This window comes from Paraburkholderia sp., assembly GCF_028283785.1.
Classification (GTDB): domain Bacteria; phylum Pseudomonadota; class Gammaproteobacteria; order Burkholderiales; family Burkholderiaceae; genus Paraburkholderia.
Genome location: NZ_JAPWKB010000008.1, coordinates 230,221 through 287,139 on the forward strand (window position 1 = coordinate 230,221; position 56,919 = coordinate 287,139).

Below are 56,919 nucleotides of genomic sequence, written 5' to 3' on the forward strand. Positions count from 1 at the left end.
AAGGCGCGATGAACGGCGCGGTCCCGAGCACCGCGCAAATGCTGCCGATGATGGACGATCTCGGCACGTGGAAAACCTATAACCATTTCCCGGTCGGCTGGGCGCATGCGCTCGATACGCCGTTCCAGTGGACCAAGCAGATTGCCAGCCACTTCGGCGGCACGCGCAACGGCATGGTAATTTCGTGGCCCGCGCATATTCACGACGAAGGCCAGATCCGCTCGCAGTGGCATCACGTGATCGACATTCTGCCGACGGTGCTCGATGTCGCGCACGTGCCGCAACCGGCCGAGGTGAACGGCGTCAAACAGCGGCCCATCGAAGGCGTCAGCATGGCGTACACGTTCGATCAACCCGATGCGCCGTCGCGCCGACGCACGCAATATTTCGAGCTGTTCGGCAACCGCGCGATCTACCACGACGGCTGGATCGCCGCGACCACGCCGATTGCGCCGCCGTGGGCTACCGAAGTGCCGAAAGTGGACGTGATCGACGGCTACAAGTGGGAGCTGTACGACGTCGCGAAAGACTTCAGCGAAGCGCACGACCTCGCCGCGAGCGACCCGGCAAAGCTCGCGCAGATGCAGAAGCTGTTCTATAGCCAAGCGCGTCGTTACAACGTCCTGCCGCTCGACAACGACCGCGTGATGCGGCTCGATCCGTCGAACCGGCCGAGCCTGAGCGCCGGGCGCACGTCGTACACGTATTACGCGGGCACGAAGCGCATTCCGGAAGGCGTCGCGCCGGACATCAAGAACAAGTCGTGGCGCATCACCGCTCAGGTGGACATTCCGAAGGAAGGCGCGGAAGGGATGATCGTGACGCTAGGCGGCCTGTTCGACGGCTGGGCGCTGTATCTCGACCACGGACGGCCCGACTTCCACTACAACTTCGCGAATGCCGCGCACTACAACATCGAGGGCAACGACGCGCTGACGCCGGGGCCGCATACGATCGTTTTCGACTTCCAGTACGACGGCGGCGGAATCGGCCGGGGCGGCACAGGCACGTTGCAGGTGGACGGCCAGCAGGTCGCGCAGGGCCGCATCGAACATACGGTTGCCGTGCGCTTCACGATGAGCGTGGAGACGCTCGATATCGGCGAGGATACGGGCACGCCGGTCAACCTGTCGTACGACGTGCCGTTCCGGTTTACCGGCAGCATCGGTAGCGTGACGATCGATCTGAAGCCGCAGGATGCCGCCACCGCATCGATGCAAAAAGAGGTGGAACGCAAAGCCGCCGAAGCGGCGCTGTCGCGTGAGTGAAGTCGGTATGAACGACACCGTTGCCGGTTGCGCGAACAGCGTGGACAGTGCGGCGTCGTCCGCGCACGCGGGTGCGGCCCGGCAAGGTTTTCACGCGATGGCGAAGCCGGGCGGTGCCGACTGCAACCTCGATTGCGAATACTGTTTCTATCTCGAGAAGGACGCGCTCTATCCGGCGACGCCTGCGGAACATGGCGCGCGCAAGCACCGGATGAGCGATGCGGAATGCCACCTTGCTGCTTGTGCGCGATCCTGCTGTGAAGGCGCGCGTCTTTCTCCTCGCCTCTCATACCCAGGTATTAAACCGTCATCCGATTCGTTGAATTGACGAACCCGATAGATAGCTATTCCTGTCCAGACCCTCCGCTTATCCTGCTTGTCAGCGTTCGTCCACCCGTCGGGAAAGACACCGCATGACGCCGGATAGCGGATGGGCGATCGCATTCCCAGTGAGTGCTTCTCAGGAGAGTAGTCGATCATGACGACCCCGCAATCTCAACCCGAATCACCGTTGCTTTCTGTCGGTCAGGTGGCGCCGGAATTCACCTTGCCGGCGACGCCGGACCAGAAAATGTCGCTGTCGGAATTGCGCGGCGCGCCGGTTGTCGTGGCGTTTTATCCGGCCGATTGGAGTCCGGTTTGTGGCGACGAACTCGGGTTGTTCAATGCCGCACTGCCGGCGTTTCGCCGCTACAAAGCGCAGTTGATCGCCATTTCGGTGGACAGTGTCTGGTCTCATGCGGCCTATGCGGGTCAGCGGCAATTTCACTTTCCCTTACTCGCCGATTTCGAACCGAAAGGCGAGGTCGCGAAACGCTATGGCGCGTACCGGACGGCCGAAGGCGTGTGCGAGCGCGCGTTGTTCGTGCTCGACGAAAACGCGATCGTGCGTTGGGCCTATGTGTCTCCGATCACGGTGAACCCCGGCGTCGACGGCATTCTGGACGCACTCGAAACCATCACTCCCTCGACGACGCAGGAAACCCGATGAGCCATCTCACGCCCCCAGTTGGAAGTCACGATCACATCCAGGGCGCTGCCGACGCGCCCGTCACCCTCGTCGAATACGGCGATTTCGAGTGCCCGTATTGCGGCGCGATGTACGGCGTGATCAAGGCGGTGCAGACAATGATGGGCGACGAACTGCGTTTCGTGTTCCGGCAATTTCCGCTGTCGGACATGCATCCGCATGCGCTGCGCGCTGCGGAATTTTCGGAAGCGGCGGCGACGGTTGGGACGTTCTGGCAGGCGCACGACAGTTTGTATGAGAACCAGGCCGCTTTGACCGATCGGGATCTCGTAGCGTATGGAACGCAGCTTGGTTTGCACTCGCGCGATCTGGATGCCGCTTTCGCCGGGACTTACGACGAGACGATTCAGCGAGACTTCGACAGCGGTCTGCGAAGCGGGGTGAACGGCACGCCGACACTGTTTATCAACGGCCACCGGTACGAAGGCGACAGGGACGTGCAGACGCTGGTGGCGGCTTTGCGCGCTGCGGCTGGGAGTTGACTGAATGCTGGCTGGCGACGGTAACCGTAGAGCAGTCGCTTACTGGTGCGGTACTTCCTGACTGGTGCAATCGATTTGTTCTATTGCTATGCTTGGCAACCTGCGCTAGCGCGCTCCGAGCGGGCTAGCGACCCAACATAACGTTCAGCCGCATGGGAGGGGTCTAAACTGGACGAGAAATCAAAGATGGGCACGGCATTGAACAACGACCCACTAGACCAGGCTGTGCCGCTGAGCCAATTGTTATTGCCGCCGGCGCCGCCGACGCTCGCGCCCGGCATCGTGTCGAGATACAGGATATTGCGTCGGGGCTGGGCTTTAATGGTGCGTCGAGTTTTACGCGCGCATTCCGTCGCGCCTTCGACATCTCGCCTCGAGAGTTGCATGAATATGCACCGTTGCTCCAGCGCGGAAATTCGACGCGCGAACGCTTCGCATAGGCGGCAGCAACAGAAGCCCGTACCGCTGTCACTCCTTCTCTGGCATGGCCGACGAGTGATGACTGGTAATCAGCCATTGCGCGCCATCCCACCGATAGGTGTAGGTATAACGGGCTTTAACAACCTCGCCAGTTCTTGCGAAGGTGAACGTGTAAAGCCCAGCGTCCACGGCGGAATTGCATCCCAGTTCGATGTAGCTGAAATCAATCTTGCCGGAAGGCCGATCCGCCAGAAAATGACGGAAATAGTCTTCCTTGTCAGCGACCGTCAAGCGCGGCTTGTTAGATACCGTCGGAAGAAGAATTGATCTCTCGGCATAGTTGGCGGCGACCTTGTGCGGGTCTCCCGTTTGCAGCGACTGATTCCATCGGTCAAACAACGCCGCAATCTCAGCATTCGACGTGACTTTACAGCTTCCCGTGCCGGGCGACGCTGCGTTGTTCGACATGCTTTGCTCTGCTGCGCATCCCGCGAGCGCCAGCATCAGGACAGCAGCGGTGAATGACTTCATGGGGCGCCTCTCCATTCAGGGGGGAAGAAATGCATAGTTGTTTGGTATTCTTAAGAAGTCTGTTAGCGAGACGGAACGCGCATTGGCTGTCGATAGATCAATCGCGCACGCGAATTAAACATGTCCGTCGAAGAGTCAGGCAGGCCGTATCGGATGAACCGATGCTGCGCAAATATCGCTATGGTCGTCTGTTCGCTGGCGAACGTTTCGAGGTCAGTGCGCCAGCGGTTTTGGAGTGGCGGGTTTGAGGCCGTGCGGGCGTGATGGCGATGACAGTCACGTTGAAACGCGGTGGCAGTGACCGCTATCTGGCAATGCGCATCCGGCAGGTTTCGAAATTGACCAATCGCTTGGATGGCTGCTCTACGCAAAAGAGAACGGGAAGAATTGGCCAAGCTTGGGTCGTTGGGCTCACGTAACTGCGTCTCCGGGTTCGCGAGGTACGTCCGACCTGTCCAGCGCAGAACACGGGAGTGCCAACCTTGACAGCCGGCGCATAACCGGCGCGTTCGACCATACGCTGCATCGTCGGCGGCACGATCAATTCCCGGTCTGCCATGTGTTTGTCCGTTAGAGGCATCCGGTTGCGCTATGGTGCGTTAAGAGGACGAACATCGTCGCGTCATCGCTCTAACGTTTGAGTCCGGGCTTAGCCCGGACCACCGTTCAGACGGTCAAGCTGGCAGCAGTGTTTGCCGCCGACATATCGGCAACTGTGGCGAACGCTTGCCTCCGGTTCAGGCTGCCAAGTCCAATGAAAATATCCTGCATGTAGCCAATGTCACCCGCTGTGAGAGACAAGTCTCGGGAATAGGGTCGCTGCGTCTGATTGAAATCCCGAACTGCCTGAGCGGATCCCATGTCGAATGTTTTCTGGGCGCGCTTGCGTGCTTCGAAGAATGCGTCATGCGATGCGGGCGACATCAGGTAGTCGTAGAGCGCGCCGTATGAGGCCATCACGGCGATCATCGCCGCATGTTTTTCCTTGATCGCGGAGTCGGACGCATAGGCCGTCTGGAAGATGCATCGTGGCATCGCTTGCCACATGTCAGCCTCGTCGATCACGACCAGACCGTCCTTGTCGTTCAGGTGCGAGATGCTCGAGCAGGACGCATCCGCCTCGCCATTTACGACCGCCGCGTGGCATTCATCGTTGCTTCCCTTGTTGATGAAATTCACATGTGAAGCGTCGATGCCCTTTGCTTTCAGCAGTTGCCGCATCAGTGTATGGAGCAAACCCTGCTTCGGGCCGACCGCCACCGTCTTGTCTTTCAGATCCGCGAGCGTGCTGATTTCATCGGGCCTTGCAAACACCGTCAGTGCGCACTTCTTCATCCCTGCTCCGACGATCTTGACGTTGGCGCCGTCGGCAATCCGCGATAACACCATGTTGTAGCCCGAGACCATGCAGACATCCGCCGCGCCTGTCGAGATTGCGTCGAATGGACCTGTGGTTAGTGTAATGACGGCCGTTTTCGCGGTTTAGACAGTCGCACTCGGATGTCGTTAACGTTGGTAAAAATTGAAGAGAGGATAAGTGATTACCCTATAGAAAATAACCCTTATACTGGCTTTATTGGCGGAGCGGACGAACGTCTCTTACGCAAAACCTTTCGGAGCCAGGCATGAAATCGCTGATCAAAGCTGCTGTCGTCGCCACCATTGCAATTCCCGTGTTTTCATACGCTCAGTCGTCACAGACTCTGACGCGTGCACAGGTTCGCAGTGAACTCGTGCAACTCGAAAAAGCTGGCTACAACCCCAATGTCGACGAAGATTATCCGGGGGACTTGCAGCACGCCGAGCTCACGGTTGCTAACCAGAAAAGCGATGTCAGTGGATACGGTCCGGGAACAGCGGGCGCTGCGCAGTCGGGACAGTAAGCCGATAGCTTCGCTGCGCTAACCTGATTCTGGAAGCGATGAGCAACGTGAGTTTCGGCCAACGCAGCGGCGTTATTAAGAAACGTCGAATAGCCGGCGGCCAACATACCGCAACCCAACCACCGCGCCATGTTGCCGTCAGCGCGTCGTCACCGGTGTGTGATCCCACGCCTGCTCGATAGCCTGTAACGCGCTGAGCACGATAGACCGGTTCAGCGCCGCGGCGAGTACACCGTCGCGTTCCGCGTAGGCTTCACACAATCGCTGATGATCGGCGCACGAGCGCTGCAAACGACCTGGCAGCGACGTACTCAGACGACGCAAGCGGTTCGTTCGCATCCGCATCGAATCCAGTACTTCCTTGAAAATGCCATTGCCGCACACGCGCAACTCCTCGTCGCGAAAGGCAACGTTCGCCCAGAAGTAACCGTCGACGTCGCCTTGCGCAGCCACCTTCGCGAGACGACGATGGGCATCCCATAGCGCGTCGAGATCGGCATCGCTGGCGCGCTCGACAATCGCCGTGGACACCTCGGCGTAAAGAATCGCGCGCAACTGGTAAATCTCGCGCACGTCCTGCAATTTCACTGCCGACACGCGCGGACGCCTGCGCGGCGACCAGTCGACCAAACCTTCACGACTCAACACGAACAATGCCTCACGCACGGGCGTACGGCTGACATTAAAGCGTTTGGCGAGGTCGACAGAATTCAGGTCGTCGCCCGGCAACAGACGTCCCTCGATGATGCCGCGTGCCACCCAGTCGACGATGTCGTCGACTGCCGACGATTCGCCGTCTCCGTCACCTTCCACCGTGCTTCTGTCGACACTCCCGCTCATCGCAATTCCTTTTTACTGCGCGCTCCATCAGGCCGACGCGGGCCCGTTTCGCGCGTACGGCACGGCGTTTGCGGGTAAGGGCGGAGCGCTGCCTTCAGCCGCATTTTCCAGAAAGTGTGTACATTTACCGTCAAGACTTTCGTATTTTCGCAGTTTACCTGGTTAAACTACGATAACTGTCGACACTCTGGCGAGTTCGACACTATCTCATAACAAGTCAGGGACATGCCATGGAGAAAGTTGGAGACATCGAGCGGGAAGATCGCCGGGTCGCGCGCCGACGGTTGCTGAAATCGGCCGGCGCGCTTGCCGCGCTGTCGATCAGCCCATTGCGCTTTGCCGTTGCGGAAGACGCCAGCTCAAGCGCAGGCGCAAGCGCGAGTTCGACCGGCACCGCGAACGGCGCGGACATCACCGGACATCTGGCGCGCTACATGGTCTCGGCCCGCAGCGCGCCCTTGCCCGACGCCGTGATGCTTGCCTGCAAGCACCGCATACTCGACACGTTCGGTGCGATGGTATCGGGCTCGCGGATGCGGCCAGGCATGATGGCGACCCGCTATGTACGCGGACTCGGCGGTACACCGCAGGCGTCCGTGATCGGCTCGAACGTCCGCACCACCACGATCAACGCCGCACTGGCCAATGCAATGTGCGCGCACTCGGACGAAACCGACGATTTCGAGCCGGTCACGAAGGCTCATCCGGGCAGTTCCGTCGTGCCGTCCGCACTGGCAGTCGGCGAACATGAAGGACAAAGCGGCGAATCGATGCTGCGCGCGGTCGCACTTGGGTACGACCTTGGCTGTCGTCTGCTGATGGCGCTGGGCCCCGACCTCGTGCGCGGTTCGAGTCGCAGCGCCGAAGGCACCGCATCGACGTTCGGCTCACTCGGCGCGGCGGCGTCGCTTGCGCGACTCAACGAGTTGCAGATGCGTTATGCGATCTCCTATTCCGCGCAACAGGTGTCGGGTTTATGGAGTTGGGTCAAGGACAAGGATCACATCGAAAAGGCCTTCGACTTCGCCGGCATGGGCGCGCGCAACGGCGTCGAAGCGGTCGGCATGGTGCAATCGGGCATGACCGGCGTGTTCGATGTACTCGACGGCACGCACAACCTGTTTATCGCGCTATCGACGAAGCCGAATCCGCAAGCGATGCTCGACGGCCTGGGCAGCCATTTCTATGTGACCGAGACGGCGATCAAGACTTACTCGGTGGGCTATCCGATCCAGTCGCCGCTCGACGCGTTGCTGACCCTGCGCAAACAATACGGGCTGACGCCGGACAACGTGCGAAGCATCGTCGTCAGGATTCCGCCCGATGCGGAAGGCATTGTCGGCGATAGCGCGATGCCCGACGTCAACTGTCAGCATCTGGTCGCGCTGGCGCTGGTCAAGGGTGCCGTCTCGTTCCGCGACAGTCACGACGTTGCGCTGATGCACGATCCCGCCATCCTGGCGCAGCGCGCCAAAGTCACCGTGCAACCGGATCAGTCCTTGCTGGATCCGAACGCGCCGCGCGGCGCGAAAGTCCAGGTGACGATGACGGATGGCCGTACGGTCGAGCACTACACCCGTTTCGCACCCGGCACGAAAGAAAATCCGCTCTCGACGGACGGCGTCAACGCGAAAGCCCACGATCTGATGGCGCCGGTTCTCGGCACCGCGAAAACGGCACGGTTGATCGAGACGATCAACCGGCTCGAAACACTGAAAGACATTCGCGAACTCAGACCGCTGATGACGACGTAATCGTCGCGCATGCAGCGTTAAACACATAACCGAAGGAGACAAGTCCATGCCCGCTATCGACCGGCGCCATTTTCTGAAGACCAGCGCAGTTGGCGCATTGGCGTCCGCCACCGTCAGCACCTCGGTGCTCGCCCAATCTGCGGACGCCGCCAAGAGTGCTTCCACGCCGGATTCCACGAACGGCACCAACGCGCGTCCGCCAAAAGTCACGCGAATCCTCGCCGAGTTCATCGTCAAGACCGGCTATCAGGACCTGCCCGCGCAAGCCCGCACGGAAGGCGTGCGGACCTTGATGAACTGGGTGGGCGTCGCCGTGGGCGGTTCGCACGACGAGACGGTGGATCGCGCTGTCGCGGCGCTGACGCCTTTTTCCGGCCCGCCTCAAGCGAATCTGCTGGGCCGCACCGAGCGTTTCGACATCATGAATGCAGCGTTCATCAATGGCGTCAGCAGTCATATCTTCGATTACGACGACACGCACCTGAAGACGATCATTCATCCGGCCGGACCGGTCGTGTCGGCGATTCTTGCGTACGCGCAATACCATCCGGTGTCAGGCAAGGACTTTCTGAATGCACTGGTGCTGGGTGTCGAGACGGAGTTACGGATCGGCAATGCGGTGTATCCGAATCACTATGACGTGGGCTGGCACATCACCGGTACATGCGGCGTATTCGGTTCGGCGGCGGCCACAGGCAAGCTGATGGGGCTGAGCGTTCAGCAGATGGTCTGGGCGCTTGGACTGGCCGCGTCGCAACCGGTCGGCTTGCGTGAATCGTTCGGTTCGATGAACAAGAGTTTCAACCCGGGCCGCGCAGCGGCGAACGGCATATTCGCGGCGCTGCTGGCCGCGAAGGACTACACCAGTTCCGATGGCATGATCGAAGCGAAACGCGGCTGGGCGAACACGATCAGCACCAAGCAGGATTATCGCGAGATCACGGAAGGGCTCGGCACGCATTACGAATCGACGCTGAACACCTATAAGCCGTTTGCATGCGGGATCGTGATTCATCCGGCCATCGATGCGGCAATCCAGCTACGCAATCAATATCACCTGAAGCCCGATCAGATCGAACGTATCGACCTGCGCGTGCATCCGCTCGTCATTGAGTTGACAGGTAAAAAGACGCCGCAAATTGGTCTCGAAGGCAAGTTCAGCATCTATCACGCAGTCGCGATCGCGGTCATCGACGGCGCGGCGGGCGAGAAGCAGTTCAGCGACGCAAAAGTGCGCGACCCGGCAACGATCGCTTTGCGCGACAAGGTCAATACTGTCATCGATCCCGCGATCAAACCGGAACAGGTCGATATGACGATCACGCTAAAAGACGGCCGCAAGCTGCACAAATTCATCGCGCACGCGATCGGCAGCACTGAAGTGCCGATGACGAACCCGCAACTGGAAAAGAAGTTCTCGGATCTGGCAGATGGCATTCTGTCGCCTGCGCAAACGCGCAAGTTGATGGATACGTGCTGGCGTGTCGAACAGCTGGATAGTGCCGCCGATATCGCACTGGCCGCGTTACCCGGTTAGAGGTCAGATGGGACGATCGGCCACTGGCCGATCGAACGCCGTCCGGGTCGAATAAATCCCGACCGGAAAAACAAGGTCACACGCATCGAAACCCTTCTATACCGTGAAAGCATACTATCCAACGGGAACGGTATTGGACGCTGCGAAGTCGTCGCATGTATAAAACGACTCTGTGAACCTTGTTTAAAGCATCGGATATGACCACAGCGACAATCGAACGCATCGAAACCCGTCTCGTCGATTTACCGACGATCCGCCCTCACAAGCTGTCGGTTGCCACGATGTACGGGCAAACCCTGATGCTGGTGAAGGTGTATTGCAGCGACGGTGTGGTTGGCATCGGCGAAGGCACGACCATCGCGGGGATGGCTTACGGACCGGAAAGCCCGGAGTCGATGAAACTCGCGATCGATCTCTATCTCGGACCGGCGCTCATCGGTAAGGACGCCACCCGCATCCAGCTATTGATGGAGCGTGTCGGCAAGCTGGTCAAGGTCAATCATTTCTCGAAGTGCGCACTCGAAACCGCGCTGCTCGACGCGCATGGCAAACGGCTCGGCGTGCCCGTCAGCGAATTGCTCGGCGGTCGGCGGCGCGATCGTCTGCCGGTTGCGTGGACGCTCGCTTCGGGCGACACCGCTAAAGATATCGCCGAAGCGGAGCATATGCTCGATGTTCGCCGGCACAAGATTTTCAAGCTGAAAATCGGCGCTAAAGAAATCGGCACCGATATCCGGCACGTCGCCGAAATCAAAAAGGCGCTCGGCGATCGGGCGGCGGTGCGGGTCGATGTCAATATGGCCTGGAGCGAAACGCAAGCGGCGTCCGCGATTGCCGCGTTGGCCGATGCAGGCTGCGAGCTGGTCGAACAGCCGGTGGCTTCCGCTGCGGCGATGGCTCGCCTGACGCGTCGCTTCCCCGTTGCGTTGATGGCCGACGAAATCCTGCAGGGTCCGGAAAGCGCATTCGACATCGCAAAGGTCGGCGGCGCGGATGTCTTCGCGATCAAGATCGAACAAAGCGGCGGCCTGTTTGCCGCACAACGCGTGGCTGCGATTGCCGACGCCGCCGGTATCGAACTCTATGGCGGCACGATGCTGGAAGGCGCGGTCAGCACGATCGCGTCGGCGCATCTGTTCTCCAGTTTCGCCAATCTGCAGTGGGGCACCGAATTGTTCGGACCGCTGTTGCTTACCGAAGAGATCCTGACCCGCCCGCTCGATTACAGCGACTTCGAACTGACGGTGCCGACCGGGCCGGGTCTGGGAATCGAACTCGACGAAGCGCGGGTCAAGCGATTCACGCGCGACGGGCTCACCAAGGTCACGCGCTAAAAACCAATCTGTTAAAAGGACGTTGACGATGCTTTTCCAGGTAAGAATGGATGTGAATATCCCGCTCGACATGCCCGCCGATGTCGCCAACGAGATCAAGGCGCGCGAGAAAGCGTACTCCCAGGATCTGCAGCGTAGCGGCAAGTGGCGTCATATCTGGCGAGTGGCCGGCGAATACGCGAACTACAGCATCTTCGATGTAGAGAGCAACACCGAACTGCACGACATCCTGATCGCATTGCCGCTGTTTCCGTATATGAAGATTTCGGTGACGCCGTTGTGCCGTCACCCGTCGTCGGTTCGAACCGACGACGCCTGAAGAAAAAAGACAGTCCAATACCCGGCGGCGTAGCCTCGCCGCGCATTTGCCCCAAATACAAAGTGGAGACGGTAATCATGAGCGTTAAGGTATTTCAAACCAGAGAAGTGCAAGATCTGCTGAAGGCCGCGACCAACCTCGACGGCGAAACGAACAATCCGCGTTTCCAACAGATTCTGCATCGGCTGGTGAGCGATCTGTTCAAGGCGATCGACGATCTCAACATCACGCCCGACGAAGTCTGGGCCGGTGTCAACTATCTGAACCGGCTCGGCAAGGATGGCGAAGCGGCGCTGCTCGCTGCGGGCCTGGGCCTTGAGAAGTACCTTGATATTCGCATGGACGCCGAAGACAAGGAGATCGGGCTTCAAGGCGGCACGCCGCGCACCATCGAAGGTCCGCTGTACTACGCGGGTGCGCCGGTGCGTGACGGCGTCACCAAGATCGACATCAACCCCGACGAAGATGCAGGCCCGATCGTCATTCGCGGCACGGTCACGGGTCTCGACGGCCAGCCGGTCGCCGATGCGATCGTCGAATGCTGGCACGCCAATTCGAAAGGCTTCTATTCGCACTTCGACCCGACGGGCGCACAAAGCGACTTCAACCTGCGCGGCGCAGTCAAGACCGGTGCCGACGGCAAGTACGAATTCCGCACGCTGATGCCGGTCGGTTACGGCTGTCCGCCGCACGGCTCGACGCAGCAGTTGCTGAACCTGCTCGGCCGTCACGGCAACCGCCCGGCGCACGTGCATTTCTTCGTCACCAGCGACTCACACCGCAAGCTGACCACGCAGTTCAATATCGAAGGCGATCCGCTGATCTGGGATGACTTCGCTTACGCCACGCGCGAAGAACTGATTCCGCATGTCGTCGACAAGACGGGCGGCACGGCGCTGGGTCTGAAAGACGACGCGTACAAGGACATCGAGTTCAATTTCACGCTGACGCCGCTGGTTGAAGGCAAGGATAACCAGATGGTTAATCGCCTGCGCGCTGCAGCAGCGGCGTAACGGCGTGACGTGACGCAGCGTGGCGGCGGGTCGTTACCACCGTCGCCATACGCGCCACGTATCGGGCGATCAGCGAGAGGGAGGAGCCAACGGTGTCGGGCGAGATTCGTGAGCAGGCAACACGCGATGTGTTAACGGTATTGCCGAATCGCGCCGACGACCTGGCGCGGTTGAATCACCTGCTCGACGGCAGTGAGCCGGTCGTTACTGTCGTCGGCAAATATAACCACGGCAAGAGCAGTTTGCTGAACGAGTTGACGGACCCCGACACGTTCGCGGTATCCGACAAACGCGAAACGGTGACGTTGGCGGATAGCGTGCGCCTCGGCGTGCGCTGGATGGACACGCCGGGCCTCGATGCCGACGTCGGTACGGAAGACGATCGTCGCGCGCTGCAAGGCGTGTGGTTGACGTCCGACATCCGGCTATTCGTGCATGCGGCCAAAGAGGGCGAACTGGAGCCGAAGGAACTCGCGCTGCTGGCTCAACTGCGTGCCGACGGCGAACGCACGAAACGCCAGACCGTGTTCGTGCTGTCGCAAGTGGACCAGCTCGCCGACGACACCGAGCTTCAAAAAGTCCGCGACGCGATTGCCGCGCAGATACCGGACATCGTGCTGAATGCCGTCTCGTCGACACGTCATCGCAAAGGCGTGGAGGGCGGCAAGCAGTTGATGCTTGAACGAAGCGGCATTCCGTCATTGCATGCGACGGTCCAGGCCGCGCTTCAGCACGTGCCGGCAGCGCGCACGCATGAAACGGCGGCGCTATTCGACGAACTCCGCGACGAATGCCGACAGCTTCGTGCAGTGCAGGAACGCACGCTCGACACGCTGCGCCGGACGCAGCAACAGCAGGGCGATGCGTTCAGTCGCGGCCTGAAGAGGGTGATCGAAAAGGTCAGTGGCGATATCGAACGGATGCTGGATGCGCTCGGCACCGATCACGCCGTGGTGCCGGATACCGCGAAAGACGCGTATGCGGTCACGGCGGGCAAACTCGAACGCGCGCACATCCAGATTGCGTATTCGCGCGCCTGCATCGAGATCGAGAGCTTTCTGGCGGGACACGGTGCCGTCGATCTGCCGCCGGAACAGCAAGTCGCATCGAGCAGCCTGAATTCGGTGATGATCGCGGTGATGGGCGTATCCGTGAAATTCCGCAAGAACCTGCGTGAGATGTTCTGCGCAGCGTCGGGCCGCGAACGGATGCAGCGCGATTTCACCCGCTATTACGAGTTGTCTGCCGACCGGCAATTGTTAGCGTCGCGCATCCGGGAGATGGAATCGGCCGGTGTCGCATCGGAGCAGGCATCGATTGCGTTGCGGACACTGGAAGCGGCCGTATGAAAGCCGATGCAAGCCACGAACAGCGATTCATCACCGAAGTCGATGCGTTCGCGTTCGGTGAGCGCGAGATCGAAGGCGAGATACGCTTGCTGGACGATTGGCTCGCGCGCTTGCATGCCGATCTGACGATCAACCGTCTCACAGGTCCGGGCTTGACCGCCTACAGCGCACTGACCGCGCAGGCCGACGCGATCGACGCGATGCTGGACCAGCGCGCGCACGCGTGTTCGCAGCGACTGACGCATACCGAACCCGCGCAGGCACTCGCCGATTCGCTGCGCGACAAGGCCGTGCTGCTTGTATTCGGCAAGTTCAATGCGGGCAAGAGTTCGTTTTGCAATTTCCTCGCGGACCGCTTTGTCGCACACGGTCGCCTTGTGCAGTATTTCAAAATCGACGCAGGCGAGGTCGTGGAAACGTCGGAGCGCTTTGTCGAAGGCGCGACTGAAACCACATCGCGGCTGCAAGGCGTGCGGCTCGGTGACAATCTGGTGCTGCTGGACACGCCGGGATTGCATTCGGTCACGCAGGAAAACGCGGCATTGACTGCGCGTTTTATCGAGAGTGCCGATGGCGTGATCTGGCTGACCAGTTCGACGTCGCCCGGACAGGTCCACGAACTCGACGAACTCAGCCGGGAACTGCATCGCAACAAACCGTTGCTGCCGGTCGTCACGCGAAGTGACGTGTACGACGAAGACGAGATCGGCGGCGAGATCGTCAAGGTTCTGCGTAACAAGAGCGCGCAAAACCGCTCGCTTCAGGAAGGCGATATCAGTGCGCGCGCCGAAGAAAAGCTCGTGACGATGGGGATCGATGTCGCGCAATTGAAATCGCCGGTTTCGCTCTCGGTGCACATGGCACGCGTGCTGAACGAAACGTCGGCGGCCATGTCGGAGGCGGGATTCGAGCGGCTTTATGCAGCGTTGCTCGCGATCATCGAACCTTCGTTGGCTTACCGGCGACGAAAGCCCGCCGAGATAGCGCTCCACTACATCGAAGAAAACGTGCTGGACGTATTGCGCGCAGACGTGCTTCCCGCGCTGGCGGCGTTAGCGGCGTCGTCGGATGCCGCGATCGGGCGGCTCGAACGACAGCAGGCGTCGATCGTCGATGCGGTATCGCGCAGCGTCCTTCCCACTTTGCCGGCATTGCTCGACGCGCATGCGGCGACTGGCGACGTGACCGCGATTTGCAACAGCCTGTCGCAAGCGGTTCTCGATTCGTTTCGCGAGGAAGCCGCGCAGCAGTTGCGCGATTACGCTATCTCGACCGACGCCGCGATTGCGCGCATCGACATGGACGACGCAATGGTTTTTGAGCGTATCGTCGTCGCGTCGCCGGTTGATGCGGGCAATGCGCAACAGGTCGTCGGCGTCGATTATCAGCGCTTGCACGATGCGCTGAAGAAGGCAATTCGCGCGAGTCTGATTCGCCTCGCTAACGATGCTGCCGTCCAGTGCCGTGCGTCGATCGAGCAGCTGGCAGAACGCGCGGCGCGTCTCGACAATGTATTGAGTCTGCAAGCTCAAGGTTTGAACGATCTAAAGACGGGACTGCCTGCGGAATCTGCTTGAAAATAGGGGTTTTTCGTTCGGAAAGCGCTTTCGGATCTCATGTCCGGATTGCGTTTCCGCGCGACGTGTACGCGTGAATCGCCAGTCCAAGCAACGCCACCGCGAGACCGAACGCGCAGACGGCATGCCAGCCGCCGCGCGCCCACGCGATGCTCGCCGCCGCCGATCCCAACGCACCGCCCAGAAAGATGGCGGTCACGTACAAGGTGTTGATACGGCTCCGGGCTTGCGCGTCGAGGCCGAGGATCATCGATTGATTGGACACGTTCGCCATCGACATGCCGAAATCGAGTAACAGCACGCCCGCAATCAATCCGCGCAACGACACATCGGCTTCGAAAATCACGAACGCGGCGACACAGCACGCCAGTCCGACGTAGACACCTGCGCGGCGACCGTAGCGGTCGATTGCGCGTCCGCCCAGATTGGCGGCGCCGATTCCGACCAGCCCGACGATACCGAATGCGCCGGCGACCGCCGAGCCCATGCCGAACGGCGGCTGCGCGAGCAACAGCGCAAGCACCGACCAGAACGCGCTGAAGATCGCGAACACACATGCCTGGATCGCGCAGGCGGCGCGCAACGGGCGATGCTTCATCAACAGACCGCCCATCGAACCGAGCAGCGCCAGATACGATTGCGACGTCTTGCGACCCAACGCGGGAAGCGCCGCCCATAACGTTGCGCCGACGACGATCGCGGTGACGCTCGCCGAAAAGAACATCACGCGCCAGCCCCACAGTTGACCGATCGCGCCGCTCACGGTTCGCGCCAGCAGAATGCCCGCGAGTATGCCGCTGAACACGACGCCGACAGCGCGGCCGCGCGCGTGATCCGGTGCGAGATCGGCCGCGATCGGGATCATGATCTGCGTGGTCACCGCCGCAAATCCGACGAATAGCGACGCCACCGCCATCGCGATCAACGACGGCGACAACGCACACGAGAAGGTCGCGATCGCGAGTGCGGCGGCGAGCGCGACCGTGAGTTTCCTTCTATCGACGAGATCGCCGAGCGGCAGGATAAAGACGATCCCGACCGTATACCCGAGCTGCGTCGCGACTGCGATCCAGCCGACATGATCGGGATCGCCGAACGCGCGTGCAATCAACGCAAGCAACGGCTGCGCGTAGTACAGATTCGCGACGGATGCGCCCGCGCAGGCCGACAGAATAAACAGCAGCCGGCTCGACAGCGGATGCGCGGTCTGATGCTCCGGCGTGACGTGTGACGGAACCGGAACGGAAGACGGCGGATTGGACATGGGCTTATTCGGATGCGGCGACGTCGGCGGTATCGACGGAATGCGGTGCGCCGGGACCGCTGGAAAGATGCGTCCTCACGTCGCGCATCGGCGGCTGTCCGAAGAAGCGCGCGTATTCCCGGTTGAACTGGCTAGGACTTTCGTAGCCGACCGCGTAAGCCGCGCTCGCGGCGTCGAGCCCTTCCATCAGCATGCGCCGTCGTGCTGCATGCAGCCGCAACTGCTTCTGGTATTGCAGCGGACTCAGCGCCGTCAATGCCCTGAAATGGCGATGCAAGGTCGACACGCCCATTCCCGCCATCCGGGCAAGATCGTTGACGCGCAACGGCTCGTCGTAATTCTCCTTGATCCAGTCAACCGCCTTCGCGGTGCGTTCGCTGTGATCGCCGAGCGTCGCGATCGCACGGAGACAGCGTCCTTCCGGGGTTTTTAGAATCCGGTAAAGAATTTCGCGCACGACGAGGCCGCCGAGATAGGGCGCATCCTGCGGGCACGCGGCGAGGTCGAGCAAGCGGCGGAATGCGTCGAGCAGTTCGGGCGTGCTCGTGCCCGTGACCATCGCAGGGACGTCGAGCGGCTGGCTTTCGTCGTGACACTCGCCGTGTCCGAGCAGTTCGCGGACCATCGGAATCTGGATGCGCAAACGCATGCAGAGATACGGCGATGCCGGGCTCGCCTCGACGACCTGGCTCGTGACGGGCAGATCGAGCGATGTCAGCAGGAATTGCGACTGGTCGTAGACGAAGGTCGCGTCGCCGAGATCGACGCGTTTGCGTCCCTGAACCACCACGGCGAGACTGGGCTCGTAGGCGACGGCGTCGGGCGTGCTCGGTCCAATGTGCCGGTAGAGCGTCAGGTCGGGCACGGCGGTCACGAGCGCGGTTTCGTCGCCGACGCAGGTGCTGACCTGGCGAACCAGTTCCATGCGCAGATCGCGAAGCGAATCCGCCGACGAATCAGCATGGTTATCAGGATGTTTGATAGCGCGTTTCACGATGGCGGACACGATCAGGCGATTGGATGTACATGGCCCATGATACTGCCGCGATCCCACCGTACGCACCGCTCCGGACGGAGATCGAGAGGATCAGGCAATCAAAAAGCAGGAACGGGATACCGCCTGCGTATCGCATGTCGTTAGCCTGACAACACCTGACCGGTTTGCGCCGCCGCCGTTGCGTGATCGCGCGCGAGCAGACCGATTTTCATCACCTGATCCGACACGAATCCCTGCCATGACACCCTTCACTTCCCCCGACCTTGCCGACGCGCTCGATCACATCAAGGATGTATCGCCGGCACTCGCGCAATACACGTCCGACACACTGCTCGACGAAGTGTGGGCGCGCCCCGATCTCGCGGCGCGGGATCGCAGTATCGTGACCCTGTCGGCGTTGATCGCGCGCGACGCGACGGTTGGCTTGCCGCATTACCTGAACGTTGCGCTGGACAACGGTGTCAGCGCCGCCGAGATTTCCGAAATCGTGACGCATCTCGCGTTCTATGCGGGCTGGCCGAATGCGGTGGCGGCGGTCGGCGTCGCGCGGACGATTTTCGCGGCGCGCAAGATTGGCGCCGAGCTGCTGCCAGCCGCGAACGTGGATTTTCTGCCGCTCGATACCGAAGCCGAGTCGAAACGCGCGGCGACGGTGCAGGAAAACTTCGGTCACGTGTCGCCGGGCGTCGTGCACTACACCACCGAGGTGCTGTTCCGGAACCTCTGGTTGCGTCCGAACCTGAAGCCCCGCGACCGTAGCCTCGTGACGGTCAGCGCGCTGGTCGCGACGGGCCAGGTCGCGCAGATCACGTATCACCTGAACCGCGCGATGGACAACGGGCTGACCCAGTCCGAAGCGGGCGAGGTGCTGACCCACCTCGCGTTTTACGTGGGCTGGCCGAACGTCTTTTCCGCGATGCCCGTGGTCAAGGACGTCTTTGCGAAGCGGGCAGGCTGATCGCACGCGTGCTCGACGAGCCCGCGTGCGAGGCCGCCGTTTATAGCTCCGATTCCAGCGGCAGCAAGCCGAGGAACCAGATGCCGACGCGCTTGAAGCCGGACACGCCGGGTTCGTCGAGTTCGGTTTGGGTGCCGTCGTCGGCGGTGTCGATCCAGACAATCCGCGTCTTGCCGTTGGCATCCGGCCGTTCTTCGAGGCGCCACGCAATCTGGTCGAGTTTCGGTTCGAGTCCGTCGGCGACCTGCGAGGCGAGCGCGCTGCTTTCGCAATACACGCCGATCTCCGTATTCAACGTGACGGATCTCGGGTCGAGATTCATCGATCCGATGAAGATGCTCGACTTGTCGAATACATAGGTCTTCGCGTGCAGCGACGCTTTGGACGAACCCATCACCAGCTTCTTTTTCTCTTTGGATTCCTTCGATGTAGCCGGTTTCAGCTCGTACAGATGCACTCCAGCGTCGAGCAGATCCTTGCGATATTTCTGGTATCCCGCATGGACGGCGGCGACATCCGTGGCAGCGAGCGAGTTGGTCAGGATGGTGACGCGCACACCGCGTTGCGTTTGTTCCCGAAACCATGCCACGCCTTTTTTGCCGGGGATGAAATACGGTGAAATGATCAGCAGTTCTTTCTCGGGCCGCACGCTCAAGGTCACGAACTGCGTCATCAGATGGCCTTGAGGATCATCCGGCGAGCGCGTGATTTTCGATGGATCGTCGTAGAGCAAGGTTGCTTTGCCCCAGGTAAAAAGGCTTTCGCGCGTTTCCACGAGTTCGGCATAGCGCTGCTTTGCTTGTGTCACATACGGCGAGTCACGCTGGGTATCGATAAACGTCGTCAGCTTTGCGCGATAGTCGTCGAGCGCGCCCGGTTCGGCGGGATGACCGGTCAGATTCTCGATCGGATACGCGGCATCCGAGTTCCAGAATTCATCGAACGCAACCGAGATTTTCCGCACCACGGCGCCGTGTGTCAGCACGTCGAGATCGCCGAACGACACGTCGCTGGACGCACCGAAATATTCATCGCCGATATTGCGGCCGCCTACGATGGCGGCCTGGTTGTCGGCGATGATCGCCTTGTTGTGCATGCGCCGGTTCACGCGATGGAACTCCAGCGCCGTGCCCAGCGTTTTGAAATGGCGGCTCGCGACCGGATTGAACAGGCGGATCTGGATGTTAGGATGCGACGCGATCGCCAGCAAGACCTGGTCGTCCGCGCCGGTGCCGAGATCGTCGAGTAGCACCCGCACCTTGACGCCGCGATCCGCCGCGCGCAACACCGCATTCGCGAGATGCCGGCCGGTCAGATCGTCGTGCCAGATGTAGTACTGAAGGTCGAGTGTGCGATCGGCGGCATCGGCGAGCACGATGCGCCCCAGCAGCGCATCGACGCCGTCCGGCAGCAGATGAAAGGCGGTCTGGTCCGGATGCTGGCGTTCCTGCGGCGAGAAAGCCGCGCCGAGACGCGTGCTGTCCGACGGTTCGGCTGCATGGCTTTCGACCCGGCCGCTCTGCGGCGGTAGACCCGCGCACGCCGACAGCAGAACGATCAGCAGGACGGTGAGTGCGGTGCGCAACTGTGCCATGGATGAACTCCTTCGAATGCCGTGAAATCGCCAGTGTGTTCGACGTGGGCATGGTCATTGCCCGCATGCGTTCTCATGTCTCGTTCAGCGGCGGCAGCGCGGCGCGCCGATGTTTGCGCCCGCGCGTCCAGAGCCAGCGGTAACGAAGCCGCATACGAGGAGCCGTCGTTTCGGGTTGCGCATAGTGATGCTGGACCGCGTCGGCGAGCGGCTTCAGTGATGGATCGTCGATCATGGCGACGCGCGCCGGATGCGCATAACGCGCACTGGCATCCATCCACCGATACAACGCCGGGACCACACGCCGCATCGCACCCGTTCCCACCGCCTTGCGCAATTCACGCCATGCGGCAAGCTCGCCTTGCGTGTACCGCGCACGTTGCGTGGACAGCCATCGCATCAGGCGAGCCAGCCCATCTCGCACACGCGGATAAAATCCCACGGCCGCAACCAGACACGCAATCACGATACACGTCGCGACGATATCGCGCGTGTTGAGGAAAATCACGGTGTGGCGCGCGGCGCCCGACAGCGCGTCGGCGGGAATGGCCCACAGCGGTTTGTCGCGAGCCGCCCGCGCGTTGAATGCGATGGCCGGCAGATGAATGACTTCGCGCTGCTTCGTCGCCGTGTTCCACCATTCGATATCGACGGGCGGCAGCGTATATCGGCCGCGCCGGTTCACCACGTAGGTGACCGTATCGGTGCGTTCGCCCGCGACGAGTCCGCCCCGGCCGTCGGCGATCGTGCGGGTCGCGGGGTTTTTCGGGTAGCGGCGCAGACCGTCGATCTCACCCAATGCGACCGGCGGAATCTGCATCGGCTCGGTCGATTCCGCGCGCTGCGTGATGATCCGCGTGACGGTCCCGCCGACTTCGAGTCGCGCGTCGGCGGGCTCGATCCGCTGCGTGGCCGCGAGTCCCGGCGTCGGAAAAAACGTCGCCATGTTTTCGGCGCCGGGCGGCAACGTCGCGGTCAGACGCAGCGGCGGCGTGTCGAGCGTGACCGGTGTGTCCGAGCCGCCCGGATGCAGGGTGATCCTGAACGAAGGGACATCGAATGCGCCTGCGGTACGCGGCACGATCCGATAGGTGCGGCTCACGCCAAACCAGCGCACGCCGTCGATCGTTTCGCTGAGGTTTTGCCCGCTCGTGTCGGGCAGCGTGACGAAGGCGTCGTGGAGATCGAACAGCGGCCAGTCGGGCGCTTCGGTGAACCACGTAGTCGTGAGCGCATCGACCACGAGGCTCGCCGCGCTGCCCGCGACGACTGGTCCCGACGGTTCGAGATGCGCGCGCAGCATCGTGCGGGGCGCGTCGTCGGCGTGTGCGGCCGTGACACAGCAGACGAACAGCATCGCCAGCAAACGCAGGATCATCGCGCGCCCTCCGCTTCCTGCGCGAAACGCTGGTGCAAAAACGCCGCTGGCGACGTGTTGAGGTTACGCATCCACGTCTCTTCCGACGGTCTTTGCTGTTGCACGAGCACGGATTTTCCCGACTTGTCCTTCTTCTTCTGAATATCGATCTTGTCGGGTTTCACCGTGGTCGGTTCGTCTTCGTCGTCCTGCTCGTCCTTGATCAGGCGGGCGACGAGTTCGCGATTCGCACGCGCGTCTGTGAATCCGGCGCGTCGTGCAATCGCGTTGTCATACGCCTTCAGCGCGCCTGCGTAGTCCTTCAAATGCGCGAGCGAGTTGCCGATATAAAAATCCGCGTCAGCGGAATCGAGCCGTGAGAACGTGTCGAGCGCGCCCGAATAATCGCCCGCGAGATATTGTGCGCGGCCTTTCCACATCGGATCGTCGAAACGCGTGGCCGCGCCCGCGAAGTCGCCATGCTCGAAGCGCCATCGGCCCTGCTGATCGTGCGTCGCGAACAGATCGAGCCAGCCGAACGACGCCGCATGCGCGTGCTTCGGCACGGACAGCATCGCCGATGCAATCAGTACGACCGGCAGCCACTTCACGGTCCAGCCGCGCCGGAAGCTGTAAAGCGCGATCAGCAGAACCGGCAACACGAGCCAGTAACCCGACTCCTTCCAGCGCGGCACGATTTTCGATTCCTGCGCCGCTTCCAGATACACCTGCGCGCGACGCTGCACCCAGTCGATGTCGTCGTCATCGGCGCGCAGGCTCGCGAGCGGGATCGACGCGGCTTGCGTGATCTTGCGGATCGCCGCCGCGTCGAACAGCCCCGTGACCGGATGACCGGCGTCGTCGAGTGCGATTTCGCCCTTCGCGTCGCGTATCGGTCCACCGTTTTCGGTGCCGACGGCGAGCCACAACAGTTGATGCTTCGACGCGCGGGCCATGCGCACGAACGCATCGGTGCCGCTCTCGTCGAACCCGTCGCTGATGAAAACGATGGTCCCGGCCGCCTCGTCCTTCTGCAACATGCGCTCGGCGATCTCCAGTCCGGCCGCCGCGTTCCTGCCGTCGCGCGGCATCAGATCGGGGGCGAGCGCGGGCACATAAAGGTCGAGCATCGCGGGATCTTCGGTGGGCGGCACGACGAGATGCGCGCTCGACGCGAACACGACCAGTCCGGTGCGCGCGCCTTTTCGCGCGGCGGCGAGATCGAGCACCTTCTGCTTTGCACGCTCGATCCGGGTCGGCGCGACGTCGGTGGCGTCCATCGAACGTGCGAGTTCGAGCACCACGACCAGCGGCGCCTTGTCCTGATCGAAGGGCGGCCGCTCCTGCTGCCACGTCGGACCGGCGACGGCAATCGCGCCGCACGCGATCAGCGCCGCGAGCGTATGCACGGGCTGCACCCGGCGTCGCGTCTTTTCACCGACGATCAGATGTTCGAGCAGATGCGGCGCAATGATGGTGCGCCAGCGCGCGCGCACGTCATTGCGCCGCAGCCACACGAACGGCAGCAACACGGCGGGAATCAGCAGCAACAGCCATAGCGGCCGCAGGAAATGGAACGCGGTGAGATCGATCGCCATGTCACGCCTCAGCCTGGTCCGCTGCCGCGCGACGTGGCGCGCGCAGCCACGCGGCAACACACGCGAGCACGTGATACAGCGTGAGCAGGGACATCGCGAGCGCGAGCGGCGCCCAATAGAACTCGCGCTGCGGCCGGTACGCTTCGCGCTTGATCTTCTCCGGCGTCATCCGGTCGATCGTCGCGTAGACCGCCGCCAGATCTTCCTCGCGACCGAGCGCGTGAAACGCCTGGCCACCGGTCGTCTGCGCGATCCGGGCCAGTGCGTCGAGATCGACCTTGTCCTCGCCTTCGGTTTGCGGGTCGCCGATGCCGATCGTGTGTATCACGATGCCGTGCCGCTTCGCGATCTGCGCGGCCTGCTGAGGCGGAATCGCGCTCGCCGTGTCGTTGCCGTCGGTCAGCAGGATCAGCACCTTCTCCTGCGCGGGCGTGTTTTCCATCAGCCTGACGGCGAGACCGATCGCATCGCCGATCGCCGTGCGTGGCCCGGCCATGCCGATATGCATCGCGTCGAGCAGCATCAGCACGCTGTCGTGGTCGAGCGTCAGCGGCGCCTGAGGATAGGCGCCGTCGCCGAATACGACGAGACCGACGCGATCGCCCTTGCGCTTCGCAATGAATTCCGCGACCACGCGTTTCACTGCGGCCAGCCGGTCCATCCGCTCGCCCGTCGCGCCATCGACGAAATCCCGTTCGCTCATCGATTCCGACAGATCGATCGCGAGCAGCAGATCGCGCGCGGGCATGTCGCGCGTGACCGGCGCCTCGACGAAGACCGGTCGCGCGGCGGCGATCAGCAGCAACACCCACACGAACGGCAGCAGCAGGCGTTGCAGCCAGTTGCTGCGCAGACGGACGCCGCCCGGCGACGGTTTCTCGCCGGCCGCATCGGCGATTTCCCGAAAGAACGGCATGCGCACCGCCGACGCCGTGGTGCGATACGTGGGCATCAGCCACCAGACCAGCGCGGGCAGCGGCAGCAGCGCGAACATCCACGGAAACTCAAACTTCCACATGATGGTGCTCGATCCAGCTGCGTGCCGCCTGGGCGAGACGCCGTGCCGCTTGTGGCGTGATCGCCGCGCGTTGGTCCGGCGTCGCGTAACTCGCGGTGTAGAGGAGCGTGCCGCTGTCGGCGTCGAACGTGCCGTGCGCGCGCAGGAACGCGAGCCACGCCGGACCCGACAGCGACGCCACCCGTTCGCGCGATGCACTCGCGAGCGCCGTGCGTTTGAGCAGCGGCGCGATCTCGGCGAGCGCGGCGGCGCGCGTCGCATCGTCGTTCAGATTTTCGTCGATGCGATCGAGCGCCGCCAGCGCATCGCGTCGATAGCGCGCGCGTTCGTAGCGACGCCATCCGCGCCAGCCGAGCGCGAGCAGCAGCGCAATCAGCACGACGCCGATCAGCACCCAGCCGATCGTCTGCGGCGCATACGAAACCGGCGCAGGCAGCGGCGATTCCCGCAACGGCTGTAGCGCGGCCGGCGTGTCGCGCGGCACCAGCATCGCGGCGTTCGGCGTGCTCATATCCCGCTCCCGGGCGCGCGACGCGGCGGCGCGCCGAACAGACGCCGGACCTGTTCGACCACGGGTTCCGCCGTCGATACCGCCATCAACGGCACGCCGCTCGCACGCAGCAGATCGGCGATTTCGGCGGCACGTCCCTGGAAAAGGCTTGCGAGCGGAGCGCGTACCCGTTCGTTGTCGATACGCAGTTCGACCTGAAGACGCCCTTCGCTCACGACAAGCGCGCGATGCGCGGGCATGTGCTGCCAGAGCGGATCGAACACGAGCGTCGCGATCACATCGTTGTGCGCGGCGAGCTGGCGAAGCAGCGCGCGCGTGCGCTCGTCCGCGCCCGCGAAATCGCTGATGATGCAGACCAGAAAATCATGACTCGCAATCTGCAACACGCCTTCGAGCGCGGCGTTCAGTTGCGCGTAGTTCGTGCGCGCAGGACTCTCGGCGGCGAGCGATGCGTTGATCCGCGCGATGGCGTTGAACAGCATGTCGAGGCGGCCTCTGCTGCGCAATGGCCGCACCCGCACGACTTCGTCGTCGCCGAACACGACGCCGCCCACGCGATCGCCCGCAGTGAAACCCATCCACGCTGCGAGCGCAGCCGCCTCGGCCGCGACGACCGATTTGAATGCGAGGCTCGAACCGAAGAACATGCTCATGCGCTGATCGACGACGATCATCAGCGGGCGGTCGCGCTCTTCCGTGTAGACCCGCACGTGCGGCTTGCCCGTGCGCAGACTCACGCGCCAGTCGAGATGACGGATATCGTCGCCGGGAAGATAGCCGCGCAACTCCTCGAAATTCAGGCCGCGTCCACGCATCCGCGACGCGTCTCGTCCGGCCAGAATGCTCGACACCGGCGCCGGCGCGACGAAGCTCAAGCCGCGAGCGCGCAGCGCCAGCCGCGCAAGATGCGCGGCATCGACATAGACGGTTCCGATCGGACTTTCGGCGTTCGGCATCGTGGCCTCCGTGCTACGCGGGCACCGCGACCTTTTCCACCAGCCGGTCGATGACGCGGTCCGCGCTGACGTTGTCCGCATTCGCGTCATACGACAGGATCAGCCGGTGACGCAGTACGGGATGAATGACCGCACGCACGTCGTCGGGCGTCACGAAGTCGCGCGCGTCGAGCCATGCGTGCACGCGGCTCGCACGATCCAGACCGATCGCGCCGCGTGGACTCGCGCCGACTTCGATCCATTTGGCGAGATCGACGTCGAGCGTGGCGCCCTGGCGGGTCGCGTTGACGAGCGACACGATGTATTCGTCGATAGCCGGCGACACGGCCGTGCGCCGCGCGGCGTCGCGCGCGGCGAATACCGTTTCCTGCGACAGCATGTCGAATTGCGTGGCGACGCCTTCGCTTTCGCGCCGCAACAGACGCAGCATGTCGCATTCATGTTGCGGCGATGGATAACCGACCAGCACTTTCAGCAGAAAGCGGTCCATCTGCGCTTCGGGCAGCGGATACGTGCCTTCCTGCTCGATCGGATTTTGCGTCGCCATCACGAGAAACAGCTTCGGCATTGCGTGCGTTTCGCCCGCGACGGAGATCTGCCGTTCTTCCATCGCCTCGAGCAACGCAGACTGCACCTTCGCGGGCGCGCGGTTGATTTCGTCGGCCAGAATCAGGTTGCCGAAGATCGGACCCGGCTGGAACTTCAGCGTGCGTTCACTTCCCGATTGCAGCAGCGTCTCGCCGCCGGTGATGTCGGAGGGAAGCAGGTCCGGTGTGAACTGGATGCGTTTCATCGTCGCGGCCAGACGGGCGGCGATCGCCTTCACGGTACGCGTCTTGGCAAGTCCAGGCAGACTTTCGAGCAATACGTGGCCGTCGGCCAGCAACGCGATCAGGATCTGACGCACGACGCTTTCCTGGCCGATGACCGTTTCTCCAATGCCCGCTTCAAAACGAAGAATGGTGTCGCGCATGGCTCGCTCGCTGTCGATAGGTCGCGGTACGCCGCCCGCCAGATCGTGTCGCGGCAGCGCGTGAAAGTACAAATTACTGGAGCGCGACGCGTTCGTCAAAAGCATCGCATGACTCAGCAAATGACACAGAGACGCGCGTCGCGCAAGCGTCTCTAACGCGTTGCCGAACCGCATGAAAAATTGTTTGCTTTCGTCAGTTCGTTCGTATATTTGTGGGAAAGATGGGCAAAGCAGCGCTCGCATTTCGGCTCAAACGAGGCGGCGGAAATGACGAACATCTCGACGAAGACAAGACCGGCGAAGGTGCGTGTGGATGCTCGTCCCGCTGGCGCGGCTGCGCCGTCGGCGAGTGCGTCGCAGCGTTGGCGCGGGTCGCGCGTACAACGCGTGGCGTTGTGGGCGGTGGTGCTGTTGCTCTGTCCGGCGCTGGTCGGTTATGCGGTCACCCGGGCGATGAGCGGGCGTGCCGCGCCGCAGGTTCAGATCGTCATCGGCGACGGCACGAGAGGGCCGAGCGGCATGGCGTGGGTGCCTAACGGCGAGTTCCTGATGGGCAGCGACAGCAAGCTCGCGCAACCCAACGAACGTCCGGCGCACAAGGTGCGCGTGCACGGCTTCTGGATGGACGAGCATCACGTGACGAACAGCGAATTCCGCCGCTTCGTCGAAACAACGGGCTACGTCACGACCGCAGAGAAAAAGCCCGACTGGGACACGCTCAAGGTGCAACTGCCGCCCGGCACGCAGCGCCCCGACGACAGCGCGCTTCAACCCGGCGCGATGGTGTTCGTCGGTACGCAGGAACAGGTGTCGTTGCAGGACTATTCGCGCTGGTGGCGCTTCGTGCCCGGCGCGGACTGGCGGCATCCGCTCGGGCCGACCAGCAATATCGACGGTAAGGACGATCATCCGGTCGTCCAGGTGTCCTACGAGGACGCCGAAGCCTATGCGAAATGGGCGGGCAAGCGACTGCCGACCGAAGCCGAATGGGAGTTCGCCGCGCGTGGCGGTCTCGACCAGGCCACCTATGCGTGGGGCGAGCAGTTCGCGCCCGGCGGAAAGCAGATGGCCAATGTCTGGCAAGGCCAGGCATCGCGACCGTTTCCGGTCGTTAGCGCGAAAGCGGGCGGCGCGGCCGGGACGAGTCCGGTCGGCAGTTTTCCGCCGAATGGCTACGGTCTGTCGGATATGACCGGCAACGCGTGGCAATGGGTTGCGGACTGGTATCGCGCCGACCAGTTCCGGCGCGAAGCGGCGACCGGCGGCGTGATCCGCGAGCCCACCGGCCCGGTCAGTTCATGGGACCCGGCCGACCCCGGCGTGCCGGTCGAGGCGCCGAAGCGCGTCACGCGTGGCGGCTCGTTTCTCTGCAACGAGGCGTACTGCCTCAGCTATCGCCCGAGCGCGCGGCGTGGCACCGATCCCTACAACAGCATGTCGCATCTCGGCTTTCGGCTGGTGATGGACGAGGACGTCTGGGACAAAACGCACGGACATTCGATCTCAACCGCCGCGCGATGAGCCTTTCTTTGCGCGCGGTTTCAGGAGAGCAACGATGACAACAGGTAATCTTCGGCGGGTCCGCTACGTTCTCGGCGTGGTTGCTGCCGTGGCGGCGTTGTCGGTGCTGATCATCCCGCCGGTGGTCTCGACGGCGCAAACCCAGAACGGCGCCAAGCCTGCCGCAGTCGCGCCTCAGAACAACGCAAAACCCGCCGCCAGCCAGCGCTCGAACAAGCCCAATATTCTCGTGATTTTCGGCGATGACATCGGGCAAACCAACATCAGCGCATACAGCAAGGGCGTCGTGGGCTACGAGACGCCGAACATCGACCGCATCGCCAATGAAGGGATGCTGTTCACCGACTACTACGCGGAAAACAGCTGTACGGCGGGACGCTCGACCTTCATCACCGGTGAGGTGACGCTGCGCACGGGCTTGTCGAAAGTGGGTGTGCCCGGCTCGAACATCGGCTTGCAGGCACAAAACATCACCATCGCGGAAGCGCTCAAGCCGCTCGGTTATGCGACCGGCCAGTTCGGCAAGAATCACCTTGGCGATCGCGATCAATATCTGCCGACCAAACACGGCTTCGATGAATTCTTCGGCAACCTGTATCACCTGAACGCCGAGGAAGAACCCGAGCGTCCGTACTATCCGAAGAACGATGCGGCGTGGGTCAAGGCCAATGCGCCGCGCGGCGTGATCCACTCGTTCGCGGACGGCCGCGTCCAGGATACGGGTCCGCTCAACACCAAGCGCATGGAGACCATCGACGACGAAACCACGGCGGCGGCGATCGATTTCATCCAGCGTCAGGCGAAGGCGAACAAGCCGTTTTTCGTGTGGATGAACACCACGCGGATGCACCTTTTCACGCACGTGCGGCCGTCGATGCAAGGGCAGAGCGGCATGCCCGGCAACGAGTACGCGGACGGCATGATCGAGCATGACGGCGACGTCGGCAAGTTGCTGAAGACGCTCGACGATCTGAAGCTGACGGACAACACCATCGTCGTCTACACGACCGACAACGGACCGAACCAGTTTTCGTGGCCGGACGCCGCGACCACACCGTTCCGCAGTGAAAAAGACACCAACTGGGAAGGCGCGTTCCGCGTACCGGCGATGATCCGCTGGCCCGGAAAGATCAAGCCGAACACCGTATCGCGTCAGATGATGTCCGGTCTCGACTGGTTTCCGACGCTGCTCGCCGCCGCCGGCGACACCGGCATCTCCGATCGTCTGCTGAAGGGCGGCGCGATCGGCGGCAAGACCTTCAAGGTTCATCTGGACGGCTACAACTTCATGCCCTATCTGACGGGCCAGGCGAAGGAAGGACCGCGCCACGAGTTCTATTACTTCAACGATGACGGCGTGCTCGTCGCGATGCGCTACAACGACTGGAAATTCGTGTTCTGTGAGCAGCGCGAGCCGGGCGGCTTCCAGGTGTGGGCGAATCCGTTCACGTGTCTGCGCGTGCCGAAGATGTTCAACCTGCGGATGGACCCGTACGAGCGCGCGGACATCGTGTCGGACCAGTATTACGACTGGTCTACCAAGAACGTCTATCTCGCGCAGTACGCGGTGGCGAAAGTGGCGCCGTTCCTCGCGACGTTCAAGCAATATCCGCCGAGCCAGCGGCCAGCCAGCTTCAGCATCGACCAGATGACCGAGGCGCTGACGAAGAGTCTCGATACCTCCGGCAAATGATGGGCGAACGGGCTGCCATCCGATGATCGATTTCAGCGCTGCACTCAAGGCAGAACACGCGAGAAGCCGACGCCGCCCGCGTGCGGCCACCGGGGCGCCGCCGTCGGATGCGTTGCGGGTTGCGTGGCCCGCGCTGCTGCTGGCCGGATCGGGCGGCGCGGCGCTGATCTATCAGGTGGTGTGGGTTCGTCAGCTGACGCTGGTGGTCGGTATCGAAGTGCAAGCGGTGACGCTCGCGATCAGCGCGTTCTTCGCGGGCCTCGCACTCGGCGGATGGATCTTCGGCAAGCTGGCGGACCGGAGCACGCGGCCATTGCTGCTGTACGCGGCACTGGAAATCGCCACGCTGATACTCGGCGTCGGCGCGACGATGGCGCTTGCGCATTCGGCCGCGACTTTCGCCGCGTGGCAAGCGAGCGCCGGGCCGCTCGCGTGGGCGTTGCCGTTCGCGCTGGTCGGCGTGCCCGCCGTCGCGATGGGCGGCACGCTGCCCGTTCTGATTCGTGCGATGGGGCCGTCGCAGCGGCAGATCGGCGGCGCGGGCGGACGGCTCTACGCGGCTAACACCGCTGGCGCGATCGTCGGCGCGCTGTTGCCGGCGTTCGTGCTGATTCCGCTCGCGGGCGTGCAGGGCAGCGCGTATGCAGCGGCGACGATCAATGCCGTCGCGGCGCTCGCCGCGCTGCTGCTCGGTCGGCGCGCGCCGGTAACGGAGCGGGAATCGGCGTCGGCACGCGTCAATGCGCGCGCTGCATCGACGCGTGCCGACGCCGATCCCGCCCGGGCGCGGATTGCCGTCGCGCTCTATGCGGTCGCGGGCGGCATCGCGCTCGGCTATGAGGTGATCTGGTCGCAAGCCATCGGGCAATTTATCAGCACGCGCAGCTTCGCATTTTCGATCGTGCTCGCGACCTATCTGCTGGGGCTCGCGACCGGCAGCGCGGTCGCGGCGCGCTATGCGAGTCGCGTGCGCGATGCGTGGTGCGCGTTCGGCGTGCTGATCGCGCTTGCCGGACTGGCGGCATTTGCGGGCGTTGCCTGCGCGGGCGAGTGGCTGATGCTCGCGCAACGTCACGCAGCCGATCTCGCGCTGAGCCTGACCGGCAATCTGCTCGCATCGATGTGCGTGGGCTTTGCAGTCGCCGCGTGCGCGATCGTGCTGATCCCGACACTGCTTCTCGGCGCGGCGTTTCCGTTCGCGCTCACGATGATGGCGGACGGTGAAGACTCCGCGTCGACCGGGCTCGCGAGCCGTGTCGGTGCGCTGGTCGCGTCGAACACGGTGGGCGGTATCGCCGGGACGTTGTTCGCGGGCTTCGTGCTGATTCCGTCGCTTGGATTGATCCGCTCGCTCGGCGTGCTCGCTGTCGCCGCGAGCCTGATCGGACTCTCGGCGACGCTGGCCGCGCGGACCGTGCAGAAGACGGTCGTGCTGACGAGCGTGACGATCGCCGCGCTGGCGATCATGTGCGTTTTCGTGGTGCCGTCGAACCGGCTCGGTCTTCTGCTCGCCGACGTGCATCGCGGCACGCTCGCGTATTACGAGGAAAGCGCGGGCGGCACGGTTGCCGTGCTCGAACAGGGCCCCGACACGCAGCGTTTCCGGCGGCTCTATATCCAGGGCGTGTCGAATTCGGGCGACGCGATGACGTCGCTGCGGTACATGCGTCTTCAGGCGCTGCTGCCACTTATCGTGCATGACGGCACGCCGCGCTCGGCGCTGGTGATCGGGCTGGGCACGGGCATCACGGGCGGCGCGTTGCTCGCGTGGCCGGGGCTGGAAAAACGCGTGATCGCGGAATTGCTGCCCGCCGTGGTGCGCGCGTCGCCGGCCTTCGCGGGCAATCATGGCGTGAGTGCCGATCCGCGCGTGACGATCCGTACCGTGGACGGGCGGCGAGAACTGCTGTCGCGTGACGAACGCTACGACCTCGTGACGCTGGAACCGCCGCCGCCGTCGGCTGCGGGTGTCGTCAACCTGTACTCGACCGACTTCTACCGGCTCGCGGCAGCGCGATTGAATCGACATGGAATCGTCGCGCAATGGTTGCCGCTCGCGACGCAGAACGAACAGGAGACCCGTTCGCTGATCCAGAGTTTCGTGCAGGCGTTCCCCTATGCGGCGCTCTGGACCACGGAGTTCCACGAGATGATGCTGGTCGGTTCGCTGCAACCGTTGGCGCTCGATGTGCCGCGTATCCGTCAGCGCTTCGCGCAACCCGAGGTCGCGCGGGCGCTGAACGAAGTCGGCATTGCTTCGCCGGAAGCGTTGCTGTCGACGTGGATTGCGGACCGTCCGGCGCTCGCTTACTACGCCGCCGATGCCCGTCCCGTCACCGACGACGATCCGCGTATCGACTACGCGCCGTGGGTCGATCGCACCGAGTTTCCTTCGACGCTCGTGCATCTGCTCGCGTTGCAGATGGAGCCGCCGCTCGCGAATGCGGATGCGGGGTTCGGTGCCACGCTGCGCGATGAGCGCAACACGTTGCACGCGTTCTATCGGGCCGGTCTCGACGCGTATCGCGGCGAACGCAATGCGTGGGTGCAGGACATCCGCGCGGTGCTGAATGCCGATCCGATGAACCCGTATTACCGCTGGGTGCTCGGCGCGGGAAGCTGATTACGCGTGTTGACGGCGGATTGAACTTGGTGGACGCGGTTCAATCCGATGTCACGCGCGTGGCTGAACCCATTGGCTTCGCCACGCAGGGGCGTCGAACGGGTCCGAAAAGTACTGGGTCTCGTGAACCACCTTGCCGTTGCGAAACGTCATGATGCTGACCGTGTACGCGACGCGTCCGTTGTAGGAGATCGCGTATTCCGTGATCCAGAGATCGCCTTCGCCCTGAATGCGCCGGACATCGAAACCGGACGGATGCCCCGGATGATGCCCGCGCAATGCGCGCAAATTCGCGCGCCCCAAGATTCGCTCGCCGGACTGCGGATATTCGCAGATGGCATCGTCGGCGTAGATGTCGTGTTCCGCGTCGAGATCGCCGGCCGCCGACGCGTGCCAGTGCGCGTCCAGTGCTTCGCGGATATTGTCCTGCTGCATGGTGTGCCTCCAGACATCGGATTCCCGGCTACGCTAACGCCGACCGGTTGCGTGTGCAGTGGGAAGTATGGCACTCGCGCGCCCGTTACGCGTTGCAGTTGACGACGATTGATCCGCGTTTTTGCCCGTCGATACCCGTCGACTAAGCCGACGGCGCACGGTCTCCAACCTCCAGATTCATCAACGCCGAGCTGATGGACTTGCCATGCGCGTCGAGCGCCAGCGAGCGCGTCACACCGCCGCCGAGCGCCTGTCCAAGCACGAAATTGAATGCGGCAAGTGCCGGTAATTCGTAGCGCACGACGTCTCCACGGACGACGTCGCCCAGATGGGCCTTCACACGCTCGGCGGTGACTTCGTCTCGCAGGAACGCGTAGTCGAGCGGGTCATGGCAAATCACCGATACGTTCAGCGTGTTGCCCTTGTCACCGGTTCGGGAATGGGCCAGGTGTCGCAGCTTCATGTCATGCCTCCACGAATTCGAATCTCGGATTGACGTCTGTTCGAGGCAGCAGAACGGACTGTACCGCCACCACTTCGCGCGTCGTTTTGCTTGCGCCGCCGCCGCCCGCAGGGCCATTCGTATACAAGGTTTCGACTTCGTTGCCGATCCGGACCGCTTCGGCGGCCGAGCGTGTTCGTGCGGATACGCGGGCCCGCACTTCGTACGGTGCGTAGCCGTCGGCGGCGGTCTCGCCGTGCAGCGAATTGACGCCGATCAGATCGAAGCGCAGTTCGTCGGTTGCGACGCCGGTCAGTGCCAGCCTTTCCTTCACGATATCGAGCGCGAGTCGTGCCCGTTCGACCGCACCGGGACCGCCATACGAAATCTGGCCTTCGCCGATATATCCGTCCACGTAAGCCACCGAAACCTTCAGCGTGTCCGTGCGCGGCGTTCCCCGGCCGCCGGTCACGCGAACCCGGTCGGGCGCTTGCTGATGCACGCTGACGTTGGTGAAATCCGCAACGACATCGGGCTGAAGATAGCGACCCGGATCGTGGATTTCGTAGAGCAGTTGCTCCTTGCAGGTCGCTTCGGTCACGCGCCCGCCCGCATGCGCCACTTTGGTAATCACGACGGAACCGTCCGCGTCGACTTCGCCGATCGGGAAGCCGAGCCGCGCGAGGTTCGGCACGTCCTTGAAACCGGGATCGGCGAAGTAGCCGCCCGTCACCTGGCCCGCGCATTCCAGCAGATGCCCGACCACGGTTGCCTGGCCCAACGTGTTCCAGTCGTCGGCGTGCCAGCCGAACGCGTGGATCAGCGGTGCCGTGAACAGCGACGGGTCGGCGACGCGTCCGGTCAACACGACGTCCGCTCCGGCGGCCAGCGCCGCGACAATCGACGACGCGCCCAGATACGCGTTCGCCGATACGATCTGCGCGTCGTAGGACGCGACCGCGTCTCCGGACTCCTCGAAATGAAAATCGCCTCGACGCACGATATCGAGAACGTCGTCGCCGGTGACGGCCGCGATCTTCAGACCGTCGAGTCCGAGTTCGCGCGCGATGTCTGCGGTCTTGCGTGCGGCCGCGAGCGGATTGGCCGCGCCCATGTTGGAAATGATCCGCACACGATTGCGCACGGCAACCGGCAATACAGCCCGCATGCGCGCCTCCAGCAGCGGGTCGTACCCAAGCGACGGATCCTTGCGGCGGGCCTGCTGGGCGAGCGCAATGGTCCGCTCGGCGAGGCATTCGAACACGAGGTAATCGAGGTTGCCGTGTTCGGCCAGTTCGACGGCGGGCTCGATACGATCGCCGGAATATCCCGCGCCGGAACCGATTCGCACGCGGCGTGGAGCTTGAGTGGGTTGCATACGGGTACCGCCTGTTTGCCGAGACTTATAACGGGAAAATGCCCAGCACCACGCACGCAAGCGTCATGACGATCGACGCCGCGAACAGGAACGGGAAGGTGAATTTCTGATGGTCGGCGAGATCGATGCCGCACAAACCGACCACGAGGAAGGTCGCGGGCGTGAGCGGGCTCACCGGGAAGCCCGTGGTCATCTGGCCGAGCAGCGCAGCCTGCCCGACGTGGACCGCGGGCACGCCGAGTTGTCCGGCGACTTCCGCGACCACCGGCAACACGCCGAAGTAAAACGAGTCCGGATCGAACAGCATGCTCAGCGGCATCGAAACCAGGCCGAGCGCGACGGGGATATGGCTGGCCATCGCTTGCGGCACGAAGCCGACGGCGGCCTGCGCCATCGCTCTGAGCATGCCGCTGCCCTGCATCACGCCGGTAAACACACCGGCGGCGAGGAGAATGCCCGCCATCATCAACGCGGCCCGTGCGTGCGCATCGATGCGTTTGCGCTGCATCTCGACGTTCGGATAGTTGACCAGCAGCGCCACGCACAGTCCCACCATGAACATGATGGCGGGCGGAATCTTCTCGCCCATCAGCACCATCGTGCCGAGCACGATCAACGTCAGGACGATGTTGAACCAGAAGAGTTCCGGACGGCGCAGCGCCTGTTCGTCGGCGGTGAGTTCGCGCTTCGGCATCGGGATCGCGCCGTCGGCGCGGCTGTAGCCGAGTCGCTTTTCTTCGCGCCGGCCAAGCCAGAATGCGACGCCGAATACGAACACGAGTCCGACGATCTGCACCGGAATCAGCGGATTGAACAGCGCCGAGATCGGCAGATGGAGCGACGCGGACGCGCGGATCATCGGCCCGGTCCACGGTAGAAAGTTGATGCCGGCCGCCATCGACACCGCTGCGGCGAGCACCTTGCGGTCCATCTTCAGGCGATCGTAGAGCGGCAGCATGGCCGGAATCGTCACGAGAAAGCAGACTGCGCCCGAGCCGTCCAGATGGATCAGCAGCGCCAGCAGGGTGGTGCCGAGCACGATTCGCGTCGGCTTCGTGCCGACCGCACGCAGGATCCGGTCGATGATGGGATCGAGCGTGCCCGCGTCGGTGATGGTCCCGAAGTACAGGATCGCGAACACGAACATGCCGACCACGGGCGCGAGGCTTTTCAGGCCGTCGATGACGAACTTGCTGGTTTGCAGGCCGAACCCGCCGATCAACGACGCCGCGATCGGCACGATGATCAGCGCGACCAGTGGCGACATGCGTTTCGACAGGATTGCCGCCAGCAAAACGATGATGGTTGCCAGCCCCAATAAAGGAAGCATGAGCGTGTCTCCAAACTTGTTTTTTAGTGGGGTTCAGCGTACTTTCAGGTCGTTCATTAATCAATTGAAATGATTTGATCGAACCAATCACAATTCATAATGGATCTGAACCTTCGAGACATTCGCGCTTTCATTGCGGTCGCCCATGCGGCGAGTTTCACCCGTGCGGCCACCCGCCTGAACCTGTCACAGCCTGCGTTGACGGTGCAGATCCGCCGTCTGGAGGAAACGGTCGGCGTGCGTCTGCTGGATCGCAACAGCCGCAACGTCACGTTGACAGCGGCGGGCCGGGAGTTGTTGCCGGTCTTGCAGAAGTCGCTGTTCGACATGGAGCACGTGCTGGTCGATGCCCGTGCGTTGGGTGACGGTGAGAGCGGAACGGTGAGGATCGCGTGTCTGCCGACGTTTGCCGCGAGCGCGCTGCCGCAGTTGATCCAGCAACTGAAGGCCGACGTGCCGCGCGCGCGCTTTCATATCCGCGATGTCGTCGCCAGCATGGTCAACCGGCTGGTGCGCGATGAAGAGGTGGATATCGGTCTGACCGGCGGCGATGTATCCGATCCGTCGTTCGAGGTGCTGCATGCCGGCGTGGACCGTCTGGTCGCCGTTTGCCCGAAGACCCATCCGCTTGCGCGCAGACGGCGTATCGGCGCGAAAGAGCTGGCTGCGTTGCCGCTCGTCCTGACGGCGCAGGGGACAAGCGTGCGCGCGGTTGTCGATGCGGCGTTCGCGGATGCGGGTTATGCGCCGGACATCGCGTGCGAGCCGACTTACATGATGACTGCGGTCGCGATGGTGCGCGGCGGGCTCGGCGTGACCATCCTGCCGGGCTCCGCGCGCGAGGTTCGGGCCGAGCCGGGACTCGTGGTCCGCCCGATCGCCGACGACGCGTTCGTCCGACCGATCGCGTTGATCAAGAAGCGGGGCCGCACCTTACCTCGCGTGACGGAAAAGTTCGTGGTGGCGCTCAGCGCGGAGATCGCCGCGAGTTCGGGAGGCGAACAGGATTGACGGTTGTTGCGCGCCTGGCGGGCCGTCAGCTTTCAAACGCCTCCGCCGTTGCGGCCCTTACCGCATCGACAAAGTATTCGGTGGGAAGTGACATCCGATCGCTTTTTCGCAGCACGAGTCCCACCGGCGGCATTTCGAGGTCCGACTGGGTCTGCACGATACGCAGTGCGTCGAGCTGAGAAAACTCGGCCGCGATCGGCGCGGGCAAATAAGCCAAAAGATCGGACGAGCGCAGCAGCGCGAGATTCGCCATGACAGAGACCGACTCGACAGCAGGCTGGGGCATTGGCAGCCGGTGTGTCGCGAAGAAGCGATTGATGGATTCACGCATCGGGGCGCCGCGTGCAGGCAGTATCCATTCCGCTGCGGCAAGCGCATGAACGTCCACGGGCGTCGTGTCGAGGATGGGATGGCCGACCCTCGCAACCACCGTTACTTTTTCTTCATACAGACTCTCGCGAGTGAGCTTCGGGGACGACGTGGCTTCGGAGAGACGGGATAGCACGCAGTCGACCGTACCGTTCAGAAGCGCATCGATGAGCCACGAAATCGAACCTTCCTGAATCTCGATCGCAACCCGCGGCGCACGTTGCCGCATACGGGCAATCGCAGCCCGCAGAATGGTCGGTGCCGCCACAGCCGCAAATCCGACTCTCACCCGGCCCGAGACGCCTTGGGTCACTTCTTCGACGTCGGCTTTCATCTGCTGAACTTCACCGAGCATCAGACGAGCGCGGTCGATGAGCAATCGTCCCGCAGCGGTGGGCGCGAGGCCGCTGGCTTCCCGCAAGAAAATCGGCGTTTCAAACAGCGCTTCCAGCTCCTGGAGCATCTTGCTCGCGCCCGGTTGACTCATCCCTAGCCGGGCGGCTGCCTTATGAATGGTGCCTTCTTCAGCGAGGACCAGAAGCATCTCCATGTGCTTGACCCGCAGCCTTGCGTTCAGATGCTTCACGTTCACCATACCAGGTTCCTATAACACCGGGTTATCGCCCGATGAGAATTGAATATTTTTGTGATTTCGCGCGGCCGGTAGATTTGCGTTGTCCCAAATCACCAAGAGAATACATCGATGAAAAACATTGCGAAGCTCGCATCTGCCGTGGTCGTTGCAGGGCTTCTGACGACGTCGGCATTCGGTCAGTCGATGAAAGTGACGTTGCTCGGTACGGGCACTCCCATTCTGAACATCAACCGTTTCGGCATCAGCATGCTGGTCGAGGCCGGTCATCAGCATCTGCTGTTCGATGCCGGACGCGGAGTCGCGATGCGCTTGCATCAGGCCAAGGTGCCACTGCGCGACGTTGACGCAGTCTTCGTGAGTCTGATGAACTCGGACCACGTGACGGGCCTCGCCGACCTGTATGCATCCGCGCCGCACCCCACGGATGACGGTCGGCGGACAGCGCCATTCGTGATGTACGGCCCCGATGGCATCGAGAATGTTGCTGCGGGACTTCAACTGATGTTGAAAGACAATAATCGCCTGCGTCTGCTCGCACACGAGACCAACCCCGGGGCAATCGGCATTCAGGCACACACGATCGAACCCGGTGTGGTCTACGACAAAGATGGTGTGAAGGTCAGTGCATTTCTGATTCAGCACGGCGTGACCGAGCCTGATTACGGATATCGGGTCGAGTACAAAGGCCATACCGTCGTCATCACCGACGACTGCACGTACTCCGACAATCTGACGAAGAACGCTAAAGGCGCAGACCTGATGGTTCAGAGCGTTGCTATTGCCAGCAGAGCACTTGAGAAGGTGGATATGGACTACGCCAATCACTTCTATAGCTATCTGGCAAACCCCGACACCGTCGGCAAGATTCTCAGCGAATCGAAGCCGAAGCTTGCAGTGCTCGCGCACATCTCCCTATACAGCCGTCACGGCATTCAGCGCGCCAGCATGGATGAGTTGCGTAGCCGTATCGCCGAACACTACGACGGACCGTTCGTCATCGGCGATGACTTGATGTCGTTCGTGATCGATGACAGCGGTGTGCATCAGCAGCCATACAACGCCGACGTCAAATTCCAGGAGCCGGGCTAAGCCATCGCGTTGATCTGACGTTCCCAAGGAATTCGAAAATGAACACAATATTGAAGTGCTGTTCCACGGCCGCAATCGTCTCGCTCGGTCTCTCGCTCGTACAGTCAAGCTACGCGCAATCGTCCGTGACGCTGTACGGTGTGGTCGATGCGGGCATCAACTATTCGTCGAATACCCAGACCGGCCTTGGCGCCAGCGGCAAGCCGGTGGGGCATCGTCAAACCTACATGGCCGACGGTCTCAATGGCGGAAAGATGGGGAGCCGTTGGGGCATTCGCGGGAGCGAAGATCTCGGGGCCGGCATGCGCGCTGTCTTCACGCTCGAGAATGGATTCGCGGTAAACAGCGGCGCGTTTGCGCAAGGTGGCGCGGAATTCGGACGGCAGGCGTGGGTCGGGCTGGCAAGTGACACAGCCGGCACGGTGACGTTGGGCCGGCAATATGAGTTCACGACCGAATATGTCGGCGTGCTGTCGGCCGTGACGTCGTTTGGCGGCGAGTTCTCCACTCACCCGGGTAATGTCGATGGCCTGCTGAACGTCCGCAGGACCAACAACGCGATCAAATACGAAAGTGTCGACATGCGCGGGCTGAGGTTTGGCGCGATTGTGGGATTGGGCGGCAAGGCAGGGTCGGTGTCGGCGGATTCCGTGTTTGGCGGCGGAATACGCTATACCGGTGGGGCGTTCAAGGGCGCCGTCAGTTACATGAATGCGCGCAACCCGAACATTTCCGTCTTCGGGATCAACCCCAACGCAGGCGGTGTGACCACGAACAACGTTGGATCCGCGGGTTCGGCGACGTCGGCGCAGACTGCCCCGATCATCTCCGGCTTCGCGTCCGCTCACACAATGGAAGAGATTGCGGCGGCCGGCACCTATTCGTTCGGTGCGGAACAGGTCGGGGCGGTCTTCACGCGGACGTCGTTCGAGCAGCTTGGCGATACCGGCGGATCAGGTCCGAACCCGCTTCATCTTCAGGGGAGTGCTCATGTCAGCAACGCTGAAGTCAACCTGCTGCACCACTTCAGCCCGTTTCTGACGGCAGGTGTTGCCTATGACTATGAGTGGGTGTCGGACGTGGGCAGTCTCGGCGCCTCTCACTATCACCAGGTCTCGCTCGGCTGCGACTACGCGCTCAGCAAACACACCGACGTGTACGCGCTCGGCGCATGGGAGCAGGCAGCCGGCACGAACTCGCTCGGCAAGGCAGCGGTTGCACAAATCGGCTATATGAGTCCGTCGGCGACGAACCATCAGATCGCGCTGACGGCGGGTATTGCGCACAGATTCTAAGCTTGTGCGTTTCCGCCTCCAACGCGGCGCGCATTTTTTCCGGCGGTCTTCAACCGTCGTCGGGACCGCATCGCCAGCTGATCTTCTGCATGGACTTGCCGGACTTGATGCGCACTGGCCAACAGCCGAATTTTGTTCTTGCTAAGCTGCGGGCATGTTGCTGCCTGTCTCGCGTGCGGGACAGGCGCAAAAAGGTGTAACGCTGAGGATTAAATGCTTGCAATGAAAGGACGTCTGGGATTTTTCGCGGAAGGGCGATTAATCACCTTTACCCTGATCGCACAGGGTCGGGCCATCGCGTGCGCGGTCACTCGCGATGCGCTGGAGCGCCATATTCTGTTCAGGCGAGAGCCCGACGACTCGATGCTTGTGAAGGCGTTTGAAAACGCGCGCAAACGGATACTGGCGGTCGCAGAGGAAAAGTTGCATTCGCTCCGAGGCGCACGTGTTCTCGTGACGGCGGCTGATCTGGGGAACCTGTAGGCGGGTTTGTGTTAGCGAGAACGGGCCGCTCGAACCGGTCTGTTCGACGCGTCGTGCGACAAGATCCGCGATGAGGGGCTGGTGCGCAACCGCAGGACTCGCTGATGCGAATATCCGGCGTTTCTCAGCGTCGTATCAGGGAATCAACTAAAGTCACCAATTCCTTGTCAAGACGCCGAAAATCGGTGCCATTTTTTGCTGACTTCCGCCTTTATTTCGAAGCCCTCCTTGAAGGCGTGTTCCCAGCTATAGGACTTGCTCTATTCACCGGGATCGGTGACGACCACCGGATTTCCGCGCTCATCGTCAAACAGATAGTGTATGAGCGACGTGCTCTTTCCCGGCGCGGAGCACAGAAAGACGTAACGTCGAAGCAAAGTGAGATCCTGATTTTTCGTCATGTCGATATAGATAGGTCGGCCTGAAGGAGAAACAGCTATAGCCACTTACGCAAGAGTCGCCGTCCAGAGTGCCCATTGCGAATTGCTCACCTATTCCGTCGATATGAATTTACGCGCGAAGGTCCGCTTCTCCAAGGCGGAGTCGACGTTCCACTTCCATGTCTGCGTTTTCCCCGCCGGCCGCGCGCCCGTAATTGCTCACGCTAAGTGTTGCTGCCAGATCACGGATCTTTATTAGGCAAACAGTGTGCGCATGACAATGAACCGGGCGTCCGCACGATGCTTAACCGCCGCTGCGCGAACTTACGTGACAGTGTGATGAAGGCATCTATTGGGTCAACGATCGAGCCGCTTGCTACGGATGTCGACAGTAAGGTTCAACGGCGCCTGCTTTTGCTGCCGACGTTGCGGCATTTGCTAGGCATATATCTGCGTGAGCATGACAAATCGGCGCGGGATGCGCCGGCGGGGACGTTGCCTTCTTAGGGTTTGAGGCGGGTGCGTTGCAAATCGCCTTGCCTATTCAAACGCGCTCGCAAGCGCACTCGGATTTCAACCGATGCCAGTACAAGCCATGACCGGACTCAAATTCAGTATGCGATGGCATCGCTTACCCTCGTTCTCACGGCAGCTAAAAATCATTTGTCTTCGGGCGGAGGCGCGGAGCTAAGCGACCTCGCACGACCGCCCTGTCAGCTAGTCACCAGTTTTCGCCACGGCAGCTCCAGCAATGTGATGCCGTGCCAACGATGTCTCAACAAAGCCCGAAGTTTTCATATCTTCGACAAATTGCGATAGATACGCCGCTGCGTCCTCGCCTTTCGCCTTCGGCACGCCCATCGCCTGACGGATCACCATAAAACGCTGGTCCAGCAGACGCAATCCACCGGCGTTGGCGGCGTCTTTTTCAAGCTGTTGCCTGACGCCAGCGGCGACATCCAAATGTTGATCCAGAAAGCCCTGCACGACGGCAGGCGACGTTGGAATCCGCACAATCGTCGCGTGGTGTAACTCACGCGTCAGGAACAGATCGTATGCGCTGTTTTTGCCGACAGCGACGGTCACGCCCGGTCGATCAACCTGTTCGTCGGTCTTGATAGGAGAATCGTTGCGCACCAGATAGAAGCCTTCGATCAGCACATACGGTTTTGTAAAGCTGATTTCCGCACCGCGTTTCGGATCGACGGCGAAAAACCCGATATCCGCCTTGTCATGATTTACATTTTCAACCGATGCGCCCGCTGACTTCACCACGACGAGTTGCAGCGGCACACCGAGCCGCTTCGCGAGTTCGGTCGTGAGATCGACCGATACTCCGGCAGGTTTGCCGGTGAGAGGGTCGAGACTCGCGAGGACCGGATTGCCGAGATTGATCGACGCACGCAAAGTACCGCTCGGCGCGAAGATTTTCGCCATCGATGCACGCGATGTGCCGACGGTCTGGGACTGTGCCTGTGAAGCGGCGTCCACTGGCATGGCCGCCGCGCACGCGATAGACGCGGTTAGCGCCGCGGACGCTCCTGCACTGGCGAATGCGAGCGCGCTCGTCAGCTTGGCAATGCGCGCGAGTTGTCTGGTTGAGAGTCTGGTCATCTTCGAATCGCCTTAATCGTCGAGCCGCACAGCACTATGCAAGCGCTCGTCGAAAGGACTGCCCAGCAGCGGTTGCAGCGCCGTACGCATCTGCCGGACATACGGCTCGTCGACGAACTGACGGTACGCTGCCGGTGAACGCATGACTTCGACCAGCGTGAAATGATTCGTCGCGCCGCTTTGCTGCAATATCTCTATATGAAGCACGGCCGGGTCGTGCGCCGCGTGTTTCGCGTACGAAGCCAGAAGCGGTAACGCGACTTTCACTTGTGGGGGTTCGATATCGACGTGAACCACGGCATACACCGGCGCCTCCAGAGCGTTGGGATTCGCTGGCTGGCTTGCCGCTTGAGCATCAAACGAAAACGCTGCTGCGCTCGCGGCCATGATCGCCGACATGACGCGTGTGTGATTTTTTAGCATGCGAGATATTGTGATTAATCGGTCGTGCGGAAGTCGGTCATGCCACGCAACAGCGCTGCGTGAAAGGAATCCGGTTCCTGCATTTGAGGTGCGTGGCCGGCAGAGGGAAATTCGATCAGCGTAACGTGCGGAATCATCGACGCGGCATGATGGGCCAGTTCGGGATAATTGCCGAGCGAAGAGCGAAGCGCTGGTGGCGCAAATTCCTTACCAATCGCCGTGGTGTCCTTGTCGCCGATCATCAGCAACGTTGGCGGCTTCAATTTCGACAGTTCGTAGTAGACCGGCTGCGTCAGGATCATGTCGTAGAGCAGGGCGGAATCCCACGCCACCAGATTGCGTTGTGGACCGCGGTACATGCCCGCGAGCATTTGCACCGAAGGCTCGTAATCGGCACGCCATTGACCTGCGAAATAGGTGTTCTTTTCGTAAGTACGAATGCGATCCGCCGATGTGTGCAATTCGCGCTCGTACCATTGATCGACGGAAACCGGCGGCACGCCTTTGGCTCTCCAGTCTTCGAGTCCAATCGGGTCGACCAGCACGAGTTGTTCCGTCTGCTGCGGATAGGTCAGTGCATAGCGAAGGCCGAGCATTCCGCCTGTCGAATGACCGATCATCGTCGCTTTCTGAATGCCGAGCGATAGCAGCAGGTCGTTCGTATTGCGCGCAAGTTGTTGGAAGGTGAACTGGTAGTTCTCAGGCTTGCTCGATTTGCAGAAGCCGATCTGGTCGACTGCGATCACGCGATAACCGGCCTTACTCAACACGCTAATGGTTGGAGCCCAGGTTGCCGCGCAGTAGTTCTTTCCATGCAGCAACACGGCAGTGCGGCCGTTGGCTGTTTTCGGATCGGGCGCGACGTCCATATACGCCATCTGCAAGTCTTGGCGCTGCGAGTGAAACTTGAAGTAAGAAACCGGATAAGGATAGTCGAAGCCCTGAAGTTCGGCGCCGTAGATGGGCCCGTCGGGCGCAACATCGTCAACAGCGCTTTGCGCGAAAGCGGACGTGGCCGGCAGCGCAGACGACAGCAATAGCGTCGCGGTCGTGATGATCAAAGCGAGGGGGCGTGACTTTTTCATTGACGATAGAAATGAGAGCGACGGTGCGTGATCGACTGTGCGAACCAGTAAATTCAACGAGCATCGTTCGATCACGCCCGATTTTTTCACATCAACTCAAATTTGATAATGACTGTAGACTTTGAATCACCTTCAACAAATATGGAAAGATTGTGGAAAGTCTCGCCGACATCCGGTTGTTTGTTGAGGCCGCGAATCTTGGCGGCCTGTCGGCGGCCGGTCGCAAGCTGAACCTGTCGCCTGCGGCTGCAAGCGCGCGGCTGACGCGGCTTGAGGCAAACCTTGGGATCAGGCTATTCGAGCGGACCACGCGCAAACTGCGTCTCACGGAAGAAGGCCAAACCTATCTGGAGCATTGCGAAATTGCCGTGCAGGCGCTTGAAGACGCTCATGCTGCTTTGCAGGCTGGCCGAAGCGTCGTGCGCGGACGCGTTCGGATTTCGGCGACCTCTGATTTTGGCCGTCATGTTCTAAAGGGGTGGCTGGACGAATTCAACGTCATGTATCCGGAGGTCGTTCTATCCGTCGTGTTGACCGACTCGGTGTTGAATCTGCTCCACGACGAAATAGATCTGGCGATTCGTTTCGGCACTGCGGAAGACAGTTCTTTTGTTGCGCGGCCCCTGGCGCCGAACCGGCGTGTGATGTGTGCATCGCCTGAGTATTTCGCCTCGCACGGTAAGCCCGCTCATCCGCGTGACCTCGCAGGTTTCGATTTCATCGTGCTTGGCACCGGCGCTTCGGCGGCAGGTGAATGGCGCTTCAGTCGGAACGGCGCGACTGAGTTATTCTCGGTGCCCAGAGCGCGTGCACGCGAGACCAACGATGGCGCGCTCGCGCGCGAATGGGCGCTCGCCGGCTACGGTCTCGCAATGAAATCGATCTGGGATATCAGCGCTGATCTGAGTGCCGGGCGACTGGTTATCGCGTTACCGGAGTGGACCACCCCCCAGGTGCCGGTGTATGCGTTTTATCAGCGCAGCCGGTTCATGGCGCCACGCGTGCGGGTGCTCCTGGATTTTCTGGCGGAGCGCTTCGCGAGCGCTGAGACGGAAATTGCGCCGCTGCTGGGGATGTAGCGTAGTAATGCAGATTTACTGGGATGCACTCGACTCCCCTTTGAGGGAGCTCGACACATTTCAGTAGTTCATGACGCACGATCTCGCGAGGTAGGATTGGGCCCCATGCTTTGCCGCCGCACTTCTTGCGTTCGTGCACGCCGACCTAAATGCCCGGTTAGGGCAGGTAGCACGATGATCTCTGCTTTTGCCGTAACGAAGTACAGCGACAACGTCTTCATTCCAGTCTGTTGAGCCATTCATCAAACAGGATTCGCGCTTGCAATTCGAGGCAGTAAGCATGGTCCGCGGTAGCCTGTCTTAGGCCGCTCGCACTCTGTCCCTGCGTCGAACCAATTTCCAACGCGTGCCCAACCAGCCAGCGGTCAAAGCCACGCGCGCGGACCTCAGGATGAAACTGGAGGCCTAGTACGTTGGGTCCGAAGCTGAATGCCTGATTGACATAAGAATCATTCGAGGCAAGCAAAGACGCTCCCTCTGGGAGGTTGAACGTGTCGCCGTGCCAGTGAAGGACGTGACAGTCGTTTGATGTGAGATGTCGAAGCGGCGAACTCATACCTTCTTCGGAGAGGGTGATTTTCCCCCAGCCCAACTCGCGGGTGCCCCCCGCGTAGACTTTTGCACCTAGAGCAGACGCGATTAACTGGGCGCCAAGGCAGATACCGAGTGTCGGCAACTTAGCGGCAATGCGCTTTGCGAGCAGTGACCTCAGGTTCGCAAGCCACGGATAGTCTTCCTCTTCGTATGCACCAATGGGACCGCCCAGTATGACAAGCAGGTCCGGGCCATCGGAGCTGATCGATGAGAGATCGTCCAGGCCAGCGTCAAGGTACGTCACCTCAGCTCCTCGTTCCTCAAGCACCCCTTCAAGGGTTCCGAGGTCTTCAAAATGTACGTGCCGCACAGCGACGACTCGTTGCAGAAAAACAGAACTTGCGAACATATTGGGTGAGAAAGAAATCAGCGGATAGCAAAAGACCCGGCCCGCAGCCATCGGATGGATGCGGGCTCTCTCAGGTCAATACATGGGTAGGTCGATGCAGGCTGCGCGCTTAGGCGAAATATTTGTCCTCGAGCAGCATGTCTTCGAAGAAGGCACCATAGCTCAGTTTCGGATGGCGGATGTGAATCTCCAATACCCACAGCAGTCGCGATGGGCAGAAATCGACGTCTGCCATCGGGCCTTCGTAGACCGCGGCGTGAGGGAAGTCGGACACACGATGACCTGAGAGGTCCATATTCAATTCCCAACCGAGCGCTTGTGCCTGCTCGACTGCAAACTCGTACAGAACCTTTCCGGTGCTTCCGTCACTCAGCCATTTCTTTCGAACGATATGGAAGAGCTTGCGTGCGTCTTCTGCACATCGAGCCATATCGGCGTCGCTACCGAACACGAATGTATCGCCGCCGTCACCTTCCAACTTTTCAAAGACGGGGCCGATGTCCACGAACATGATGTCGTTTTCCTTGAGGACCACGCCGGGGTCAGAGTCCGCGCCAAACGTCTTTGTCGTGTTCGACCCGAACCGGACGTAGACGTCGTGCCAGCCGCGAAGCATCCTGTTTGCCGCCAGGATTTCTTTCGCGATTTCCACAGCATCCTCTTCGATCATACCCGGCTCGCAGCGAGCAGCAATCTCGTGAATGATGTTGCGAGTTTTTTGTCGAACCATCAGCATCGGTTCCTCTGAAAATTCGGAACCGACCTGCTCCAGTTGTACCTGTTCGAGTACTGCGCTCATACAGAAAACTCCTTCGTTGTGGGGTTGTAAGACGACAGACGGACTGCCAATCCGTCAAGGTCCTGGGTGACGCGAATCTGACAGCTGAGCCGGCTCAATGGTCCTGTGTCTGGCAGACAGGAGAGAAGGTTACGTTCCGTGCGCGAGCAGGGCGGCACTCGCTCTGACCAGTCTGCGTCCAACTCTACGAGGCAAGTGCCGCACGACGCCTTTCCTCCACAAACGGACATGACGGGGATAGCTGCTACTTTGAGCGTTCGAAGTAAGGTCTCTCCGGCTGGCGCGTGCAGACACTGCCCGTTGATAAACAGACGGACCGCGCTTTTCGCTTCGGAATCAGGTCCCGTCTCCGCGGCGTCGCTTCCATCCTTAGCGGGCACGAATGCATCAGATGCGAAACTGGCAACCGGAATTTCCGTTCCGGTGACGAATCGCGCGAATGCATCGTCAGTCATCCGGGCATTGCCGCAAGCAAGAACATGCGTGTTCGCTGGGTCGCCTATTTCCCGCGCTGCCAGATCCTGAACGTAGCCGCTTCCGAGCTCTGACAGCACCGGTACGAAGCGGAAGTGCTGAAATTGTGCGGTCCAGTCGCCGACCACATGCCGTGCATAAAAATCGTCTTCGTTGCGCATTCCCCAATAAAGCGTGATGGGGCGCATGGCATTGCCGGCGAGGACGGATTCCAGCATCGCCAGAAAAGGCGCAATGCCTGTCCCCGTTGCAAGCATGACGACCGGCCCGGCACCCTCTGGGAAGGCAAATGCGCCCAGCGGTCCGGTAATGTCGAATTCATCACCAATGCGTGACTCGTTCATCATGACGTCGGAGAACGAGCCTCCCGGCCATCGGCGTACGTGTAACGCAATCCGGTTGTCGCTGGATGGAGCACGAGCCATGGAGTAGCAACGTGGCTCCCGACCAGTGCGAGCAATCGAGATGTACTGCCCTGGCCGATAATTCAGACTTTTGTGCGGGCTGAGGATGACCTCCCGCACGTCGCGTGATAGCCACTGGCTAGAATGCAAGGTTGCACGCATCGTCATTGCTCACCGAGCTTGAATTGCGCGTGTGTGCGTTCGAGTTCGGCGCGAATCGATGTCGATACATCGGGTTTGCGTTTGTGCAGGGAACTCAGCCACAGACCACCAATCACGAGGTAAGCGAGGTACGCGTACGGAAAGTACTTGATTGGCGCCGGCGGTACAGGGTAGACAGAGCCGATGGCGGGAATCAGGAGCAGAAGCAGGGAGCATCCACACAGCACCCAGTCACGGGCTCTGAGTTCACCCAGCTTCTTGAGATAGAAGGGGGCGCTCAAAGTGATGAGTACATACGGCACAAGGAAGCCGAAGGCCGCCATGGTTCCTGCCCAGTTGAAGATGTCGAGTGACACCTGGTGGGCGAAGACGAGGACGGTCGGTACGATGAACGCGATTGCAGCCATGATGGAGACTGCGACATGCGGAGTCGCGTTTTTGCTGTGCGTTTCTGCGATTGCTCCGTGGAAGATGCCGTGGCGGCCCATCGCGAAAATGACGCGCGACCCGGCATTGATGCACGACAGACACAAGGCGAAGAAGCTGACCATAGCGCCCACGGACAGCGGAATCTGGAGCAGGCCAACGTGAGCCATTTCCGCCATTACGTTAAGCGGCGCGTCGATCTGGTCCAGCGTCTGATGATATCCACGTGTCCCGATGACCATCGCGTAGGTCACGAAGACGAAGAAAGCGCCAGAAATAATCAGACTCCAGATTACCGCGCGCGGAATATTTCGCAGCGGATTCTTGGCTTCATCACCGAATGCTGTGGCGCACTCGAATCCAACGAGACTGAAGATTGCGACGACGACGCCTAGCCCAACATTGGACCAGGGAAGTTTCGATACGTTGAACTGGGCGGTGTCAATTGCGAAGTGATGCTCGGAGAGCACGATGACCGACAGGACCAGAATCAGGAGCATCGAGACACCCTCGAGCACGAGCATCAGCATCGCCGAGAGCTGGACGTTTTTCCATGCGAGGTAGAAGGCAGCGCCGGCGCAAATCGCAAAGAGAACGACTGTCGGCACGCTGAGCCCGACCATATCGAGCAGCTTGCCGGCAAAAATCGAGAATCCGGTGATGCCCGCCATCGAGATACCGAGGTAGGCCCAGATGAGTGACCAGCCGCCAAGGCCGCCAGACGTGAGACCGAGGCCGCGACAGATGTAGCTGTACATCGAGCCCGACGAGGTCGAACGCTTAGCGAACTGGTTCAGATTAAAAGAGACGAACAGCAGCATCACTGTTCCGAGAGCGTACGAAAGCCAACTCCACTCTCCGGTGTTGCCATACATGACGGGAATAATCAGCGCCGCCGTCATTGTGGGAGAAATCAGGGCTATAGCCTGTGCCAGAAGCTCGACAAAGCTCAGGCAGTTCGAGCGTAGTTGCGTGTTACTCATTTCCCATCCCCTATCGATGAGCCAGCATGTGTTGTGGGTCGAAACCTCTTGATATGCGTTTCGATGGAAGGATGGTATGTTCTTCCTTGGACCATATAGAACCCCCAGTTTTTTAATTTTCACTGGTCCAGTCAGGGGATGCGATGCTGAGAAATTGGGACCTGAAAATTGTTATCCAGCGAGAGGCCGGTTCAGTTGCTCGCCAGATTGTTCAAGCCATAATTCATGAAATACGTCGCGGGCGATTGCTACCTGGAACCCCTTTGCCGGGTTCACGGGAGCTTGCGAAAGTGCTGGATGTAAACAGAAAGACGGTAATCCTCGCTTACGAGGAGCTTTCCGCTCAAGGCTGGCTCAAATCTGAGAAGACGCGGGGGACTTTCGTATCGCACGAGTTGCCGGAAAGAGGGATTGAGGCCGTCAAGCCGCTTGACTCAGGCATTGCTCCCGCGTTGGGCGTGAGGCTGGCGGGAAATGGTCCTGATGTTCCCTGCCTCTACAGCGAGGATGGTTACCTCACGTTCGACGATGGCGCGCCAGACACGAGGCTGGTGCCTGTGGCGGAACTTGCGGCGGCCTACCGCAAGGCGCTACTGGCCGCCTCACAGAAGAATCGGCTTGGTTACGGCGACCCACGTGGGTCCGTCCGTATCAGACGAGAAATTCTCGAAATGCTGAGTTCCGAGCGTGGTATTGCCGCTAAAGAGGACAACATCTGCATCGTGCGTGGCAGCCAGATGGGGATTTACGTGACCGCCCGAATTCTGGTTCGGCCCGGAGACTGCGTCGTTATCGAGGCACTCAGCTACCCTCCGGCTCGGGAAGCGTTTCGGGCAGCGGGGGCGGAGGTCGTAACCGTCGGTCTAGATGAGGAGGGGCTCAAGGTCGATGAACTCGAGAAGCTTTGCTATCGCAAGCGCGTCCGTGCGGTGTACGTCACACCCCATCATCAGTTCCCGACGACGGTCCTGCTACCTGCAGCGAGACGAATGCGAATGCTGGCACTCGCTGAGCAGTTTGATTTCGCCATCATCGAGGATGACTACAGCCACGAGTTTCACTTCGCTCACCGCCCCATGCTCCCATTGGCCAGCTTCGACCGCAGAGGCAAGGTCATCTACGTCGGCTCCATGTCCAAGCTGTTGACGCCATCGTTGCGTATCGGCTATCTGATTGCCCCGGCGCCGTTCATCGAGCGTGCCGCGGCTGAGGTCACCATCATCGACCGGCAGGGGGATCCTGCCAGCGAAGCGGCCGTCGCCGACCTGCTATCGAGCGGAGTGATTCACAGCCACACGAAAAAAGTCATGAAGATTTATGCGGAGCGGCGGGACCTCCTCGGGAAACTGCTGAAGACACACCTTCACAAATGGCTAACCTTTGAGCTTCCTGTAGGCGGGCTCGCACTCTGGGCTGTCTGCAGGACAGATGTCGACATGGAAGCGTTACAGGCGGAAGGTGAACGGGAAGGCATACGTTTTCTTCCGGCAAGTCATTTTTCCCTGAAGAAAAAGTCCTACCCAGCCCTCAGGCTCGGTTTCGGCAGTCTCGACGCGGACGAGCTTGAAGAGGCAGTCGGCCGACTACGACGGGCGTTCGTCGCCACCGCCGCCAATTGAAGCTTATGAGGATGTTGGTTACAGTCTCAGCGGACACTTCCCGCGGTCGTCAAAATGGATGTCGTCATTCAACTGCTAGCGCCGATGTAGAAAATGACCTTTGGGGGTGCGACGTAATCTTCGCCGGAAAGCGCGGCGTCCATGATCGCGCAACATTCGACCAACGCCGCCAGCGGACCGATCGAGTCGAGGTATTCCGACAGCGGCAACACCCACTTCATCGACACGCGCGATGCGGTCGGCTGGAAACCGGGGAGTCCGTTCAGGGCCGACAGAATTTGTACCGAACCGCCGGTGTTCGAGCCGACAGCGGCATAAGCCATACCGTCGGTCACTGAGATTGCCGCGCAGGAAGACGAGTCGCCAGGACGGCGATCGGTTTGCCGCACAACACGGCCGAGCCGGCAATCGCGGTTTCGCCGGCCACATCGAACAGGTCTTTCACCGACACGGGAATACCATCGATGGGTGAGCGGGCCTTGTCAGCACAAACGCGAGTAAAGATCCGCTAATCGACTGCTTCGATGGTCTCGTTGTGAGCGGGTCGATCGGCACGCAACCAGATGCTGAACTCGTCAGTACCATGCTGGATTCGGCCATCGAGTCGGTGGCTGATAATGATGAGCGGCCTGTGGTCCACTCGGACCGCGGTGCTCACTATCGCGGGCCGGGATGGCTAACAAGGATGCGCGATGCAAGGCTTGTCCACTCGATGTCACGCAAAGGATGGTCGCCCGATAGTGCGGCCTGTGAAGGCTTCTTTGGTCGCCTCAAGACCGAACTGTTTTATCCTCGCGACTGCCGGGCTACGACTGTCGATCAATTCATCGAATCCTCGACGCCTATATCCGCTGGTAAAAGACGACGCGAATCAAGGTCTCGCCCGGCTCTCTCAGCCCGCTCGAATACCGGGGGACTCTAGCGATGGCAGCATAAACCTGTCCAAGATTTTGGCCGCACGCCCCTTCGGAAGTCCGGACTCACAGCAGTGATGGGGGGCCGTCATCGAGTGCGCCCTCGGGCAAGCGCGTCCCACCAACCGGGGGTTTGCGTGCGGCCGACGAGAGACGAAACGCAAACTCCCGCGACAGGAACACGCTCGATGTAGCCGTGAATGCGTTGATCGGCGAAAAACCGCTGAACCGGACTTCGATCAACCCTGCCAATGCGAGCATGTTTGCAGTGTTCGGATACCACTCGGCATTGTCGAGCACAATCATTCCGCCCGGAGCCAGGACGTCCAGTGCCGTTTGGGCACTGATGTAGCGTTCAGCGCCGTCGACCACGACCACGTCGAACCGACGACCATCAAGCCGTTTTGGCGTAGCCGCGTAGCTATGTCCGTCAGGGTCATGAAGCACAGTTACATTACCCGGAAGCTTGCGCTTCAGCACGTCGTACCAACCTTGATCGAATTCAACACTGGTAACGGTTTGCGCCCGCTCCGCCCAAAAAAGCGTGGAGGCGCCAGCGCCAAATTCAAAAACGTTCTTGTCGGAAAAATCAAAACCGTTGAGGTATTCGATTAATGGGTATGTCAGCCAAGGCTGAAACTTCCCCTCGCCGTTGGTCGGCATTCCATCAGTACGGCGGACATGACCGTAGCCGTTGAAAAAAATCTGGTACAGGCGACCGAGTACGAGCAATTTCCTCGGCACGATCGAGCGGACAACTGACTTGAGCGACAAGATAGAGACATCTCCAGAATGAGGTGGCAGGGTGACGCCGCAAAATAGATGAGTGGACGCAGACGTTACAATTTTACGCCACGAATCATCCTCCACGAGACGCGCGACACGGACGCCGGAACTTAACCGGCCATTTTCCCAGCCATCGCCCGGCACGGAGTTGTGGGTACGGGTTCGTCGATGATGCTGATGCCCATCCTCGTTATCTTTTTCGGCCCACAGCCGGCGGTGCCGATCATGGCGATCGGAGCGGTCATGGGGAACCTCGGCAGGGTATGTGCCTGGCGGAGCGAGATTGATTGGCGGGCATTGGCCGCGTATTGCTCAACGTCAGTTCCCGGTGCGGCGTTGGGCGTGCATACCCTGTTGGCGCTGCCTCCACACGTCGTCGACATCGCTCTCGGCGCATTCTTCATCGGCATGATTCCGACGCGACGCTGGATCGCGAGTCGATCCGCGAAGATCAGCCTGTTGCATCTGGCTATGATTGGTGGCCCGTGGGCTTTTTGACAGGATAGTCAGTCACGACAGCGAGACTGCCGACATCCAAGGCAAAAAGGCCCTCCTCTGCAACGATGTGCCGACGTGTACCGACCTTGCCAGAGCGGGCCTTGGCATCATCTGCGGCGGAACTTTCATGATCGCACCTCTGATCGCCTCCGGCGACCTGCAAAGCTGCCTGGAGCAATGGCATATTCCGCCCATGCCGGTGTCGATCGTCTACCCGCCGAATCGGCATCTCAGCAATAAATTGCGTGTGTTCGTCGACTGGATTGCTGAACTCTTTGCCCGGCATCCGTCGCAGAAGTTGTCGTAAAACCGATTCGATCTGAGGGTTTTTCGACAATAGTCTTTTGATAAAGCAGTAGTTTCTCAGGCTGACCTTGGTTCTTTAGACTGCTTCAACGACGGGGAAACGCTCCGACGTTTCATATACCGCTCAAGCTATTGAGGACGCTGATCATGAACATTCCATACACGAGACCGACTCTGCAGTCGAACCGACCGACGCCTTTACGCAGCAGTTTGACCCGTGCGCTGACCTGCGGCACGACCGCCTATGTAGTTATCTCCGGCCTTATTCTGGGCACTCTGCTTCACTTCTTTGTATCGAGCGTTCCGGCAATCGCGTACGCCGTCGTTGCGTCGCGCCTGCAAGTCGTGAATCGCCTTGCGGGACTGTGAGGCCCGCTACTCGGCATCATCGTATTTTTCTTCATAGGCTTCGTCGTGTTGCCGCACAGTGCGTTCATCACGCCTCCATCAATATCGCCGATACCCTTCCTGCCCGCTCTTCTCTTCCATATGTTCGGTCTCGGTCTGCCGGTCGCACTGATCGTACGCTGAAGATGATTTCCCTTTGAAGCGAGAAACATCAAAACTTCCGCTTTCATATCAAACAAGTAGCAATACATATTTTAATCTACGCATGCTTTCATGCAAAAGGAAATACACAGTGATAGCCATTACTGGGGCCAATGGAAATCTTGGGCGACTGGTTGTCAAAGGTCTTCTTCAAGTCGTCGCCGCCAACCAGATCATCGCGGCAGTCCGGAGCCCTGAAAAGGCCGGGGACTTGCGCGCCCTCGGCGTCCAGATACGCGAGGCAGATTACGATCGTCCCGAAACGCTTGTCGAAGCGTTCAATGGGGTCGAGCAATTGTTGCTTATCTCGGCTGTACAGCCAGGGGAACGATTTCGGCAGCATCGGGCTGCGATAGACGCCGCCATGCGAACGGGCGTCAAGCTGATTGTCTATACCAGCATGCTACGCGCCGACACGTCCAATCTAATTCTTGCCGACGAGCACAACCGGACCGAAACGTATTTGAAAAGCACTGGCGTGGACTTCGTGGTGTTACGAAATGGTTGGTACATCGAGAACCATACCGACGGCCTTGCCACAGCTCTCGCCAATTCGGCAATCAACGGCAGCGCGGGACAAGGTCGATTTGCCTCTGCGTCGCGCGCCGATTACGCAGATGCGGCAGTGACGGTCCTCTCGCAACCCGGTCACGCCAACCAGACTTACGAGTTGGCGGGAGATCAAGCCTATTCGCTGGCAGAACTGGCCGAGGAAGTGTCGAAGCAGACAGGCCGAACGATCGTATATAACCACTTGCCAGCCGCCGATTATGAGGCCGCGCCAATGGGCTTTGGTCTGCCGAAGATGATTGCCGATGTCGTCGTTGATGCAGACCTCAAAGCATCGGTAGGCGAACTGGACAGCGCCTCCCGCGATCTTTCCAGACTTCTCGGACGAAGCACGACGACGCTGGCCGAGGCGGTCAAGGCGGCGTTGAAGGGCTGACTGGTACCGACGCCAGGCTGGAAAACGAAGTGCCCCGACAATGCAGGGCACTTCGTTCGATTAAAGCCGCGAACCGTGCGGATAAAGTGCTTGTTCATATCTCTGGCTTTAGTCAGAGATAGTGAGTTCGTCAACATCCAGATTTCAGCGGATGGATTGTTCGATTGTTGGCGATCTGGGCAAGCTCGCCCACTGTCTCAAACTGGCCGGACCCAGAAGTTAGCGCTCGGTCGGCGAGCCGATGACCTGCCCCTCTGCGGCGGGTCTCCGCAACCGACCCCGAGCGGTCTATGACGCCCCCCTCGCTTTATGCCTGCCAGGAATGACTGTTATCGACGGCTCCTGCCTTCTTCGAACGGGCGCTGACCTTCATCATTTGCTCACCGTCAACCAACAGGAGCAAAACGATGAGCAACTTCCAAACCTACACGATCGATAACGCACCGGCCGCCTCGAAGACCAGCCTCGAAGACACGAAGCGGGCCTTTGGCTTCGTTCCCAACCTGCAGGCGCATATGGCGGAATCGCCCGCGTTGCTGGCCGGTTACTCGGCGCTGTGGGACCTGTTCTCGAAAAGCACGCTGACGCCGCACGAACAGCAGGTCGTCTACCTGACCTCGAACTTCGAGAACAACTGCCACTACTGCATGGCCGGTCACAGCACGCTGGCGAAGATGATCAAGATGGACGCAGGCGTGATCGCCGCGCTGCGCACCGGTACACCGCTGCCCGATGCAAAGCTCGAAGCGTTGCATCGTTTCACGACGCTCGTGGTGCGTGAACGGGGCTTCGTCCCGGACGCCGATGTCGATGCTTTTCTCGCCGCTGGCTACACCCGTCAGAACGTCCTCGAAGTGATTCTGGGCGTGGCGACCAAGGTGATGAGCAACTACACCAACCACATCGTCCACACCGAACTCGACGGCTTCATGGCCGGTAACGAGTGGACCAAACCGGTCGCTGTCGCTGCGTAAGCCATAGACGACTTCGGGAGCCCCGGCGGCTCCCGTCCAATCCCATATCGATGACCGAGAAACCGAAATGTCCACGTTCGACCGCTATAAAAACGCCTACTCCAACGCTACGCTGACCCGCTCGCCGGACGGCGTGCTCGAAGTCCGGTTCCATACCGACGGTGCGAAGCTCGTCTTCAACGGCCATACGCATACACAGTTCACCGATATGTTCCACCAGATCGGCGAAGACCCGGATAACCGCGTGGTCATCCTGACCGGTAGCGGCGACGCATTCATGGACGCGATTTCGCCGGACGGCTTCGATTTCTTCACGCCGCGTGGCTACGACAAGATCTTCCGCGAAGGGCGCAAGATTTTGATGAACATCCTGGACATCGAAGTGCCGATGATCGCCGCGCTGAACGGCCCGGTCCTGCTGCATTCGGAATACGTCCTGCTGTGCGACATCGTGGTGGCGACGCCCGAGACGGTGTTCCAGGACATGCCGCACGCCGCATTCGGTATCGCGCCCAATGATGGCGTCCATCTGCTCTGGCCGGAAATGATCGGCAGCATTCGCGGCCGGTACTTCGTGCTCACGCAACAAAAGCTCGATGCCGCGGAAGCCAGGTCGCTGGGTGTAGTCAATGAGATCGTGCCTGCGGATCAACTGCTGGCTCGTGCGCATGCCATCGCCGCGACTATCGCAAAGCAGCCGCCGCTCACCACCAAATACACCCGCATCG

The 56,919-nt window shown here is 61.0% G+C and carries 53 protein-coding genes and 2 pseudogenes (2 of these 55 cut by a window edge); 29 read left to right on the top strand and 26 right to left on the bottom strand.

Annotated features, from left to right (window positions below):
* The 4 genes from PW947_RS10630 to PW947_RS10645 all read left to right on the top strand — a co-directional run.
* On the top strand, positions 1 to 1,268 hold the 3' portion of the coding sequence (locus PW947_RS10630; RefSeq protein ID WP_299631470.1) for an arylsulfatase. The gene continues 1,147 nt to the left of window position 1, outside the view; only the last 1,268 of its 2,415 coding nucleotides appear in the window; its start codon lies beyond the left edge, outside the window; the stop codon is at positions 1,266 to 1,268.
* A 478-nt stretch (positions 1,269 to 1,746) separates the two neighbouring features.
* A complete protein-coding gene (locus tag PW947_RS10635; RefSeq protein ID WP_299631471.1) occupies positions 1,747 to 2,259 on the top strand; it encodes a redoxin domain-containing protein in 513 nt (170 codons plus the stop codon).
* Positions 2,256 to 2,780 (top strand): thioredoxin domain-containing protein, encoded by a 525-nt coding sequence (locus PW947_RS10640; protein ID WP_299631472.1) that lies wholly within the window; start codon positions 2,256 to 2,258, stop codon positions 2,778 to 2,780. Before PW947_RS10635 ends, PW947_RS10640 begins: the two co-directional genes overlap by 4 nt.
* 290 nt (positions 2,781 to 3,070) lie before the next feature.
* On the top strand, positions 3,071 to 3,220 hold the full coding sequence (locus tag PW947_RS10645) for a hypothetical protein (protein ID WP_366146111.1): 150 nt from the start codon (positions 3,071 to 3,073) through the stop codon (positions 3,218 to 3,220).
* A gap of 28 nt (positions 3,221 to 3,248) precedes the next feature.
* Here PW947_RS10645 and PW947_RS10650 read toward each other — a convergent pair whose 3' ends face one another.
* Together PW947_RS10650 and PW947_RS10655 are read right to left on the bottom strand one after the other, a co-directional pair.
* Positions 3,249 to 3,731, bottom strand: a complete 483-nt coding sequence (locus PW947_RS10650; RefSeq protein WP_299631473.1) for an SgcJ/EcaC family oxidoreductase — start codon at positions 3,729 to 3,731, stop codon at positions 3,249 to 3,251.
* Positions 3,732 to 4,397: 666 nt separating this feature from the next.
* Positions 4,398 to 5,195 carry an ABC transporter substrate-binding protein gene (locus tag PW947_RS10655; RefSeq protein ID WP_366146112.1) on the bottom strand — a complete coding sequence of 266 codons (798 nt, stop codon included), beginning with the start codon at positions 5,193 to 5,195 and terminating at the stop codon, positions 4,398 to 4,400.
* 161 nt (positions 5,196 to 5,356) lie between these two features.
* Here PW947_RS10655 and PW947_RS10660 point away from each other — a divergent pair, with 161 nt between their 5' ends.
* Complete coding sequence (locus PW947_RS10660; RefSeq protein ID WP_299631474.1) at positions 5,357 to 5,614, top strand: DUF4148 domain-containing protein; 258 nt, start codon at positions 5,357 to 5,359, stop codon at positions 5,612 to 5,614.
* A gap of 138 nt (positions 5,615 to 5,752) precedes the next feature.
* Here the strand turns inward: PW947_RS10660 and PW947_RS10665 are convergent, their stop codons facing one another.
* On the bottom strand, positions 5,753 to 6,454 hold the full coding sequence (locus tag PW947_RS10665; RefSeq protein WP_299631475.1) for a GntR family transcriptional regulator: 702 nt from the start codon (positions 6,452 to 6,454) through the stop codon (positions 5,753 to 5,755).
* Between the two features lie 230 nt (positions 6,455 to 6,684).
* On the opposite strand from PW947_RS10665, the gene PW947_RS10670 reads away from it, so the two are divergent.
* The 7 genes from PW947_RS10670 to PW947_RS10700 all read left to right on the top strand — a co-directional run bounded on the left by PW947_RS10670 (position 6,685) and on the right by PW947_RS10700 (position 15,337).
* Entirely contained in the window at positions 6,685 to 8,208 is a 1,524-nt protein-coding gene (locus PW947_RS10670) for an MmgE/PrpD family protein (RefSeq protein WP_299631476.1), read from the top strand.
* A gap of 46 nt (positions 8,209 to 8,254) precedes the next feature.
* Positions 8,255 to 9,745: an MmgE/PrpD family protein gene (locus tag PW947_RS10675; protein ID WP_299631477.1), complete on the top strand. Its 1,491-nt coding sequence runs from the start codon at positions 8,255 to 8,257 to the stop codon at positions 9,743 to 9,745.
* A gap of 197 nt (positions 9,746 to 9,942) precedes the next feature.
* Positions 9,943 to 11,079 (top strand): muconate/chloromuconate family cycloisomerase, encoded by a 1,137-nt coding sequence (locus PW947_RS10680; protein WP_299631480.1) that lies wholly within the window; start codon positions 9,943 to 9,945, stop codon positions 11,077 to 11,079.
* A 28-nt stretch (positions 11,080 to 11,107) separates the two neighbouring features.
* Positions 11,108 to 11,398: a muconolactone Delta-isomerase gene (gene catC, locus PW947_RS10685; RefSeq protein ID WP_299631481.1), complete on the top strand. Its 291-nt coding sequence runs from the start codon at positions 11,108 to 11,110 to the stop codon at positions 11,396 to 11,398.
* Positions 11,399 to 11,475: 77 nt separating this feature from the next.
* The gene (gene catA / locus PW947_RS10690; protein WP_299631483.1) at positions 11,476 to 12,411 is read left to right on the top strand and encodes a catechol 1,2-dioxygenase; all 936 of its coding nucleotides are present in this window, start codon (positions 11,476 to 11,478) and stop codon (positions 12,409 to 12,411) included.
* A 92-nt stretch (positions 12,412 to 12,503) separates the two neighbouring features.
* Positions 12,504 to 13,760 carry a GTPase gene (locus PW947_RS10695; protein WP_299631484.1) on the top strand — a complete coding sequence of 419 codons (1,257 nt, stop codon included), beginning with the start codon at positions 12,504 to 12,506 and terminating at the stop codon, positions 13,758 to 13,760.
* Entirely contained in the window at positions 13,757 to 15,337 is a 1,581-nt protein-coding gene (locus PW947_RS10700) for a dynamin family protein (protein WP_299631485.1), read from the top strand. The genes PW947_RS10695 and PW947_RS10700 overlap by 4 nt, the downstream gene beginning before the upstream one ends.
* Before the next feature lie 37 nt (positions 15,338 to 15,374).
* On the opposite strand, the gene PW947_RS10705 is transcribed toward PW947_RS10700, so the two are convergent.
* Together PW947_RS10705 and PW947_RS10710 are read right to left on the bottom strand one after the other, a co-directional pair.
* Positions 15,375 to 16,601 (bottom strand): MFS transporter, encoded by a 1,227-nt coding sequence (locus PW947_RS10705; protein ID WP_299631486.1) that lies wholly within the window; start codon positions 16,599 to 16,601, stop codon positions 15,375 to 15,377.
* Positions 16,602 to 16,605: 4 nt separating this feature from the next.
* The gene (locus PW947_RS10710; protein ID WP_299631488.1) at positions 16,606 to 17,526 is read right to left on the bottom strand and encodes an AraC family transcriptional regulator; all 921 of its coding nucleotides are present in this window, start codon (positions 17,524 to 17,526) and stop codon (positions 16,606 to 16,608) included.
* Between the two features lie 310 nt (positions 17,527 to 17,836).
* Between PW947_RS10710 and PW947_RS10715 the strand changes: the two genes are divergently transcribed.
* Positions 17,837 to 18,556, top strand: coding sequence for a carboxymuconolactone decarboxylase family protein (locus PW947_RS10715; RefSeq protein ID WP_299631490.1), 720 nt, complete (start codon positions 17,837 to 17,839; stop codon positions 18,554 to 18,556).
* A gap of 40 nt (positions 18,557 to 18,596) precedes the next feature.
* Here PW947_RS10715 and PW947_RS10720 read toward each other — a convergent pair whose 3' ends face one another.
* The 7 genes from PW947_RS10720 to PW947_RS10750 all read right to left on the bottom strand — a co-directional run bounded on the left by PW947_RS10720 (position 18,597) and on the right by PW947_RS10750 (position 26,563).
* Positions 18,597 to 20,150: a phospholipase D family protein gene (locus PW947_RS10720; protein ID WP_299631492.1), complete on the bottom strand. Its 1,554-nt coding sequence runs from the start codon at positions 20,148 to 20,150 to the stop codon at positions 18,597 to 18,599.
* Positions 20,151 to 20,223: 73 nt separating this feature from the next.
* Positions 20,224 to 21,528, bottom strand: a complete 1,305-nt coding sequence (locus PW947_RS10725) for a hypothetical protein (RefSeq protein ID WP_299631493.1) — start codon at positions 21,526 to 21,528, stop codon at positions 20,224 to 20,226.
* On the bottom strand, positions 21,525 to 23,105 hold the full coding sequence (locus PW947_RS10730) for a VWA domain-containing protein (protein WP_299631495.1): 1,581 nt from the start codon (positions 23,103 to 23,105) through the stop codon (positions 21,525 to 21,527). The genes PW947_RS10725 and PW947_RS10730 overlap by 4 nt, the downstream gene beginning before the upstream one ends.
* Before the next feature lies 1 nt (position 23,106).
* Positions 23,107 to 24,123, bottom strand: a complete 1,017-nt coding sequence (locus PW947_RS10735; protein WP_299631496.1) for a VWA domain-containing protein — start codon at positions 24,121 to 24,123, stop codon at positions 23,107 to 23,109.
* Complete coding sequence (locus tag PW947_RS10740; RefSeq protein WP_299631498.1) at positions 24,110 to 24,634, bottom strand: DUF4381 domain-containing protein; 525 nt, start codon at positions 24,632 to 24,634, stop codon at positions 24,110 to 24,112. Before PW947_RS10740 ends, PW947_RS10735 begins: the two co-directional genes overlap by 14 nt.
* Positions 24,631 to 25,590, bottom strand: a complete 960-nt coding sequence (locus PW947_RS10745) for a DUF58 domain-containing protein (RefSeq protein WP_299631499.1) — start codon at positions 25,588 to 25,590, stop codon at positions 24,631 to 24,633. The genes PW947_RS10740 and PW947_RS10745 overlap by 4 nt, the downstream gene beginning before the upstream one ends.
* A 13-nt stretch (positions 25,591 to 25,603) precedes the next feature.
* A complete protein-coding gene (locus tag PW947_RS10750; RefSeq protein ID WP_299631500.1) occupies positions 25,604 to 26,563 on the bottom strand; it encodes a MoxR family ATPase in 960 nt (319 codons plus the stop codon).
* A gap of 453 nt (positions 26,564 to 27,016) precedes the next feature.
* Between PW947_RS10750 and PW947_RS10755 the strand changes: the two genes are divergently transcribed.
* From PW947_RS10755 to PW947_RS10765, 3 genes are read left to right on the top strand one after another with little or no spacing between them, the layout of a single operon-like run.
* On the top strand, positions 27,017 to 28,084 hold the full coding sequence (locus PW947_RS10755; protein ID WP_299631610.1) for a formylglycine-generating enzyme family protein: 1,068 nt from the start codon (positions 27,017 to 27,019) through the stop codon (positions 28,082 to 28,084).
* Positions 28,085 to 28,118: 34 nt separating this feature from the next.
* Positions 28,119 to 29,777, top strand: a complete 1,659-nt coding sequence (locus PW947_RS10760) for an arylsulfatase (RefSeq protein ID WP_299631502.1) — start codon at positions 28,119 to 28,121, stop codon at positions 29,775 to 29,777.
* A 22-nt stretch (positions 29,778 to 29,799) separates the two neighbouring features.
* On the top strand, positions 29,800 to 32,400 hold the full coding sequence (locus PW947_RS10765; protein ID WP_299631505.1) for a fused MFS/spermidine synthase: 2,601 nt from the start codon (positions 29,800 to 29,802) through the stop codon (positions 32,398 to 32,400).
* A gap of 51 nt (positions 32,401 to 32,451) precedes the next feature.
* On the opposite strand, the gene PW947_RS10770 is transcribed toward PW947_RS10765, so the two are convergent.
* The 4 genes from PW947_RS10770 to PW947_RS10785 form a co-directional block, all read right to left on the bottom strand.
* Positions 32,452 to 32,835: a nuclear transport factor 2 family protein gene (locus PW947_RS10770; protein WP_299631506.1), complete on the bottom strand. Its 384-nt coding sequence runs from the start codon at positions 32,833 to 32,835 to the stop codon at positions 32,452 to 32,454.
* Between the two features lie 142 nt (positions 32,836 to 32,977).
* The gene (locus PW947_RS10775) at positions 32,978 to 33,298 is read right to left on the bottom strand and encodes a hypothetical protein (protein WP_299631508.1); all 321 of its coding nucleotides are present in this window, start codon (positions 33,296 to 33,298) and stop codon (positions 32,978 to 32,980) included.
* 1 nt (position 33,299) lies between these two features.
* Positions 33,300 to 34,655, bottom strand: a complete 1,356-nt coding sequence (locus PW947_RS10780) for an acyclic terpene utilization AtuA family protein (RefSeq protein ID WP_299631510.1) — start codon at positions 34,653 to 34,655, stop codon at positions 33,300 to 33,302.
* Between the two features lie 25 nt (positions 34,656 to 34,680).
* Positions 34,681 to 35,985, bottom strand: coding sequence for a citrate:proton symporter (locus PW947_RS10785; RefSeq protein ID WP_299631512.1), 1,305 nt, complete (start codon positions 35,983 to 35,985; stop codon positions 34,681 to 34,683).
* 99 nt (positions 35,986 to 36,084) lie between these two features.
* On the opposite strand from PW947_RS10785, the gene PW947_RS10790 reads away from it, so the two are divergent.
* Entirely contained in the window at positions 36,085 to 36,996 is a 912-nt protein-coding gene (locus PW947_RS10790) for a LysR family transcriptional regulator (RefSeq protein ID WP_299631514.1), read from the top strand.
* A gap of 25 nt (positions 36,997 to 37,021) precedes the next feature.
* On the opposite strand, the gene PW947_RS10795 is transcribed toward PW947_RS10790, so the two are convergent.
* Complete coding sequence (locus PW947_RS10795) at positions 37,022 to 37,960, bottom strand: LysR substrate-binding domain-containing protein (RefSeq protein ID WP_299631516.1); 939 nt, start codon at positions 37,958 to 37,960, stop codon at positions 37,022 to 37,024.
* 183 nt (positions 37,961 to 38,143) lie between these two features.
* Between PW947_RS10795 and PW947_RS10800 the strand changes: the two genes are divergently transcribed.
* The 4 genes from PW947_RS10800 (at position 38,144) to PW947_RS10815 (ending at position 41,252) form a co-directional block, all read left to right on the top strand.
* Positions 38,144 to 39,049 (top strand): MBL fold metallo-hydrolase, encoded by a 906-nt coding sequence (locus tag PW947_RS10800; protein ID WP_299631518.1) that lies wholly within the window; start codon positions 38,144 to 38,146, stop codon positions 39,047 to 39,049.
* Between the two features lie 38 nt (positions 39,050 to 39,087).
* Positions 39,088 to 40,344, top strand: a complete 1,257-nt coding sequence (locus tag PW947_RS10805) for a porin (protein ID WP_299631519.1) — start codon at positions 39,088 to 39,090, stop codon at positions 40,342 to 40,344.
* Between the two features lie 213 nt (positions 40,345 to 40,557).
* Positions 40,558 to 40,827, top strand: coding sequence for a DUF1488 family protein (locus tag PW947_RS10810; protein ID WP_299631522.1), 270 nt, complete (start codon positions 40,558 to 40,560; stop codon positions 40,825 to 40,827).
* Between the two features lie 104 nt (positions 40,828 to 40,931).
* Positions 40,932 to 41,252: a hypothetical protein gene (locus tag PW947_RS10815; protein ID WP_299631523.1), complete on the top strand. Its 321-nt coding sequence runs from the start codon at positions 40,932 to 40,934 to the stop codon at positions 41,250 to 41,252.
* 672 nt (positions 41,253 to 41,924) lie between these two features.
* On the opposite strand, the gene PW947_RS10820 is transcribed toward PW947_RS10815, so the two are convergent.
* The 3 genes from PW947_RS10820 to PW947_RS10830 all read right to left on the bottom strand — a co-directional run bounded on the left by PW947_RS10820 (position 41,925) and on the right by PW947_RS10830 (position 44,329).
* A complete protein-coding gene (locus PW947_RS10820) occupies positions 41,925 to 42,644 on the bottom strand; it encodes an ABC transporter substrate-binding protein (RefSeq protein ID WP_299631524.1) in 720 nt (239 codons plus the stop codon).
* A gap of 189 nt (positions 42,645 to 42,833) precedes the next feature.
* A complete protein-coding gene (locus PW947_RS10825; RefSeq protein WP_299631525.1) occupies positions 42,834 to 43,127 on the bottom strand; it encodes an antibiotic biosynthesis monooxygenase in 294 nt (97 codons plus the stop codon).
* A 131-nt stretch (positions 43,128 to 43,258) separates the two neighbouring features.
* A complete protein-coding gene (locus tag PW947_RS10830; protein ID WP_299631526.1) occupies positions 43,259 to 44,329 on the bottom strand; it encodes an alpha/beta hydrolase in 1,071 nt (356 codons plus the stop codon).
* 152 nt (positions 44,330 to 44,481) lie between these two features.
* Between PW947_RS10830 and PW947_RS10835 the strand changes: the two genes are divergently transcribed.
* The gene (locus tag PW947_RS10835; protein WP_299631527.1) at positions 44,482 to 45,408 is read left to right on the top strand and encodes a LysR family transcriptional regulator; all 927 of its coding nucleotides are present in this window, start codon (positions 44,482 to 44,484) and stop codon (positions 45,406 to 45,408) included.
* Between the two features lie 217 nt (positions 45,409 to 45,625).
* Here PW947_RS10835 and PW947_RS10840 read toward each other — a convergent pair whose 3' ends face one another.
* The 4 genes from PW947_RS10840 to PW947_RS10855 form a co-directional block, all read right to left on the bottom strand.
* Positions 45,626 to 46,351 carry a glutamine amidotransferase gene (locus tag PW947_RS10840; RefSeq protein WP_299631611.1) on the bottom strand — a complete coding sequence of 242 codons (726 nt, stop codon included), beginning with the start codon at positions 46,349 to 46,351 and terminating at the stop codon, positions 45,626 to 45,628.
* 109 nt (positions 46,352 to 46,460) lie between these two features.
* Complete coding sequence (locus tag PW947_RS10845) at positions 46,461 to 47,150, bottom strand: M24 family metallopeptidase (RefSeq protein ID WP_299631528.1); 690 nt, start codon at positions 47,148 to 47,150, stop codon at positions 46,461 to 46,463.
* Complete coding sequence (locus tag PW947_RS10850; RefSeq protein WP_366146108.1) at positions 47,147 to 48,196, bottom strand: flavin reductase family protein; 1,050 nt, start codon at positions 48,194 to 48,196, stop codon at positions 47,147 to 47,149. The genes PW947_RS10845 and PW947_RS10850 overlap by 4 nt, the downstream gene beginning before the upstream one ends.
* Complete coding sequence (locus tag PW947_RS10855; protein WP_299631529.1) at positions 48,193 to 49,599, bottom strand: APC family permease; 1,407 nt, start codon at positions 49,597 to 49,599, stop codon at positions 48,193 to 48,195. The genes PW947_RS10850 and PW947_RS10855 overlap by 4 nt, the downstream gene beginning before the upstream one ends.
* Before the next feature lie 143 nt (positions 49,600 to 49,742).
* On the opposite strand from PW947_RS10855, the gene PW947_RS10860 reads away from it, so the two are divergent.
* Entirely contained in the window at positions 49,743 to 51,218 is a 1,476-nt protein-coding gene (locus PW947_RS10860; RefSeq protein WP_299631530.1) for a PLP-dependent aminotransferase family protein, read from the top strand.
* A 116-nt stretch (positions 51,219 to 51,334) separates the two neighbouring features.
* On the opposite strand, the pseudogene PW947_RS10865 reads toward PW947_RS10860, so the two are convergent.
* Positions 51,335 to 51,693, bottom strand: a pseudogene (locus tag PW947_RS10865) (amidase family protein); the annotation flags it as partial.
* A gap of 30 nt (positions 51,694 to 51,723) precedes the next feature.
* Between PW947_RS10865 and PW947_RS10870 the strand changes: the two are divergent.
* Positions 51,724 to 52,154 (top strand): annotated as a pseudogene (locus PW947_RS10870) (IS3 family transposase); the annotation flags it as partial.
* A 44-nt stretch (positions 52,155 to 52,198) separates the two neighbouring features.
* Here PW947_RS10870 and PW947_RS10875 read toward each other — a convergent pair.
* Positions 52,199 to 52,906, bottom strand: a complete 708-nt coding sequence (locus tag PW947_RS10875; protein ID WP_299631531.1) for a class I SAM-dependent methyltransferase — start codon at positions 52,904 to 52,906, stop codon at positions 52,199 to 52,201.
* Positions 52,907 to 53,086: 180 nt separating this feature from the next.
* On the opposite strand from PW947_RS10875, the gene PW947_RS10880 reads away from it, so the two are divergent.
* From PW947_RS10880 to PW947_RS10900, 5 genes are all read left to right on the top strand, one after another.
* Entirely contained in the window at positions 53,087 to 53,416 is a 330-nt protein-coding gene (locus tag PW947_RS10880) for a sulfite exporter TauE/SafE family protein (RefSeq protein ID WP_299631532.1), read from the top strand.
* On the top strand, positions 53,397 to 53,723 hold the full coding sequence (locus PW947_RS10885; RefSeq protein ID WP_299631533.1) for a LysR substrate-binding domain-containing protein: 327 nt from the start codon (positions 53,397 to 53,399) through the stop codon (positions 53,721 to 53,723). Before PW947_RS10880 ends, PW947_RS10885 begins: the two co-directional genes overlap by 20 nt.
* Positions 53,724 to 54,362: 639 nt before the next feature.
* Positions 54,363 to 55,217: an SDR family oxidoreductase gene (locus PW947_RS10890; RefSeq protein WP_299631534.1), complete on the top strand. Its 855-nt coding sequence runs from the start codon at positions 54,363 to 54,365 to the stop codon at positions 55,215 to 55,217.
* Positions 55,218 to 55,624: 407 nt separating this feature from the next.
* The gene (locus PW947_RS10895) at positions 55,625 to 56,191 is read left to right on the top strand and encodes a carboxymuconolactone decarboxylase family protein (RefSeq protein WP_299631535.1); all 567 of its coding nucleotides are present in this window, start codon (positions 55,625 to 55,627) and stop codon (positions 56,189 to 56,191) included.
* 67 nt (positions 56,192 to 56,258) lie between these two features.
* Positions 56,259 to 56,919 carry the 5' portion of an enoyl-CoA hydratase/isomerase family protein gene (locus tag PW947_RS10900; protein WP_299631536.1) on the top strand. The gene runs 116 nt beyond the window's last position, so 661 of the gene's 777 nt are visible here — the first part of the coding sequence; the start codon lies at positions 56,259 to 56,261; the stop codon falls past the right edge of the window.

Excerpts from the sequence above, each read along its gene's own strand:
- PW947_RS10635 (WP_299631471.1), top strand. The coding sequence starts at position 1,747 with ATGACGACCCCGCAATCTCAACCCGAATCACCGTTGCTTTCTGTCGGT.
- PW947_RS10640 (WP_299631472.1), top strand. The coding sequence starts at position 2,256 with ATGAGCCATCTCACGCCCCCAGTTGGAAGTCACGATCACATCCAGGGC.
- PW947_RS10650 (WP_299631473.1), bottom strand. The coding sequence starts at position 3,731 with ATGAAGTCATTCACCGCTGCTGTCCTGATGCTGGCGCTCGCGGGATGC.
- PW947_RS10660 (WP_299631474.1), top strand. The coding sequence starts at position 5,357 with ATGAAATCGCTGATCAAAGCTGCTGTCGTCGCCACCATTGCAATTCCC.
- PW947_RS10665 (WP_299631475.1), bottom strand. The coding sequence starts at position 6,454 with ATGAGCGGGAGTGTCGACAGAAGCACGGTGGAAGGTGACGGAGACGGC.
- PW947_RS10670 (WP_299631476.1), top strand. The coding sequence starts at position 6,685 with ATGGAGAAAGTTGGAGACATCGAGCGGGAAGATCGCCGGGTCGCGCGC.
- PW947_RS10675 (WP_299631477.1), top strand. The coding sequence starts at position 8,255 with ATGCCCGCTATCGACCGGCGCCATTTTCTGAAGACCAGCGCAGTTGGC.
- PW947_RS10680 (WP_299631480.1), top strand. The coding sequence starts at position 9,943 with ATGACCACAGCGACAATCGAACGCATCGAAACCCGTCTCGTCGATTTA.
- catC (WP_299631481.1), top strand. The coding sequence starts at position 11,108 with ATGCTTTTCCAGGTAAGAATGGATGTGAATATCCCGCTCGACATGCCC.
- catA (WP_299631483.1), top strand. The coding sequence starts at position 11,476 with ATGAGCGTTAAGGTATTTCAAACCAGAGAAGTGCAAGATCTGCTGAAG.
- PW947_RS10700 (WP_299631485.1), top strand. The coding sequence starts at position 13,757 with ATGAAAGCCGATGCAAGCCACGAACAGCGATTCATCACCGAAGTCGAT.
- PW947_RS10705 (WP_299631486.1), bottom strand. The coding sequence starts at position 16,601 with ATGTCCAATCCGCCGTCTTCCGTTCCGGTTCCGTCACACGTCACGCCG.
- PW947_RS10710 (WP_299631488.1), bottom strand. The coding sequence starts at position 17,526 with ATGGAACTGGTTCGCCAGGTCAGCACCTGCGTCGGCGACGAAACCGCG.
- PW947_RS10715 (WP_299631490.1), top strand. The coding sequence starts at position 17,837 with ATGACACCCTTCACTTCCCCCGACCTTGCCGACGCGCTCGATCACATC.
- PW947_RS10720 (WP_299631492.1), bottom strand. The coding sequence starts at position 20,150 with ATGGCACAGTTGCGCACCGCACTCACCGTCCTGCTGATCGTTCTGCTG.
- PW947_RS10725 (WP_299631493.1), bottom strand. The coding sequence starts at position 21,528 with ATGATCCTGCGTTTGCTGGCGATGCTGTTCGTCTGCTGTGTCACGGCC.
- PW947_RS10730 (WP_299631495.1), bottom strand. The coding sequence starts at position 23,105 with ATGGCGATCGATCTCACCGCGTTCCATTTCCTGCGGCCGCTATGGCTG.
- PW947_RS10735 (WP_299631496.1), bottom strand. The coding sequence starts at position 24,123 with ATGTGGAAGTTTGAGTTTCCGTGGATGTTCGCGCTGCTGCCGCTGCCC.
- PW947_RS10740 (WP_299631498.1), bottom strand. The coding sequence starts at position 24,634 with ATGAGCACGCCGAACGCCGCGATGCTGGTGCCGCGCGACACGCCGGCC.
- PW947_RS10745 (WP_299631499.1), bottom strand. The coding sequence starts at position 25,590 with ATGCCGAACGCCGAAAGTCCGATCGGAACCGTCTATGTCGATGCCGCG.
- PW947_RS10750 (WP_299631500.1), bottom strand. The coding sequence starts at position 26,563 with ATGCGCGACACCATTCTTCGTTTTGAAGCGGGCATTGGAGAAACGGTC.
- PW947_RS10755 (WP_299631610.1), top strand. The coding sequence starts at position 27,017 with ATGAGCGGGCGTGCCGCGCCGCAGGTTCAGATCGTCATCGGCGACGGC.
- PW947_RS10760 (WP_299631502.1), top strand. The coding sequence starts at position 28,119 with ATGACAACAGGTAATCTTCGGCGGGTCCGCTACGTTCTCGGCGTGGTT.
- PW947_RS10765 (WP_299631505.1), top strand. The coding sequence starts at position 29,800 with ATGATCGATTTCAGCGCTGCACTCAAGGCAGAACACGCGAGAAGCCGA.
- PW947_RS10770 (WP_299631506.1), bottom strand. The coding sequence starts at position 32,835 with ATGCAGCAGGACAATATCCGCGAAGCACTGGACGCGCACTGGCACGCG.
- PW947_RS10775 (WP_299631508.1), bottom strand. The coding sequence starts at position 33,298 with ATGAAGCTGCGACACCTGGCCCATTCCCGAACCGGTGACAAGGGCAAC.
- PW947_RS10780 (WP_299631510.1), bottom strand. The coding sequence starts at position 34,655 with ATGCAACCCACTCAAGCTCCACGCCGCGTGCGAATCGGTTCCGGCGCG.
- PW947_RS10785 (WP_299631512.1), bottom strand. The coding sequence starts at position 35,985 with ATGCTTCCTTTATTGGGGCTGGCAACCATCATCGTTTTGCTGGCGGCA.
- PW947_RS10790 (WP_299631514.1), top strand. The coding sequence starts at position 36,085 with ATGGATCTGAACCTTCGAGACATTCGCGCTTTCATTGCGGTCGCCCAT.
- PW947_RS10795 (WP_299631516.1), bottom strand. The coding sequence starts at position 37,960 with ATGGTGAACGTGAAGCATCTGAACGCAAGGCTGCGGGTCAAGCACATG.
- PW947_RS10800 (WP_299631518.1), top strand. The coding sequence starts at position 38,144 with ATGAAAGTGACGTTGCTCGGTACGGGCACTCCCATTCTGAACATCAAC.
- PW947_RS10805 (WP_299631519.1), top strand. The coding sequence starts at position 39,088 with ATGAACACAATATTGAAGTGCTGTTCCACGGCCGCAATCGTCTCGCTC.
- PW947_RS10810 (WP_299631522.1), top strand. The coding sequence starts at position 40,558 with ATGCTTGCAATGAAAGGACGTCTGGGATTTTTCGCGGAAGGGCGATTA.
- PW947_RS10815 (WP_299631523.1), top strand. The coding sequence starts at position 40,932 with ATGCGAATATCCGGCGTTTCTCAGCGTCGTATCAGGGAATCAACTAAA.
- PW947_RS10820 (WP_299631524.1), bottom strand. The coding sequence starts at position 42,644 with ATGGCGAAAATCTTCGCGCCGAGCGGTACTTTGCGTGCGTCGATCAAT.
- PW947_RS10830 (WP_299631526.1), bottom strand. The coding sequence starts at position 44,329 with ATGAAAAAGTCACGCCCCCTCGCTTTGATCATCACGACCGCGACGCTA.
- PW947_RS10840 (WP_299631611.1), bottom strand. The coding sequence starts at position 46,351 with ATGTTCGCAAGTTCTGTTTTTCTGCAACGAGTCGTCGCTGTGCGGCAC.
- PW947_RS10845 (WP_299631528.1), bottom strand. The coding sequence starts at position 47,150 with ATGAGCGCAGTACTCGAACAGGTACAACTGGAGCAGGTCGGTTCCGAA.
- PW947_RS10850 (WP_366146108.1), bottom strand. The coding sequence starts at position 48,196 with ATGACGATGCGTGCAACCTTGCATTCTAGCCAGTGGCTATCACGCGAC.
- PW947_RS10855 (WP_299631529.1), bottom strand. The coding sequence starts at position 49,599 with ATGAGTAACACGCAACTACGCTCGAACTGCCTGAGCTTTGTCGAGCTT.
- PW947_RS10860 (WP_299631530.1), top strand. The coding sequence starts at position 49,743 with ATGCTGAGAAATTGGGACCTGAAAATTGTTATCCAGCGAGAGGCCGGT.
- PW947_RS10880 (WP_299631532.1), top strand. The coding sequence starts at position 53,087 with ATGATGCTGATGCCCATCCTCGTTATCTTTTTCGGCCCACAGCCGGCG.
- PW947_RS10895 (WP_299631535.1), top strand. The coding sequence starts at position 55,625 with ATGAGCAACTTCCAAACCTACACGATCGATAACGCACCGGCCGCCTCG.